Source organism: Cellulophaga sp. F20128 (genome assembly GCF_023015805.1).
Taxonomy (GTDB): domain Bacteria; phylum Bacteroidota; class Bacteroidia; order Flavobacteriales; family Flavobacteriaceae; genus Cellulophaga.
Map to the genome: position 1 here is coordinate 288358 of NZ_JALKBA010000003.1, position 50850 is coordinate 339207.

The 50850-nt window shown below is 33.6% G+C and carries 48 protein-coding genes and 1 tRNA gene (1 of these 49 only partly in view); 22 read left to right on the top strand and 27 right to left on the bottom strand.

Features of this window, described 5'->3' with window-relative positions; genetic code table 11:
- Together MWU65_RS05075 and MWU65_RS05080 are read right to left on the bottom strand one after the other, a co-directional pair.
- Nucleotides 1-758 carry the 5' portion of a universal stress protein gene (locus MWU65_RS05075; protein ID WP_247076095.1) on the bottom strand. The gene continues 106 nt to the left of window position 1, outside the view, so 758 of the gene's 864 nt are visible here — the first part of the coding sequence; it begins with the start codon at nt 756-758; its stop codon lies off the left edge, out of view.
- Between the two features lie 14 nt (nt 759-772).
- Nucleotides 773-1618 carry a universal stress protein gene (locus tag MWU65_RS05080; protein ID WP_247076096.1) on the bottom strand — a complete coding sequence of 282 codons (846 nt, stop codon included), beginning with the start codon at nt 1616-1618 and terminating at the stop codon, nt 773-775.
- 292 nt (nt 1619-1910) lie between these two features.
- Between MWU65_RS05080 and MWU65_RS05085 the strand changes: the two genes are divergently transcribed.
- The 9 genes from MWU65_RS05085 (at nt 1911) to MWU65_RS05125 (ending at nt 10103) form a co-directional block, all read left to right on the top strand.
- On the top strand, nt 1911-2321 hold the full coding sequence (locus MWU65_RS05085) for a hypothetical protein (protein ID WP_247076097.1): 411 nt from the start codon (nt 1911-1913) through the stop codon (nt 2319-2321).
- 65 nt (nt 2322-2386) lie between these two features.
- Nucleotides 2387-3280 (top strand): J domain-containing protein, encoded by an 894-nt coding sequence (locus MWU65_RS05090; RefSeq protein WP_247076098.1) that lies wholly within the window; start codon nt 2387-2389, stop codon nt 3278-3280.
- Between the two features lie 2 nt (nt 3281-3282).
- Nucleotides 3283-3579 carry a chaperone modulator CbpM gene (locus tag MWU65_RS05095; RefSeq protein ID WP_247076099.1) on the top strand — a complete coding sequence of 99 codons (297 nt, stop codon included), beginning with the start codon at nt 3283-3285 and terminating at the stop codon, nt 3577-3579.
- Nucleotides 3580-3589: 10 nt separating this feature from the next.
- Nucleotides 3590-4510: a mechanosensitive ion channel family protein gene (locus tag MWU65_RS05100; protein ID WP_247076100.1), complete on the top strand. Its 921-nt coding sequence runs from the start codon at nt 3590-3592 to the stop codon at nt 4508-4510.
- 163 nt (nt 4511-4673) lie between these two features.
- Nucleotides 4674-6641, top strand: coding sequence for a heavy metal translocating P-type ATPase (locus MWU65_RS05105; protein WP_247076101.1), 1968 nt, complete (start codon nt 4674-4676; stop codon nt 6639-6641).
- 109 nt (nt 6642-6750) lie between these two features.
- Nucleotides 6751-7206, top strand: a complete 456-nt coding sequence (locus MWU65_RS05110) for a pyridoxamine 5'-phosphate oxidase family protein (RefSeq protein WP_247076102.1) — start codon at nt 6751-6753, stop codon at nt 7204-7206.
- 34 nt (nt 7207-7240) lie between these two features.
- Nucleotides 7241-8140, top strand: a complete 900-nt coding sequence (locus tag MWU65_RS05115) for an RsiV family protein (RefSeq protein WP_247076103.1) — start codon at nt 7241-7243, stop codon at nt 8138-8140.
- 232 nt (nt 8141-8372) lie between these two features.
- On the top strand, nt 8373-8558 hold the full coding sequence (locus MWU65_RS05120; RefSeq protein ID WP_247076104.1) for a CsbD family protein: 186 nt from the start codon (nt 8373-8375) through the stop codon (nt 8556-8558).
- A 192-nt stretch (nt 8559-8750) separates the two neighbouring features.
- Entirely contained in the window at nt 8751-10103 is a 1353-nt protein-coding gene (locus tag MWU65_RS05125; protein WP_247076105.1) for an NAD(P)/FAD-dependent oxidoreductase, read from the top strand.
- A gap of 367 nt (nt 10104-10470) precedes the next feature.
- Here the strand turns inward: MWU65_RS05125 and MWU65_RS05130 are convergent, their stop codons facing one another.
- From MWU65_RS05130 to MWU65_RS05165, 8 genes are all read right to left on the bottom strand, one after another.
- Nucleotides 10471-11013 carry a ferritin gene (locus MWU65_RS05130; RefSeq protein WP_247076106.1) on the bottom strand — a complete coding sequence of 181 codons (543 nt, stop codon included), beginning with the start codon at nt 11011-11013 and terminating at the stop codon, nt 10471-10473.
- A gap of 403 nt (nt 11014-11416) precedes the next feature.
- On the bottom strand, nt 11417-11587 hold the full coding sequence (locus tag MWU65_RS05135) for a lmo0937 family membrane protein (RefSeq protein WP_247076107.1): 171 nt from the start codon (nt 11585-11587) through the stop codon (nt 11417-11419).
- Nucleotides 11588-11669: 82 nt separating this feature from the next.
- Nucleotides 11670-12695 carry an AraC family transcriptional regulator gene (locus tag MWU65_RS05140; RefSeq protein WP_247076108.1) on the bottom strand — a complete coding sequence of 342 codons (1026 nt, stop codon included), beginning with the start codon at nt 12693-12695 and terminating at the stop codon, nt 11670-11672.
- A gap of 29 nt (nt 12696-12724) precedes the next feature.
- Entirely contained in the window at nt 12725-12871 is a 147-nt protein-coding gene (locus MWU65_RS05145; RefSeq protein ID WP_247076109.1) for a lmo0937 family membrane protein, read from the bottom strand.
- A gap of 27 nt (nt 12872-12898) precedes the next feature.
- Nucleotides 12899-13045, bottom strand: a complete 147-nt coding sequence (locus MWU65_RS05150; protein WP_247076110.1) for a hypothetical protein — start codon at nt 13043-13045, stop codon at nt 12899-12901.
- Nucleotides 13046-13363: 318 nt separating this feature from the next.
- Nucleotides 13364-15532: an ATP-binding protein gene (locus MWU65_RS05155; RefSeq protein WP_247076111.1), complete on the bottom strand. Its 2169-nt coding sequence runs from the start codon at nt 15530-15532 to the stop codon at nt 13364-13366.
- A 6-nt stretch (nt 15533-15538) separates the two neighbouring features.
- Complete coding sequence (locus MWU65_RS05160) at nt 15539-15982, bottom strand: response regulator (RefSeq protein WP_247076112.1); 444 nt, start codon at nt 15980-15982, stop codon at nt 15539-15541.
- 47 nt (nt 15983-16029) lie between these two features.
- Nucleotides 16030-16581, bottom strand: a complete 552-nt coding sequence (locus MWU65_RS05165; RefSeq protein ID WP_247076113.1) for an AraC family transcriptional regulator — start codon at nt 16579-16581, stop codon at nt 16030-16032.
- A 168-nt stretch (nt 16582-16749) separates the two neighbouring features.
- Here MWU65_RS05165 and MWU65_RS05170 point away from each other — a divergent pair, with 168 nt between their 5' ends.
- Nucleotides 16750-17286 (top strand): hypothetical protein, encoded by a 537-nt coding sequence (locus tag MWU65_RS05170; protein ID WP_247076114.1) that lies wholly within the window; start codon nt 16750-16752, stop codon nt 17284-17286.
- A 132-nt stretch (nt 17287-17418) separates the two neighbouring features.
- On the opposite strand, the gene MWU65_RS05175 is transcribed toward MWU65_RS05170, so the two are convergent.
- A complete protein-coding gene (locus tag MWU65_RS05175; protein ID WP_247076115.1) occupies nt 17419-17868 on the bottom strand; it encodes a PA2169 family four-helix-bundle protein in 450 nt (149 codons plus the stop codon).
- A gap of 163 nt (nt 17869-18031) precedes the next feature.
- Complete coding sequence (locus MWU65_RS05180) at nt 18032-18457, bottom strand: BLUF domain-containing protein (protein ID WP_247076116.1); 426 nt, start codon at nt 18455-18457, stop codon at nt 18032-18034.
- Between the two features lie 264 nt (nt 18458-18721).
- Between MWU65_RS05180 and raiA the strand changes: the two genes are divergently transcribed.
- Together raiA and MWU65_RS05190 are read left to right on the top strand one after the other, a co-directional pair.
- A complete protein-coding gene (gene raiA, locus MWU65_RS05185; protein WP_247076117.1) occupies nt 18722-19024 on the top strand; it encodes a ribosome-associated translation inhibitor RaiA in 303 nt (100 codons plus the stop codon).
- 219 nt (nt 19025-19243) lie between these two features.
- Entirely contained in the window at nt 19244-20524 is a 1281-nt protein-coding gene (locus tag MWU65_RS05190; RefSeq protein WP_247076118.1) for a DUF2254 domain-containing protein, read from the top strand.
- Nucleotides 20525-20692: 168 nt separating this feature from the next.
- Here the strand turns inward: MWU65_RS05190 and MWU65_RS05195 are convergent, their stop codons facing one another.
- The 3 genes from MWU65_RS05195 to MWU65_RS05205 all read right to left on the bottom strand — a co-directional run bounded on the left by MWU65_RS05195 (nt 20693) and on the right by MWU65_RS05205 (nt 22994).
- A complete protein-coding gene (locus tag MWU65_RS05195; RefSeq protein ID WP_247076119.1) occupies nt 20693-21070 on the bottom strand; it encodes a hypothetical protein in 378 nt (125 codons plus the stop codon).
- Between the two features lie 59 nt (nt 21071-21129).
- Nucleotides 21130-22146 (bottom strand): AI-2E family transporter, encoded by a 1017-nt coding sequence (locus MWU65_RS05200; protein ID WP_348646021.1) that lies wholly within the window; start codon nt 22144-22146, stop codon nt 21130-21132.
- Between the two features lie 774 nt (nt 22147-22920).
- A tRNA-Arg gene (locus MWU65_RS05205) sits at nt 22921-22994 on the bottom strand.
- Nucleotides 22995-23072: 78 nt separating this feature from the next.
- Between MWU65_RS05205 and MWU65_RS05210 the strand changes: the two genes are divergently transcribed.
- Entirely contained in the window at nt 23073-23585 is a 513-nt protein-coding gene (locus MWU65_RS05210) for an adenine phosphoribosyltransferase (protein ID WP_247076121.1), read from the top strand.
- Here MWU65_RS05210 and MWU65_RS05215 read toward each other — a convergent pair.
- Nucleotides 23582-23734: an SsrA-binding protein gene (locus MWU65_RS05215; RefSeq protein WP_247076122.1), complete on the bottom strand. Its 153-nt coding sequence runs from the start codon at nt 23732-23734 to the stop codon at nt 23582-23584. The genes MWU65_RS05210 and MWU65_RS05215 overlap by 4 nt on opposite strands.
- A gap of 671 nt (nt 23735-24405) precedes the next feature.
- Here MWU65_RS05215 and MWU65_RS05220 point away from each other — a divergent pair.
- From MWU65_RS05220 to MWU65_RS05230, 3 genes are all read left to right on the top strand, one after another.
- Nucleotides 24406-25341 (top strand): calcium/sodium antiporter, encoded by a 936-nt coding sequence (locus tag MWU65_RS05220; protein WP_247076123.1) that lies wholly within the window; start codon nt 24406-24408, stop codon nt 25339-25341.
- Nucleotides 25342-25422: 81 nt separating this feature from the next.
- Nucleotides 25423-27048: a carboxypeptidase-like regulatory domain-containing protein gene (locus MWU65_RS05225; RefSeq protein WP_247076124.1), complete on the top strand. Its 1626-nt coding sequence runs from the start codon at nt 25423-25425 to the stop codon at nt 27046-27048.
- Nucleotides 27049-27233: 185 nt separating this feature from the next.
- Complete coding sequence (locus MWU65_RS05230; RefSeq protein WP_247076125.1) at nt 27234-28811, top strand: carboxypeptidase-like regulatory domain-containing protein; 1578 nt, start codon at nt 27234-27236, stop codon at nt 28809-28811.
- 56 nt (nt 28812-28867) lie between these two features.
- Here MWU65_RS05230 and MWU65_RS05235 read toward each other — a convergent pair whose 3' ends face one another.
- Complete coding sequence (locus MWU65_RS05235) at nt 28868-29890, bottom strand: glutamine synthetase beta-grasp domain-containing protein (protein ID WP_247076126.1); 1023 nt, start codon at nt 29888-29890, stop codon at nt 28868-28870.
- Between the two features lie 201 nt (nt 29891-30091).
- Between MWU65_RS05235 and MWU65_RS05240 the strand changes: the two genes are divergently transcribed.
- The 4 genes from MWU65_RS05240 (at nt 30092) to MWU65_RS05255 (ending at nt 36387) form a co-directional block, all read left to right on the top strand.
- The gene (locus tag MWU65_RS05240; protein WP_247076127.1) at nt 30092-32275 is read left to right on the top strand and encodes a glutamine synthetase III; all 2184 of its coding nucleotides are present in this window, start codon (nt 30092-30094) and stop codon (nt 32273-32275) included.
- 129 nt (nt 32276-32404) lie between these two features.
- The gene (locus MWU65_RS05245) at nt 32405-33358 is read left to right on the top strand and encodes an acetyl-CoA carboxylase carboxyltransferase subunit alpha (protein ID WP_247076128.1); all 954 of its coding nucleotides are present in this window, start codon (nt 32405-32407) and stop codon (nt 33356-33358) included.
- A 167-nt stretch (nt 33359-33525) separates the two neighbouring features.
- On the top strand, nt 33526-35076 hold the full coding sequence (dnaB, locus tag MWU65_RS05250; RefSeq protein WP_247076129.1) for a replicative DNA helicase: 1551 nt from the start codon (nt 33526-33528) through the stop codon (nt 35074-35076).
- Nucleotides 35077-35121: 45 nt separating this feature from the next.
- A complete protein-coding gene (locus MWU65_RS05255) occupies nt 35122-36387 on the top strand; it encodes an asparagine synthetase B (RefSeq protein ID WP_247076130.1) in 1266 nt (421 codons plus the stop codon).
- Between the two features lie 45 nt (nt 36388-36432).
- Here MWU65_RS05255 and MWU65_RS05260 read toward each other — a convergent pair whose 3' ends face one another.
- The 5 genes from MWU65_RS05260 to MWU65_RS05280 form a co-directional block, all read right to left on the bottom strand.
- Nucleotides 36433-38628, bottom strand: coding sequence for a PepSY domain-containing protein (locus MWU65_RS05260; protein ID WP_247076131.1), 2196 nt, complete (start codon nt 38626-38628; stop codon nt 36433-36435).
- 5 nt (nt 38629-38633) lie between these two features.
- The gene (locus MWU65_RS05265; RefSeq protein ID WP_247076132.1) at nt 38634-39131 is read right to left on the bottom strand and encodes a DUF2271 domain-containing protein; all 498 of its coding nucleotides are present in this window, start codon (nt 39129-39131) and stop codon (nt 38634-38636) included.
- Nucleotides 39132-39137: 6 nt separating this feature from the next.
- Complete coding sequence (locus tag MWU65_RS05270) at nt 39138-40640, bottom strand: ankyrin repeat domain-containing protein (RefSeq protein WP_247076133.1); 1503 nt, start codon at nt 40638-40640, stop codon at nt 39138-39140.
- A gap of 89 nt (nt 40641-40729) precedes the next feature.
- Nucleotides 40730-42097, bottom strand: coding sequence for a pilus assembly protein (locus tag MWU65_RS05275; RefSeq protein ID WP_247076134.1), 1368 nt, complete (start codon nt 42095-42097; stop codon nt 40730-40732).
- Nucleotides 42098-42116: 19 nt separating this feature from the next.
- A complete protein-coding gene (locus MWU65_RS05280; RefSeq protein WP_247076135.1) occupies nt 42117-44546 on the bottom strand; it encodes a TonB-dependent receptor in 2430 nt (809 codons plus the stop codon).
- Nucleotides 44547-44766: 220 nt separating this feature from the next.
- Here MWU65_RS05280 and MWU65_RS05285 point away from each other — a divergent pair, with 220 nt between their 5' ends.
- The gene (locus MWU65_RS05285) at nt 44767-45660 is read left to right on the top strand and encodes an AraC family transcriptional regulator (protein ID WP_247076136.1); all 894 of its coding nucleotides are present in this window, start codon (nt 44767-44769) and stop codon (nt 45658-45660) included.
- A gap of 4 nt (nt 45661-45664) precedes the next feature.
- Here MWU65_RS05285 and MWU65_RS05290 read toward each other — a convergent pair whose 3' ends face one another.
- Entirely contained in the window at nt 45665-46477 is an 813-nt protein-coding gene (locus MWU65_RS05290) for an HAD family hydrolase (RefSeq protein WP_247076137.1), read from the bottom strand.
- A gap of 105 nt (nt 46478-46582) precedes the next feature.
- On the opposite strand from MWU65_RS05290, the gene MWU65_RS05295 reads away from it, so the two are divergent.
- A complete protein-coding gene (locus tag MWU65_RS05295) occupies nt 46583-46852 on the top strand; it encodes an EF-hand domain-containing protein (RefSeq protein WP_247076138.1) in 270 nt (89 codons plus the stop codon).
- A gap of 69 nt (nt 46853-46921) precedes the next feature.
- Here MWU65_RS05295 and rplT read toward each other — a convergent pair whose 3' ends face one another.
- The 4 genes from rplT to thrS all read right to left on the bottom strand — a co-directional run bounded on the left by rplT (nt 46922) and on the right by thrS (nt 50187).
- The gene (rplT, locus tag MWU65_RS05300; RefSeq protein ID WP_247076139.1) at nt 46922-47266 is read right to left on the bottom strand and encodes a 50S ribosomal protein L20; all 345 of its coding nucleotides are present in this window, start codon (nt 47264-47266) and stop codon (nt 46922-46924) included.
- Nucleotides 47267-47356: 90 nt separating this feature from the next.
- Nucleotides 47357-47554: a 50S ribosomal protein L35 gene (gene rpmI / locus MWU65_RS05305; RefSeq protein WP_247076140.1), complete on the bottom strand. Its 198-nt coding sequence runs from the start codon at nt 47552-47554 to the stop codon at nt 47357-47359.
- A gap of 106 nt (nt 47555-47660) precedes the next feature.
- Entirely contained in the window at nt 47661-48209 is a 549-nt protein-coding gene (gene infC, locus MWU65_RS05310) for a translation initiation factor IF-3 (protein ID WP_348646022.1), read from the bottom strand.
- A gap of 37 nt (nt 48210-48246) precedes the next feature.
- The gene (gene thrS / locus MWU65_RS05315; protein WP_247076141.1) at nt 48247-50187 is read right to left on the bottom strand and encodes a threonine--tRNA ligase; all 1941 of its coding nucleotides are present in this window, start codon (nt 50185-50187) and stop codon (nt 48247-48249) included.
- Between the last annotated feature and the right edge of the window lie 663 nt (nt 50188-50850).

Here is a 50850-nt window from a genome sequence, read left to right on the forward strand (position 1 = left end):
AAGGAATGTTTGTTATTAATCATAGCCAACAGGTTAATTTTATATTTGAGCTGAAATTCATTGACAGCATCGGAGATATTCATACTCTTTACGGCATGAAATAAAAATGCCGTTTCCTGGAACAAAATTTCTAATTGGGCTTTGTTGTTTTCTTGTATTTCCGTGAGATCATTACCTGTTGAAACGTGCATAGCATTTACTCTAGCATGCTTAGATACGGCCAAATTTTTGAGGAAACTGAGTTTTGAGTTTTTATAACTTACCTCTAAATCTGTTGGAAAGAGAATTTCTTGTGGAGCCTCATATGTAAACGCTGAAGGAATAGCCAAAATAGGGCATTTTACTTTTTGAAATAGTTGTACGGTATTTGAGCCAAACAACACTTCCTTTGCACCCGTGGCCCCTTTGGTTCCCACAACAATGAGATCAATAGGATACTTTTGTACAAAGGCTTGTATGCCCGATATAAAGGCATCAAATTTGGCATAGGTTTTAAAATTATGCTTTTTATTGTTTTTAAAGGTTGTAGAGATTCTCAACACCAATTGGTTTAGGTTTTCTTCTGCAGTATTTTTTATGGTATCTACAATACCAAATTGCTCTGGATTCACGAGTACATATTCAAGGTGATAAATAATTGGGGTGTAGGCATGGTATAGGTAAAAGGTGCATTCTTCTTCCTTAAATAATTGCATAGCATAAGCAATGCCGTTCCATGAATTTTCCGAAAAATCTGTTGGTAAAAGTATGTGTTTCATAGCTTGGAGAATTATTAACGTGTGATGTTTTGCATCGCCAATAGTGGAATCTGTAAACCAAGACTCACTGCATCAATTGTAGATGGAAATAATAGAGTTTCTAAAAATGAATGTTGGGTATTGACCATAGTTATCACATCAATATTCTTTTCTTTTATATAATTTTTAATTGTTGAAGCTACATTATCGCTGCTTTCATGTAAAAAATTAACCTTATTCTCTTGCAGGGTAAGGGCTAAAAATACTTTGTTGTCCTCTTGCCTAATAGATAATTGCTCGCTGTTAGAAACATATAGTACATCGATACTGCTTCGGTAAGATTTTGCTAAAACCGACAGAAGTTTTAATTCTCGTCGTTTGTAGGGAACTAAATAGTTGGTCGGAAATAAAATATGTTTTGGTTGTGTGTTTGAATACAAGGCAGGAATTGCCAAAACCGGACATTTTACGTATTTTAACACTGCAAGGGTTTGGCTGCCAAATTCAATGTCACGATCATTAGATACGCCCTTTGTACCCATTACTATTAAATCAATGTTTTTAGCAATAGCGGTAAGCTGAGCCTCTTCAACCAAATTGTTATTCGCAGATATGGTATGGTAGGTATACCTCGGGTTATGCGAGATATCTTTTACCTCCTGCAGTAAGTTTTCTAGGTTCGCTTGAGATTCATTTCTAACGGTCATCAAAACATCCCCAAAAACCTCACGAGATTTTAAATCCTTATGATTATAAAACTCATTCTGGTAAGCATGCATAAAATAAAATTCGGTATGTTGATATTTAAAAAACTCCAAAGCATATTTAATAGCATTCATAGCGTTTTCTGAAAAATCAGTTGGAAGTAATATGGATAACATAGCGTGTGTATTTAGATGACTTGGATAAAGTTACCGCCTTCATTACTTCTAAAATATGATATATATCATGTTATTATTGTAAAGTAAAGTGAAAACTTTGTATAGTGTTATTTAGAGTTTAAGTTGTTGTAAATCTGAGGATAAGTTAATGATTTTATGGCAATAAGTTGATTTAATCCAATGAAAGAATAACGTATATTGTTGTTCTAGTTGAAGTTGAATGTAATTGATTTATTGTATACTATACTACATCAAAAATTGCTAATTTTAAATTCAATATAAAATTAAAAGGATGAATTCTAAAAAGAGAATGTCAATGCGGTTTTATCAAAATTTAGGCAAGTTATTTTATGCTATTGCGGCTGCTGATGGTAAAGTAAGAGTAGAAGAGTTTGCACAGTTAAAGAAACTAGTAAGAGACCAATGGTTAGTTGTCGATGCTATTGACGATTCCTTTGATGTTGATGCTACCGATCAAATGGAAGTGGTTTTTGACAATCTAAGAGCAACAGACGAACTTGATGCTACAACCTGCTATGACGAATTTGTGCACTATAAAAACAAGAAACCCCATTTGTTTACCGATGAGGTAAAAAAGTTAATTATAAAAACAGCATCATCCATTGCACATGCATTTGCTGGAATTAATAAAGCAGAATTAATTATGCTAGCAAGACTTGACATCGAATTAAAAAAAGCATAACTTAAGTATAATTATAACGTGGAATCCTTTTTAAATATTCATCTTACCTATTAAATTATTAATAAATGGCATTTATAGATTATTACAGCATATTAGGAGTCACTAAAAAGGCAACTGAAGGCGATATAAAAAAAGCTTATCGGAAACTTGCTCGGAAGTATCACCCAGATCTCAATCCTAACGATAAAGAAGCTGAACAAAAATTCAAAGAAATTAACGAGGCCAATGAAGTCTTGAGTAACCCAGAAAATCGTAAAAAATACGATGACCATGGGGAACATTGGCAACATGCAGAAGCGTACGAAAAAGCAAAGCAACAACAAAAACAAAATGCCCAACAACAAACATATCAAGGTGATTTTGGCGGGTATTCGGAGAGTGATTTTTCAGATTTTTTCAGTGCAACCTTTGGGGGTTCTAAGGCTAAAGGTGGGCGTAGAGAAGCAAAATTTAGAGGACAAGATTTTAACGCAAAATTAGAGCTGAACCTCGAGGATGTTTACCGTTCGCACAAACAAACATTAACAGTCAATGCTAAAAATATACGGATCACCATTCCTGCGGGTGTAGAAAATGGGCAGATCATAAAAATAAAAGGCCACGGAGGAAAAGGGGTTAATGGAGGGCCAAATGGTGATTTGTATATTGAATTTTCAATACGCAATACAACTCAATTTAGAAGAGATGGCTCTAATTTATATGCTTCGGTTGATTTGGATATCTACAAAGCACTTTTAGGCGGGGAGATAACCGTGGATACCATAGACGGAAAAGTAAAACTGACGGTAAAACCTGAGACGCAGAACGGAACAAAAGTAAAACTCACAGGAAAAGGATTTCCAAAATATAAAAAAGAAGGGCAATTTGGCGATTTATATGTAACCTACTCTATAAAAATGCCGGTAAACCTTTCAGCCAAAGAAAAAGAACTCTTTACTGAACTTTCAAAATTGCGATAATTATGAACACAACAAACCTTATTTCAATCCAACATTTTTGTACGCATTACAAGGTTCCTATAACCTTTATTACAGCACTACAGGAATATGAGCTCGTAGAGATTACCGTAACTGATAATGAACACTACCTGCGAACGAATCAAATTTACGACCTTGAAAAAATGATACGCTTGCATTATGAGCTCCATATAAATCTTGAAGGAATTGATGCGATTTACAATTTATTAAAACAAGTAGAAAGTCTTCAATCTCAAGTTAAAACCCTAAAGAATAAGTTAAATTCTTACGAAGATTTATAATCAGCATACTATGGCAGACCTTGAATACTTTAAAGAATGGATGTTGGGTAATGCACAACTTTGGATTGTGATTAAATACGTTATTATACTGGTTTCAGTTTTACTAGCCATTCAATTGTTAAGACGGTATCTGAAAAGGAAAATATCAAATTCAGTCATACGGTATAAAACACAAAAAGGAATTGAGGTCTTGGGTTATCTATTACTAGTGGTTTTAACCATAACCTATTTTTCTGGTGCGATTAAAGATTTTACCATTATTGTAGGCTTATTCACTGCTGGAATAGCCTTTACACTTCAAGAATTAATATTGAGTATTGCAGGTTCTATTTATATTTTCTTGGTGCAAGTATACAAACCCGGAGACCGCATAGAGATTAACGGAATTAAAGGGGATGTAATTGATGTTGATAGCATATACACAACAATGATGGAAATAGGAGAATGGGTGAGTAGTGATAATTATAGTGGACGAATTGTAAAGCTCAGTAATGCATTTGTCTTTAAAGGACCAATTTATAACTATTCGCAAGACTTTCCTTTTATTTGGGATGAATTGAATGTGCCAATTCGTTATGGTTCCGATATGGATTTGGCAAAATCTATTGTAGTTAAAATTGCAACGGAAACACTTTCGGACTATGTTGTGAATTCAAAAACGGAATGGGAATCCGTGGTTAGTAAATATTATATTGAAGATGCACAACTAGACCCTACCTTGGCAATTTCACTAACGGATAATTGGATTCAGTTTAATTTGAGATATATTGTAGACTTTAAGAAACGTCGCATTACAAAGCATTTGCTTTATGATAAAATAAGAACTGCAATTGAAAATTCGGAGGGAAAAATTACCCTAGCGTCTTCAACGCTTGAGATTATTAAAATTCCAAACCTCAAAGTGGATTTAAATGATGACAAAACCCGATAAAAGGTGGTGTCAAGTGTTTGTATTGAAGTAGGGTTGTATTTTAAAGGGATTCCACGGGTTGTTTTTGGGAAAAGTATAATCCTCATTTATTTGAAGGTACCCAAGTATGTATTGTACAACCTTAATATTGCTTATTGTTTGAATTTATAAGACCTAATTTTACATGAATAATAATCACGAAAAAATCCACCAGCACAATCAAATTTTTGGAAAGAAAACAGAACTCTATTTTGCCATTCTAAGTGGCGTCTTTTTGTCTATTGGTTTTTTGGTTGAAAAGGCAACGGAATTCCCCAACTGGATTCCGTCCTTATGTTACCTTTTTGCCTACTTTTTCGGGGGTTATTTTATTAGTATTGAGGCCTTTCAAAAGCTGACTAAAGGAGGTTTTGATATTGACTTTTTAATGATTGCGGCTGCTGTAGGTGCCGCATATATAGGCAGCTGGCCTGAAGGTGCTTTGCTTTTATTTCTATTTAGTTTAGGGCACGCACTGGAAAGCCATGCGATGAATAAAGCGAAAAAATCCATTGAAGCTTTAGGCCATTTGTCACCAAAATCAGCTGTGGTTAAACGCAATGGTAAACTAGAAGAGATTGCTATTGAGGAATTAAAGATCGGTGATGTTATTGTGGTAAAGCCGAATACAAAAATTGCTGCAGATGGCGTTGTAATAAGTGGGAGTAGTAGTGTTAATCAGGCTCCAATAACGGGCGAAAGTATGCCCGTAGATAAAACATTTATGGCCTTTTCAGGAAATTTGCCAAAACTGAATGAGGTGGATAAAAAACATATTGTTTTTACAGGAACTATCAACGGTGATCACATGTTAGAAGTGATAGTTCTTAAACTGAGTATGGACTCTTCGGTTTCAAGGTTAATTAAAATGGTTAGTGAAGTTGAAGCCCAAAAATCGCCAACACAACGACTTACCCTTAAATTTGAAAAATGGTATGTACCTATAGTCATCCTTGTCGTTTTTTTATTGTGTTTTGCTTACCTGATTATAGATGAAAGTTTTGAGGAGAGTTTGTATAGAGCAATTACGGTTTTAGTGGCTGCAAGTCCCTGTGCGCTGGCCATATCAACTCCCAGTGCGGTTTTAAGCGGAATAGCTAGAGCTGCTCAAAAAGGGGTGCTGATAAAAGGAGGGAAAGCCCTAGAAGATTTAGGTTCCATAACGAGCATTGCATTTGATAAAACAGGAACCTTAACAGAAGGTAAACCAAAATTAACGAATGTAATTCCGTTTCTTAACTATGATGAAATCGCTTTTGTAAAACTAGTTTTAGAAGTAGAAAGTTTAAGTAATCATCCATTGGCAAAAGCCATAGCACATGATATAAAAACACAATACCAAATTGTACCTCAAAACAAGGCTTCCGATGTAAAAGCGATGCATGGAATGGGAGTAAAAGCATTTTATAACGCAGATGAAGTATTCATAGGCAATGTGAAACTGATGCATATCTCAAATATAGAGGTGACTGAGCACGTAATCTCTAAAATGGGTAATCTATTAGATAATGGGCATACGGTTATGCTTGTGGCATATCAACATCAAATTATTGGGCTTATAAGTGTTATGGATACTCCTCGAAAAAGTGCGGCAAGTACCCTGAGAAAATTGAAAGAAATAGGTATCAAACATATGATTATGTTAACTGGGGATCATCAAAATGTTGGTGATGCCATTGGCAGGCAAATTGGACTCACCGAAGTCAAAGGTAATTTATTGCCAGAAGATAAAGTTGAAGCGATAAAAACACTCTTGCAAAGAGATAAAAAAATTGCTATGGTAGGAGATGGAGTAAATGATGCACCCGCAATGGCTTTAAGTACAGTTAGCGTTGCTATGGGAGCGGCTGGGAGTGATGTTGCGTTAGAAACAGCTGATGTTGCTTTAATGTCTGACAAAATAGAAAGATTACCATTTGTAATTGGATTGAGTAGGGCATCCAAGCGAATTATTAAACAGAATATATTCATTAGTTTGGGTGTCGTTGTTTTGTTGGTTCCTGTAACTATCCTTGGTTTAACAAACATTGGTTTGGCCGTTATTTTTCATGAAGGCTCAACGCTTGTAGTTGTATTAAATGCATTGCGTTTACTTCGTTATGAAACGAATTAAATAGAATTTAAAAACAATACTTATTAAAAAAGGGGTTAAGAACTGATATTTGTCATATTTTTAGAGTTAACTTCTAAGTAATTTAGCTAAAACACTTAATTTTTAAGCCATGATTAGAACTTTAAATCAGAAAGAAAACACCAAGATTCTAGAATCTAATTATATCGGTAATTTATCCTATATCTATAGAGATAGACCTTATGTAGTGCCAATTACTTATTATTTTGATAAAGAAAATAACGTGATACTTGGGTATTCTGCTGAAGGTCATAAAATAAAAGCCATGCGTAAAAATAACAATGTTTCTCTAGGTGTTTCAGAGGTGGAATCTGTAAATGATTGGGAGTCAGTTTTGGCTCAGGGTAAGTTTGTAGAACTATCGGGAAGTGAAGCAAAAGCGAAACTTCATATTTTTTCCTTGGGTGTCAAAGATTTAATTATCAACAAAGAACAACGAAAATTAGATTATATAAGTGAATTTTCAAGCAAAATATATACGGATGATTTCCCTGTAGTTTTTCAAATTAAAGTGGAAGAACTTACGGGTAGAATGCGACGGAATTAGGGAATTCAAAGCCTAAAAAAACTAAATTAAACGAATGAAATATACCTATCTTATTGTAGTAATGCTACTCTTTTTTAATTGTAAACGTAACAGTCCTGATGAAAAAAATGGGAATGCAAACAAGACAGAAGATGTAAAACAATTAGGTAGTGATACCTTACAAAATGATGCTGTAGTACCTACCTACCAAAATATTGAACTCACCGATGTAGACAAATCAATTACTATAGAATTGAAACAAAAAACACTCATTGAGAAAAAGGACGAAAGAGAGGAGCTTCAAGAATTGATTATTAATAAATCGTACATTAACGCTACTAAGGATTTTACTGTTAATTTCACCTATCCTTTGCTCAATGAATCATACAAAGATTCACACCGCAACTTCAATGAGTTTATAACCGACCATTATGTGAATATTACGGCAACTGAAGCCGATATATTAGAGAGTAAATCACTTTGCGATAGTATTGAAGCTGAAAATTTCAGAGAAGAACGGCTTATCGATTATAAAATTTATAATGTTAATGATCGGCTTGTAAGTGTGCTATTTTATAAAGAGAATTTTTACTCGGGTGCCATGCATCCGAGTTATACCTTTGATTGTTTTAATTTCGATTTAAATGAAGGAGTTTTTATGACCTATGAAGATTTCTTTGTTCAAGGGTCTGAAAATGAAGTATTGGAAATTCTCAATGAGAAGATCACTGCCAAAATACAAAGTGGGGACATGTATTACGATTGTTGGGAAGTATCTAGTGCTGATTTTTTAGTCAGTAAAAACAACTTTGTACTCAATGAAACCAATATCGAATTTTATTTTGATGATTGTGTCATGTGTCCCTCCTATACGGGTTCATATTCTATTGAAATTCCGCTGGTAGATTTTATGTCCGTTTTAAAAAAATACGAATTAAACCCGTTGTTGTTATAGGTGTGATATTCCCTGAATTTTTAAGAGAAAATAGATATATATTCCGTGGGCTCCATAGCAGTCTGAATTAAATAGAATCAAACAAGTTAACCCCTTAAACTCCAAGCAAAGGTTACTTAAAATTTTTATTTTTCCCGTCAATTCTTTGCTTTTTTGGGTTAATTTATAGCCTTTATTATTTCTATTTTTGAGTAATCAATAATTTATTATTAATCTTTAAAAACAGAAAATTATGAACTCTAAAATAATAGAAGGTAAGTGGAATCAAGTAAAAGGTAAATTAAAACAAAAATATGGCGATTTAACCGATAAAGATCTTACTTATGCAGAAGGTAAATTTGATGAAATGCTTGGTAAACTGCAGGAAAAAACAGGAAGAACCAAGGAACAATTACAGGAAGAAATAGGCAAGTATTAAGGCGCCATATAATTTCTAACGACTAATTTAAAAACCTCCAATAATTGATTATTGGAGGTTTTATTGTTTAAAATATCATTTTTAACAATATTGTTTACCTCAAAACAGTGCAAATCTTCTGAGAATAAAAATGAATTTATTCACCCGGGTAAGTACGAGTATATAATTATTACGATAAAAAAATTATAGGATATGAAAGAAGAAAGTTATGATGTTTTTGTTATAGGGAGTGGTACTGCAGGTAAATTGGTTGCCGAAAATTGTGCCCGCGAGGGCTTAAAAGTTGCTATTGCTGAAAATAGGGAATATGGTGGTACTTGCGCTAACCGAGGATGTGACCCTAAGAAGGTACTGTTAGGGCCTACTGAGATTATTCAACGAACTAATGATATGGTAGGTAAGGATATATTTAGACCATTAAAACTGAACTTTAAAAAGCTTCAAAAGTTTAAGAAATCTTTTACCACAGACGTTTCTAAAAATACAAAAGAAGGTTTTGAGAAGTTAGGTATAAAAATGTTTTATCAAACTCCAGAATTTATTGATAAAAAAGTATTGAAAATTGGAGATACTCAAGTTTTAGCTGATAAAATTATAATAGCAACAGGAAATATTCCAAGAGCTTTGGATATTAAAGGGAGTGAATATTTAAAAAATAGTGATGACTTTCTTTTACTGAAGAAAGTGCCGAAAAAAGTTGTATTTATTGGCGCAGGATATATCGGTATGGAATTCGCTCATCTTGCGGCAAGGGCAGGGAGTAAGGTTGTTGTTATTGATGAAGGTCAAGGTTCTTTACAAAAGTTTGACAAAGATTTAGTCTCCTTGTTAGAATCTACTTCTCAAAAGCTAGGAATTCAATTTATTTTTAATGCAGGCGTAAATTCAGTTCAAAAAAACAAAAAGAAACTGGAGATTGAATATACTATTGATAACAAAACAAAATTCAAAAAGGCTGATATTATTTACAATACAACTGGTAGAGTGCCTTCTATTTCTATGCTCAATTTAGAAGTTGGAGGGGTAGATTATAACGCCAAGGGAATAGCAGTTGACAATTATCTAAGAAGTAAATCAAATAAGGATGTGTATGCTTGTGGTGATGTTTCAGATTTTAGTTTATCACTAACACCTTTATCAGGTATTGAGGGAAATATCGTTTCCAAAAATATTATTAATGGAAATAAGCATAAAATTGAAATTCCTTTAGTTCCAACGGTTGTTTTTACAATCCCTAATTTGGCATCAGTTGGATACGCTGAAGAGGAAGCCAAGAAACGGTATAAAAATATTTCAGTTAAGTATGGTGAAATATCGGGTTGGTTTAATAATAAACGTATAAATGGCGATGCCTACGCTTATAAAATTATTATAAATGATAGGACCAATTTAATCGTTGGTGCCCACATATTAAGTCCAGAGGCTGCTGAAATTATTAACCTTTTTACATTGGCGATGAATGCTAATATAAAAATTGACGTTTTGAGAAAAATGATATTTACATATCCTTCTTGGAGTAATGATATTAAAAGTATGCTGTCTTAAGCAGATTTATTTGAAGTGGACAAAAGAGCCATAAACTAAAATTAAGGGTGCTTTTAACCGCCAAACATAGCAAGGTAATTCCTTGTGGCAATTAACACTTAATATTTAATTCCTTTGATTCTATTGGTATGCATCGTGGTAGCTATAATTCATTGGAATATGATTTCTGTTATTATAAAACTCCAGATAAAAGAAGAATTATTTACTTGTTAATAATTCTCTATTTATCTGGAGATCAATAGTCCTCACTATTTTAAACCTTTTTTCTACTATAGGTGAATACATCCTTGGATGCAAATTTCAGGCATTCATTCTATGAATATTAAACTCCAATAGTTCTTTTGAATCTCTGCCAACATATAGCATATTATAATTTCTCTTCTCTAGGAATAGTGGCATGTTGTGAAGCCGATGCTAAATCTTTATCCATTTCGTATAAATTTACATTGTCCGTAACTTCTTTAGAGGCTAGGGTATACTTATCTATAAGCTCGTTTATTAAAGTTTCTTCTTCAATTTGCTCTTTAACAAACCATTGTCCAAAACTAAATGTTGCCCAGTCCTTTTCTTTATGAGCTAGATTAACGATTTTATCAATCTCTTTGGAATTGTCTATTTCATGTTTAAGTATTTTTTCTAAACAATCCCCAATATCTTTTGGGGCTTTAGGAGCCGCTTTAATAGTATCAATACTTATACTGCCACCTCTATCCAAAATGTATTTTACGAATTTAAACATATGCTCGCGTTCCTCTTGCATATGTCTATATAGAAATTCAGAAACGCCCACAAAACTATTTTCTTCTGCCCAGCACCCAAACGAAAGGTAAACTTGAGCCTGATATGCTTCCCGTGTCATTTGTTCGTTCAACATTTTTTCCATTGCTGATGAAATTCTTTTTGTCTTCATTTTATATCCTTTTTGTTAAGTAAACAAAATTAGGAAGCGGACGTATAACGGCTTGTCTTAAATGGAGTAATGTGTAACGCATTTGAAAAAATGTGAATAAAAATAAAGAATACTATAATGCAAAACTGAAGCAATTAAATTTTAGTTGTCATTTGTTTGTTGGAATTTTTTTAAGCCCTTGTAGTATGTTTTTTTAATCTAAAGCGCTTATTGAAAAAGAAATATTGATGCTTCTCCTCATTAAATTATGGTTGTTTTTTTTCTTAATGCCTAATGAGAACTATCTAAAGAATTCCTAAATAATATTGCAAACACTTTGGGAAGATATTTTATAGAATTTGAAATGAAATAGAATAAAAAACACCTGCCTATAAATAAAAGTCAGGTGCTTCTTTTAATGGAGTTAATCAAGAGGTCGTCTTCCTGATATAATGTTGTACAAAATTACAACTACTGCTATAACTAATAGAAAGTGAAGTAAGTTGCTGGTAGCAATACCAGGAATCACATTTAACATACCTAAAAGCCATATGATTATTAAAATAACGGCTGCAAGCCAAAGTAAACTTCTCATAATGAATGGTTTTGATTTATAATTAATTTGTTGTTCTAAAACCAGTCCAACTCGACTGGTTTTATGCTTTCGGGGGTATATTTTAGGCTGTTACAGCTATCGAATTTTGAGTTTCTTTGTAGTATTTAGGGCTACAATCATACTTTTGTCTAAATATTTTTGAAAAATAACTTCTACTGCTAAAACCAATACTATACACAATTTCTGAAATGTTTAGGTTTGTTGTTCTAATTAATTTTTCAGATTTTTTCATACGTTCATTAATGATGAAATCTCTAACCGTTCTGTTGTGTAATAATTTAAAACCCTCTTGCAATTTACTATTGTAAAGTCCCGTCTTTCTGCTCAATGATTTTAGTGTGTAGTCATTTTCTGGATTGTTCTTAATAAATTGGGAAAGCTCTGTAATGATTTCCATTTCTTTCTGAGTTAAACAGCCAGTGGGCTTGTTTGCTTTTTCCAAATTACTGATTCGATGTTCAATTTCCATAGCTAAAATTAAATGCACACTACTTTCTATCATTAAATATTTTACAATCCCTGTTTGTTTTATGGCAGTAATTTCTTTTACTTTTTCACTGATCTTTAAATTGTAGGAGTCAATAAAAACAGAACTTTCTTCTGAATAATTTCCAAAAAAAACATTTCTCAATTGCTGATTTAATGAAATACCATTTGCTACTTCCGAGGTAATTGTGTTTACCACAATCAGGGAAATTTTAGTGGGTTCATCTTTTTGAAATGTCAATACGTTTTCTTCAGCCCTATTACAAGTTACTATCCCAGTCTGAAATTTATTAAGCGTTTTCTTTTTTCCTTTTTGCCCAAAACTATGCGTTAAACTACCTTTGGAACAATGGGCAAAATAAATGGGTAGTTTTTTTGTGGAATAAAGACTTAGTATGAAGTTTTCATTCAATGTTATGTCAAACTCTATATATGAAATACCATTTTTCAATGAAATTCCTTCAATTTGGCCAATTCCAAATGTGCCATTTAACGTTAACTTATACTCATTAGATAACACTTCTAAATTTCCACCAAAATTATTGTTTAATTCTTTGAAAATTTTAACCAATTCTGTTGTTTTTACCTGTGTAGTTTTCATAATCGTTTGTGTACGTTAAAGTTCTTTGTTTATTTTTCTTTGATCATTTTAATAATTAAGCTAATAACTGCAGCTAGTAATACAAAATGTATTAAGAGTCCTAAGCCATAAATAAAAAAACCAATTGCCCAGATTATTAAAAATAGTATTGCTAAGCCGTATAGTATTTTAGACATAATCAATTGTATAACATATTCCAAGATTTACTGTTTTTCAAAAGCCTTAGATTCATTATTAGAAACTAACATAGTGTTGGTGTTAGCTTTAGCTCGTACTGCTTTGGTCTGATCTTTTTGATAAACTCTTCCCACTCTTGAGAATTGCTGCTGATTTGAGTTCCGATTTTCCATAAGGGTTCTATTTTCCGTTGTATAGGCTTATTTGCTTTCCTATACTACAAATGTCAAACTTTACCTCCCTTACTGCCTTACAGAGTTTTATGATTATGTTATATAATTAATGGTTTTTCTTACAAATGAGATGTGCTTTGATGGTGATTTCCTAGATTTAAGATCTTTTTAAGTGTCTTAGATAGGGCTACCTTAACATCTGAATGCTAAGGAATTTTGAATTGATTGTAGAAAGAATTAAGTAAATAGGATTATACCTAGAAGTCACTAAACAGTGGAATTCTTTAGGTAAAATTAAGAGTATACAAGAAAAATTATCTAGACTGGAAGATAAATGTAGAAGGTTGAACCTATGCCAATTTTACTTGTAGCACATATATAACCGTGATGGTTGTCAACTATTTTTTTACAGATAGCAAGACCAATTCCGGTACCTGAATATTCTGTTTTTTGATGTAAACGCTCAAAAATATTAAATATTTTTTCAGCATTTTCTTGCTCAAACCCAATGCCGTTGTCGCTAATTTTTATTTCATAATAGGCATTTTCAGTATTTTTAAAAGGTGTAGGCAATTGGTTAGGCTTCACCTTAGTAGCATCAATTACAATTAGAGCACCTTCGGTTAATTTTTTATACTTGATAGCATTTGAAATTAGATTGGTAAACAATTGCTCTATTTGAAATGGAATTCCATTTATTGTAGGGAGGTTATTTTCTACAATGGTTATATTACTTTCTTTAATACTTTCAGAAAGATTATCCTTTACCTTTTTCATTTTATTATTCAAATCGATGGCTTGTATATCTTCAAGGGTATTGTCTATCCTGGAATAAGTCAATAAATTATTAATCAACAATTGCATCCGACCGGCAGAATTATCGATCTTGTCTAAATAATTCAAACCTTTCTCTGAAAAGTTATTTCGTTCCGTCTCGGATAATAAGGAAATAAACATTTGAATTTTACGCAATGGTTCTTGCAAATCATGACTTGCTACCCGATTGAATGATTCCAGTTCAGCATTAGAAAGCTTTAAGGCTTTATTTTTTTGTTCCAGTTTTTTATCTTTTTTAATACTTTGTGTTATGTTTTGTATAACTCCTACCATTTTTTTTGTGCCATTTTCGACAATCATTAAAGTGGTAGATTTAAAATACCTTCGCTTTCTGTCTTTTGTAATTATTCGATAAGTAACTTCCGTTGTTCCCTTTGATGATAAACCTTTGGCAAAAGATTTTTTAAATTTTTGTACATCCTCTGGATGAACATAGGTCATAAGATTTTCCAAACAGGGTTCAAAATCACCGGGTTTCACACCTAACAGCCTATAGAGGTTATCTGACATATCTGTGACACCCATTTCTGGATAGGATGTAAAGCTGCCAATTTTGGCAACTACTTCTGCATTGTTTAATATTGCATTTTTTAAAAATAAACTTTCATTTAGTTTTTTTAAATTTTCACTGGCATGTTTTTCCTGACTAACATCAATTGTGGTCACATTTACTCCCGTCTCTAATTTTGAAACGATACTTTTTAACCATACCTCCTCTTCCTTAAAAGTATAGGGCCGTGTAAGCTGACTCACTTTGCCAGTGTTTAAGCAGGTAACATACATCTCAAAAAGTCCATTGGTCATCGTAAGGGGGAAACTTTCAGATAACTTGGTTCCGATAATTTGTTGGGCAGGTATGCCTGTTATTTCTTCTATTTTATTGTTAGAGTATTCAAAAATAAAATCAATTACTTTTCCATTGTCATCTGTAACGGGTTTAAAATAATTTACGAGATTGTTACTGTTTGATATAATATTATCTACAAACCCTTGAGCGCTTAGCAATTCTTTCCGAGAATTATTGATTTTTACAAAGGCTAACAAAAAGACGGTTAGTGAAAATAACACCAGTAATAATGATATAAATGGCGTAAAAAAGGTCTCTGTTTTATAAGCATTTATTCGTTCTCTAAACAAGACATCTTTTTTTTGAGACATTCCTAGTTTAAGGCTTGCTAATTTTTGAAAGATGGATGCCATTTTTACCACTTCTGCCATTAATTTATCTTCAACATCTTCTTCTAAGAGTCCCCGATAGTTGTTTATATTGTTTAGACTTATATCTAAACTATCTCTCCAATGATTAATGGTGTCTAAGTATTGACGTTGTTCAGGAATGTCCTGGGTGAGTTTAGCTAACTGTTTAAAAGAGGTTTCTGCCTCATTTTTATATACGCTATAAGTGTCTTTAAATGTGGAGTCATTTACAATTAAAGATTTATAGCCAGAAGCTTCAATTAGGCTGAATTTGGAAAACAAGTTGTTTATTTCCTTATCCACGAGCAGAGAACCAGAAACCAGATCAGCAGAATTTCTCATATTAATGATCTGCCTATATGAAATACTAGAAAGCAATAACAACAAGGCTATGGCAATTACCAGTGCTATTTTATATGATTTAGTAGAAGATATTATTCCATTAAAATCCATAGTGACTTAAATTCTGAATAAAAAATTATCCTTGTTTAAATTTGAGGTATGGTATTGCCAATTCAATTGTAATACTTTATCAATGGCATTTTTTAAATCTGCAAAATTACTGGGTTTGTTAATATAAATATTTGCCCCGTTTACAAATGTATTTTCAATATCCTTTTCCGAAGATGATGTGGAGTAAATGGCAACAGGTATTGCTTTTAAATTACAACTGCTCCGAATTTCTGTTAGACATTCCATTCCGTTTTTTAAAGGCATATTTAAATCCAAAAAAATAAGGTGTGGCGTAGTTTCCGTTCTTATTAAATGCTCCATCAACTCTTTGCCATTTTTAAATAAAGAAAGATTTGTTTTTATTTTTAAATCGCTCAACGCCTTTTGAAACAACCATCTGTCATCTTCATCGTCATCGGCTAGTAAAATATTTAAAATTTTCAGGGACATAAATATAATTGTATTTAGAACACAAGCAAATGGGTTCCTTATTTAAATTAAATATTAAATTCTTTTCGTTTTTTAATAATTTTTTGAAATGTGGAAGGCGTTAAGCCCGTCGTTTTTTTAAATTGACCAGATAAGTGGGCAACACTGCTATAATTAAGTCTATAGGCAATTTCAGTTAAGGTTAAATCAGTATTCGCAATTAATTCTTTAGCTTGATCTACTTTTTTTAGTATCACAAAATTCTCAATAGAGGTATACGTGCTCTCTGAAAAAAGATTGGACAAATAGGCGTAGGAATAATTTAACTTATCCGCCAAGTAGGATGATATTTTGTAAAGGTTTGCTTCCTCATCGGCTAACATTTCATTAATGGTATCTTTAATTCGCTGCACCAATTCTGTTTTTTGGTCATCTATAATAGTAATCCCGTAGGTAGATAGCGATTCAGCCAATACTAATTGCTGTTCAGTTGTCAGTTTATTTTTAAATGAAATTTCTTGGGTATTTTCTATGGTATAATCAAACCCCAACCTATCCAATTGCTCCTTTAAAATAGCATTGCGGGTAATGTTTAGATTAAATGTTACATAAATTTTCATAAAACCACCTTACTTTAGTAAAATACAATAGAATTAGAATAGCTATATAAAAAAAAACAGCGCGTAGCGAAAGTAATCTTTTTAATTTTTAATTTTTAGCAAAAATTATTATTTTTTAACCATTACATTTTTTATTAATTGATGATTAATTCCAAAGCATAAAATACTATGAAGCTAAGCAAACAAAACAAACGGGCAATAATAGGAGGCTTTATTTCTTTAGCAATAATGCTATTAGGGGGCATCCTTATTGGCAGATTAAGTGGGTATGAAGCCAAAGTTCTTATAAAAAATTCCTTGGATGGTATGAACACCTTGTGCAATACCATAGCACTGGCATCTGCAACCATTTTAGCCTTATTACTTACTTTATTGGGCTTAAGTTCTAATTCTAAATCGCGTTTAAAAGCAGATCATTATTATCATGTATTGCAGATTGCGAAATTAGATACGGCTGTTTTTATTGCTGCAGTAATTAGTTTTTTACTGTTTAATTTACCAATTACAGAATCGGAAAATGTACCAAACAATTGGTACAACGCCTTGTATTATATTTCATTGGGAATATCTAGCTTATTAAGCGCAGGCTTAATTGTGGTGGTTTTAATGCTATACAATACAGTAGTTAATATTATAAAAATTGTGGGACTGGGTATGACGGATCATCCGTTAACTATAACTGAAGACGAGGAAGAAGAAGAATAAGTAGTGCAAAGAAAATAGTGTTTATGGACAAAACATAGCATATGATTAAATAAGTACAATAAGAAGCTCAACGTAAAATGCCCAACTAGGACTTTCCAGGTTGGGCATTTTATTACGATGCTTACAAATATACTACGCTAGATCTTCTAATTTTTTGATAGTTGCTAAATCACCTTTAATGTTGTTTACTTGATTCGTAAGTAATGTTAAGGTGCTAGGAGGTAAACTTGTTTCCTTTAAAACATCTTCATAATCATCAATCGCAGCTTTTTCTCCTGTAATAGCGGCCTCTAACATAGATTCATCGGAATCAGCAGAAAAGAACGATTTTACATCCATCCATGCTCGATGAGCCGATCCGGATACGCTTCCTCCTTTTTCAGCTTCCTGTCCAAAGTTTCTGATTTCTGATTCTATAGCATGACCAAATTGGTTACGTTCTTTTGATTTTCTTTCAAAATAGGCTTTAAGTGCAGGGTTATTTGTATGATCTGCCGCTTTGTGATAGCCTTGTTTTGCATCATAACTTTTTTCTAATAAAGTATTTAATTTTTCACTAACTTTTTCTGTGTATGTACTCATAATAGTAATTTTAAGGTTATTGGTTTATTTGAAGATGCTAAACCAATCAACATCATTTCTTCTGTTGTAAAATTAGAAAGTTCATAGGCTTGCTATTAATTCAATTAATTATTTTATTGATTCAAAAGATAAAATCAATACAAACAAATCTTGAATTTAGCTTTTAAAAGGAGAGTGCTTTTTTTATTTGCTTCCAGAAATTCAATTCCGTTTTGGTGACCGAAGTTGTTAATTTAGTCAATAATAGTAGATTGCTTTTAAACTGTTTAAATTCAGATTTATTGCACCTATTTTCGGCAATAGGGTAATAGGCCATTCCCCAATTGGGAAATATTCTATTTTTTGTTAAGCCTTCAGCGATAAGTTCAATCTTAGTATGTCTATGGTCTCGTTTTATCTCATTATACAATGAAATGACATCCTGCTCGTCACCTTCTAAAAGTTGATAAAATTTAGTGTTATAAAACACCAAACAGCCTGTAATATTTAATTTTTTATTTTTTTTGTCGGCTAATGAATGTATGCTTTCTAAATCTGTCGTATTAATGGTATTAATTGAAGTAGATCTATAGGTTAATTGGTATATCATATTAAATACAAATATAATTGTTTTTATTAAGAGTATTTAAGGAGAAATACAGGGCTATTGTACTGAATTGCTAATGCCATAATAAATGGATAATTTATGAATGTTAGCTGTTTAATTCAGATTGACTTTTTCTAAGTATCTGAAATTTATTAAAAATTTGAGAGTGTAGAATGACTCCTGTTTTTATTCAAGTCAATGAGATCTTTATATGAGTTAATATTTGGGATATAATAAGTATAATATTGTATTATAAAACTTAGAACTATGCAAATTATATATGAATATGACAATGTTAACAGTAGCGAAAATTTAGAAAGCTTTGCGGCCGAAAAATTAAATAAATTAGAGGAAAAATTTGATTTTGTACATAGAGCAGATGTCTTCTTTAAAAAAGAAAATACAACAGCTACTGAAACGGGTTCAATATGCAATATTAGATTGAGTATGCCTGGTCCAAGAATCTTTGCCGAAGCATCACATGCTAATTTTCAGCAATCTATTTCAGAGTCTATTAACGATTTGGAAAGACAATTGCGTAAGCATAAAGAAAAAATGAGAAATTATTAATTTTAAAACACCGATAGGTTTTTATATTGAATTTCTTGCCATAAATCAGGAAACCAATTTGTTTAATGAAGTAACTTAGGGTTCCTTTTGTGGGTGGTATACGTCTAAATTAAGATTACAAACGATGATTAAATGTAACTACTGAAATTTATTTTTAATTCATTCCTCATCAAAGTAGGTCTCATTTAATTTGCATCGGCCTTTTTTAAAATTTTTAAAATGTTCAAGACTATTTTAAAATTCATCAAGAAGAAGTATAAAGATGTAATACACAGTATTGCTTTTTATCCTGTCTTAATTAGTTTTTCCTTTTTAATATTGGCTATTGTAGGTTTGCAAGTTGAGCATTTGGGTTGGATTAATGGTTTGAAGAAAGACATTCCATACCTTTTTATAGAAGATTATGAAACGGCACGTTCCATTTTATCAACTATTATTAGTGGTATTTTATCGCTTACTGTATTTAGTTTTACTATGGTAATGGTCGTTTTAAATCAGGCTTCTTCCAATTTCTCGCCAAGGCTATTACCCAATCTTATATCCAATAAAAAACATCAAATTATCTTAGGAATATACATAGGCACCTTACTCTATTGTATTTTTGTTTTGATCTCGTTAGGTGCCTATGGGATCGACTCAAAATCCCTTGGATTGTCTACTATGATTGCTGCGATATCAAGTTTTGTTTGCATTGGTCTGTTTGTGTATTTTATTGATAGTATTTCAAAGGCCATTCAGATACATAATATTATAGATAGAATTTATGAGTCTAGTAGCAATTATCTAAAGAAAAGAAGAGATACTCAAAAAACAAACAAGGCCGCACATACTATAATTAATACGGAAAATTGGAGAGCGCTTACAATAAGTAAAACGGGATATTTTAGAGGTTTTGATGTTTCACTTATAAAGGATTCTTTAATAGAAAAAGACATTCAAATTGAAATAATTCCATATATCAATCAACATATCTGGAACGGAAATCCCATCCTAAAAATTAAAGGAGATCTTACAAATGAAGAAGATGATAATCTAATTTTTTGTTGTAGTATATCTTCCGATAGGCATGAAGGAGATAGAGGTATTACAGGAATGATAAAATTAATGGAAATTGCAGTGAAGGCAATGTCGCCAGGAATTAATGATCCTGGAACGGCTATTGATGCCATTAATAAAATTGGATTATTATTGAGTGAATTTCTACAGTTTCCTAGCATTACTTCCAAAACTGTGGCAAACAAGTCTCTTGTTATTGTAGAAAATTCTATTTCGGCAAAAGAGCTTATGCGAATTTTAATACAACCTATTCGCTTGTACTCAAAACAAGATAATTCCGTACTCTATGTGCTTATTAAGTCCCTGCAGTTTATTGTAAACATTCCTTCTATTTCACCTTTAAATAAGGAAATTGTAAAAATTGAACTGGATGCTCTTGCATTTGATATTGATAAAAATATTGATAACAAATTGGACAAAGAGCATTTAATGAAATTGTTTTGAACCTAAATAAGGTAAGGTTAAAAGAGAACAGAACTCACCCATATAGTATAAAACGAAATTCGAATTAATAGAGGTAGGCAAGATCCAGATCGTATCTCTCCATAGCCCTATTAAAGCTACAATTGCATAAGGTACTTTATCTATAGCCCTATGTTTAAGGAAAATAACTTATTCTAGATACTTTTCAACATCAGATGGTGACTTTATCTGTAAAAATTGGTTCCCATTAATGGCAATAGGATAGTTTACAATTATGGGATTCTTTTCGATCAGTTTTAACCAGTCATGGTCTTCTAAGTGTACTTCTTTATCTCCATATATTTGGACAAAATCAGGGTGTTTTTGATTTACTAGTTGCGAAATATGAAGGTTTAAATTACCTGCGATTTCTACCCATTGAGTGCCAGTGACCTTAGTCTTAGAGATATCAATAGTTGCGATTTCTTTCTCAGAAGCTTCAACGTAAGGCAAGGTTTGTTTGCCTATTGATGTTTCTGAATTATAATACAATTTTAGTTCTCGATCGTTTTTAGCTATCACACCCATTTGTTTTAATTTAAAAATTTACGTTTTAGACCCTAACCATTGTCTATTAAATTTGTTGTTTATACTAGCTCTGTATCACTATACTCTTTCTTATAGATCTTTATCACCACAAGAAAGAGGCTCACCAATAGAGGCCCAAAAATTAACCCGATAAACCCAAATAATGGCACGCCAATAACTACACCAATTACGGTAATTAAGGGGTGTACATTATCTAATTTTTTCAATACAAAAAGTCTAATAATATTATCTGTTGCTCCTACAATGAGTATTCCATACAACAAAATAGCCCATGCTTCAAAAACATCACCATTGGCGTAGGTTAGGATAAAAGCCGGTACAATACCTAACAATCCTCCTACAAAGGGAATCATAGATCCAATGGTGACCATAACGAACCAAAAAACTGGATTCTCAATTCCGAAAATTAAAAACCCAATAAGAGCAACAAGACCTTGTGCAATAGCAACAAGCGGAATACCCAAGGCATTAGAACGGACCATAGTGTTGATGTCTGCACCTATAATTTTTAAATTTTCGTTTTTTAAAGGAATGTATTCATACAAACTTTCTTTTAATTTTCTTCGATTTGTAAGCATGTAATAGAGTAAAAAATACATGATAAAAATTGAAAGAAAAGTCTCGAAAGTGCCTCCAGCAAAACTTTGTAGCTTGGTAGAAACCATAGAAGAAACTTCCGAGCTGTCGATCTGAGAAGTTAAATCGAAGCCCAAATAACGCTCAATATTTTCTAATTGTGTTTTGAACGCATTGGTGACACGTTCAGAATTTTGTACCACATTACTGATTTTTGTACTTAACATCAGTACAATACCGGCTAAAGGCAACAATATACAAATGATCGATAAGATTAAAAGTACAACGGCGGCAAGTTCAGTATTCCATCCTTTTTTAACTAATTTCTTCAGCGGTTTTCGCAGTAGCACATACATTGTTATAGCTCCTAAAACCCCCGATAGATAGGGTGTTATTTCAAAAAATATAAGTCCTGCCATACAGATGACAACGAATAACAAAAAAAGTTGATTGATAATTTTATGGCTGATATGTTTCACGATGGATTACTATTTAAATTATTCATTGCGCCTAAGGTTTTGCTGAATTTTATTTTTTTAATGTAACCCTTAGTTTTTAAATCAAATTTAAATTGATTGGTTGTTCTTTATTAATCGCTTTGACTAACATTTTAACTGTATTGGTAATTGTAGTATTAAAATAATACAACTAAAACTGGAATCAAGAATCATTTTTCGGGCAATTTAAGGTCTACGAAGTAATGCTTTTTGTACATAGTAGCATAAAATAGGATTCATTAGTACCAAGAGCAGTCTTAAATTTTAATTCTATGTTAGGGTTTTAGGCTGAATGATTTAGCTTAAGTTCAAAAAATAAATGTTATTTATAGATAAGTAGGCCGGGTTTTTATAAAAGATAAGCATTAACCTTATAAAAACTTATATGAATTTGTGAATTTAATTGAATTACCTGCAGATTACCATAAAAGCGCTGCTTTAAAATTAGTCTAAACAAAAAAACGATCAAGCAAAATTGGCGTTTTTTCTAATTGTACTATTTTTTCGTGACCTCGACTGGATTGACTTCGTCTTTCCATAAAGCTCCGCTTTGAAAATAATACAAACAAAAAAACGCTCAAGCAAGCTTGGCGTTTTTTCTTATTGTACTATTTTTAGTGACCTCGACTGGATTGACTTCGTCTTTCCATAAAGCTCCGCTTTGAAAGTCCGCAAAAGAAAATTTCGCAATTTAAAAAACAAAAGCAAGCTATGTTTTTTAGCTTGCTTGTTTTCAACTTTTTGTTGACTTTTTCGTGACCTCGACTGGATTCAAACCAGTAACCTCTTGAGCCGTAATCAAGTGCGCTATTCAGTTGCGCCACGAGGCCATTTTATTTAATCTCCCCGAATGGGGCTGCAAATATATTTCTTTTTACATTTACCACAAAATAAGAATAGGAAAATAAATGAATTTTAAAGACTACATAAGGGATATAGATAATTTTCCAAAGCAAGGTGTTGTTTTTAAGGATATTACGCCATTGCTAAATGATGCTGCTATTTTAAAAAAAGCAACCAAAGCCCTACTGAATTTGGTAAATGAACATAAAATAGACAAAGTTATCGGTATGGAAAGCCGCGGTTTCTTCTTTGCAACACTATTAGCGACCGAGTTAAATGCAGGTTTTGTACCTGTTCGTAAAAAAGGAAAGTTGCCCTTTACGGTCTTATCTAAACCGTATTCTTTAGAATATGGCGATGATGCTTTGGAGATTCATGCCGATGCCATTCAGAAAAATGACCGTGTTCTAATTCATGATGATGTACTTGCAACTGGTGGAACAGCGAAAGCCGTGTGTGAACTCGTAGAAGAATTAGGAGGAGAAATTATACAGTGTAACTTCTTAATTGAATTAGATTTTCTTCAAGGAAGAGAACAACTAGAAGCGTATAAAGTAGCCTCATTAATACATTACTAAGCAATAGCATTTGTAGTTACGTAATAGCGCCAACCAATAATGGCGAGTTCAAATTTTGTAGCCTTGCTTAAGTCCAATTGTTTTTTGCTATAAGAAGGTAGTACCGCTTTGTTGACCTTGGCTAAAAATTGAAATACACTTTTTTTCATACGATTTTTTTAGCTTGTTGAAATTTTATTGTACAAAGATAATCATAAAAAAGGTTGCTGTATTGCAACCTTAGGTAGGATAGAGCCCTACGTATTTATTATTAGAATACCAGAATTAAAAAGGTAACTAGGTACGTGATTAAAATTTCAGTTAGAATAATCATAAGATGTTGTTTTAAAGGTTAATAAATGAATGTTACTAATCGATTGTGAGAGTAATATATAGGAAACAAATGCTGCATTCCAAATAAAACCACATCTATTATTGAAATTAAATGCTATTTTGTAATTAAAATAATGGATTTAATTATAATATTTCTATATCATTCTTGTATTTTGTTATAATATGTAATTGTTTTATGGGATTATTTAGTTAAAGTGAAAGTTTTGTAGCGCTGTTTTCTCTTCAATTTGTAAAACCTAGGGACAATTCATTCATAAAAAGCCCATAAATGGCCATTTCATTTAAATGCAACGTTAATAGAAACTTAGTACGGTAGGTATTTAGGTGGCCTAGTATTGCCCCCTTTTATTTTTTATAGTGCCTTGAAAAGAGAAGGTGAATAGGTAGTTTAACTACGGTTAGGGGTTCTCTAGCTTTACATCATTTAAAGAAGGTTTAAAAAATAAATTTCAATTTCTTATCCTATATTTGCGCAAAATTGAATGCAATGCAAAACGTTTTATTAATAATTTCTGGCTTAGTACTATTAATTATGGGTGGCAATTGGTTGTTAAAATCAGCTGTAGCCCTATCCCTACGATTAAATATCCCGAAAATTGTAATAGGGATGACTGTAGTGTCTTTCGCAACTTCTGCCCCAGAACTTATTGTAAGTATTAAAGCTGCTTTAGATGGTTCCCCAGATTTAGCTTTGGGTAATGTTGTGGGTTCCAACATTGCAAACTTAGGTTTGGTATTAGGAGTAACAGTGATTCTTGGAAGTATTGATGTTCGTAAAAGTTTTTATACTACAGACTGGCCTATTTTAATGGTAGCTTCATTAATCTTTTTTGGCTTTATCTATTTTGATGGAATAATTGAGTTCTATGAAGGTTTTATCATGGTAATTTTACTAATTGCCTACATTCTTTTTCTATTAAAGTTTCAAAAGACAGCAGTTATAGATGAAGCTCCTGAGGATGACGAAGCAATGCCCAAATTAAAATTACTATTGTTTTTAATATTGGGAGGTGTTGGTTTGTGGGGCGGTTCAGAGTTGTTGATACAAGGAGCAACAGGACTGGCAAGATTATATGAGGTATCTGAAAGAGTTATAGGAGTAACCGTAGTTTCAATAGGAACAAGTATTCCAGAATTAGCGGCCTCAATCATTGCTGTTCTTAAAAAAGAGAAGGCTATATCCTTAGGAAACCTAATAGGATCCAATGTATTTAACATTTTTGCAGTCTTGGGAATAACAGCCATGATCACTCCTTTGCAAGTAGTAGATGATACCTTGTTAAGCAATGACCTTCTTTGGATGTTAGGTTTTGCATTTCTTATTTTACCATTGGTATTTATACCAAGAGGACTTCGTTTGGGATGGAGAGATGGAATAGTGCTGCTGGGTGCATATCTAGCTTTTGTGTATTTCACTATTTAAACATTACTATAATTTGGGGGCTTCTATTGAAGTGCTGGAATGATTTTTGATGCAAATTTGTTTCTTGTTTAGTATAATCGCATGAAAAACATTAAACTGAATTTAAAAAGAAATGCTTTAGTAATTCTAGGATTATTTATAGTAACTACGGCTTTTACTCAAGATAGGTATTTTGTGTATGGTAAGCTTTTTGATAAAATTACGAGTGAACCTGTTGTGTTTGCCTCCATTGTTATAAAAAACAAGGCTATTGGGGTTATTTCTAATGAGGATGGCGTGTTTAGAATACCCTTAAAATTTCAAGAAATTGGAGATACTCTAGTTATATCCTCAATGGGGTATGGTTCAAAAGAAATTGTATTATCCAATCTTGTAGTTGAGACGATTAATAGGATAGCGCTCACTCCAATGCTAATGGAATTACAGGAGGTAACTGTAATGGCTGATAACAGTCGTGGAAAAAGAAAAAAGAAACTTTCCCCAAAAGAAATCATTCAAAAGGCAATTGTTAATATCCCTGAAAATTATCCTACTGCAGCTAATTCTTATGTTGGTTATTATAGGGATTATCAACTAAAAGAAGGTTCATATTATAATTTAAATGAAGCAATAGTTGAAGTTTTTGATAAAGGATTTGGCTATAATGATTTTGAAACAACAAATGTTGGGATATTTAACTACAAACAAAACTTAGATTTCCCAAGGGATACGTTGGCGAATAAACAATACAACTACAAAAATAAGAGCAAAGTAATTCCAAATTCGTATGTAAGAAGTTATGGTGGCAATGAATTTGTTATTATGCGTATTATGGATGCGATTAGAAATTACAATACCACTTCATATTCCTATGTAGATAAGCTTGATGAAGATTTTATAAAGAACCATGTGCTACGGTTAGAAGATGATGTTTTTATAGATGGGAAAAAAATATTTTCGATTGCTATAACAAGGAATGACGGAGCTACTTTGGCTAATGGTACTATTTATATTGCTAAGGATAACTTTGCTATTCATAAACTAAATTATGCGGTTTACGACCTGCCTGAAAAAAGTAGTATTAGAAATAGACTGGATTATAAGGGGAATAAGGAAGATTTGCTTTATCAGGTTAGGGTAGAATACAAAGAAAATAATAATCTGATGTATCCAAACTACGTCTCATTTAACAATAGTTTCAAAATAAAGGAACCCCCAGCCTTTAAAGTGGATATGGTCAAAATTAAATTTGAAGAAAAACACATTGAAGTTTACTTTAATAAAGAGCCCAAAAAATTTCCTTCAGTTAACAATAATGTATACAATCCTAGTAATACTGATAATTATTGGTTGTCCTATAAAGGAGAAAAAATTAAATTACTTAATGTTACCTTAATGAAAGAAAATAAGGCAATTCTATATCCTGGCAAGAAGGGCAGGTCATCAGATTTGTTTACGGATGGAATAGCCTTGTTTAATAAAGATGAATTGAGATTGCATATAAAAAATGTTAAGGATATTGATAACAACGAGATAAACGAATCTAAAGTTTATAAAAGCAATCAGTTTAGAGAGTTCTTTTTACAGAAGATAAATTCCAAAGTGACTTTTCCGGCAGATAGTTTATACATGATCAAGAATAGGCCAATATTTGAAAATCAACCCCTTGCAGCGCCGCAAGGTTTTGAAGATTATTGGATGAATACCCCCCTTCAAAATATCAAATAAAAAACAACGGGAATTACAGTTCTCATTTCACCAATAATAGGCATCACAAGTAGACTTCGGTTGGGGGCGAAAGATGGAACATTACTGCTTTAGGCTTTATCGTTTTTTTGTAGTTTATGATCTTAAAAGTTGATTTGTTTTAGAGGTGAATTAGTAGTAGTTTCCATGTAAGACTTTAGAAGTATATGCGATATTATAAATTACTTATTTTCTTGTTGGTATTAAGTGCTCCAGTTGTGATGCATGGTCAAGATAAGGGCTATCTCTATGGTGAACTTTATGATAGCGCTACCAAAGAGCCCGTAATTTTTGCTACAATTATTGTTAAAAATAAAGGAGTTGGTATTATTTCTAATGATGATGGTAGTTTTAGAATTCCAATGGCAATGCGTATGTTAGGAGATACACTTCTTGTATCTTCTATTGGGTATAATTCTAAAGAATTGGTTGTTCATAATTTAGTAATTAATACTGTAAATAGGATTGCCTTAGCGCCTAGTCTTACAGAATTAAAAGAAGTAGTACTGGTGTCTACTAAATACAAAGGCACAAGAAAGGTGTTGTCTGCAAAAGAAATAATTCAGACTGCGATGGATAGAATACTGCAAAATTACCCTACTACGCCATATTCTTATGTTGGTTATTATAGGGACTATCAAGTAAAAGAGGATCAATATTATAATTTAAATGAAGCGATTTTAGAAGTTTTTGATCAAGGATTCACTTCCAATGATTTTGAGACTACCGAAGCCAGAATCTATGAATACAAACAGAACAATGATTTTCCAAAAGATACTATAAGCCAAAAACCTTACAATTATAAGGATAAAAGTAAAGTCATTCCTCAGGCTCAAATGAATTCCTATGGAGGAAATGAGTTTGTTATTATGCGAATTATGGATGCTATTCGGAATTACAACACCATTTCATACTCTTATATTAATACGTTCAATACGGATGTGTTATTAAATCACACCATTACCTTAGAAGAAGATGTATTTATGGACGGAGAAAGGATATATAATATTGCAATGTCTAAAAATGTGGGCCATATCGTTGCTAAGGGAAACATTTTTATATCGAGCAAAGATTATGCAATTCACAAATTAAACTATACTGTGGTTGATGGCGGTATATTTAGTGATGCTATCGGAAAAAGAGAGCAGAAAGTAGATGGCAATAATTTATTGTACAGGATAAGGGTGGCTTATAAAAAAGAGGGCAATCATATGTTTCCCAATTATATCTCTTTTAACAATAGTTTTACGGTGAGACAACCGCCAGAATTTGTAGTAGATTCAGCAATGGTTGATTTTGAAAAATCGTTCTTTGAGATTAAATTTACGAGGGAACCAGAAAAGCGTGATCTGTACAAAACTAAAAATTATGAAATTTTTTACAACGGAAAGAGAATTAAAATAGATCGTATTGAATCAAAAAATGCAAGATCAATTATTTTATATCCAGCTAAGAAATCGGAGCATATTTTTGAACTTTTTCCAGTGGAATTTAATTTTGCAAAATTTAGTTTAGATGTAAATAATTTAACAGATGTATCGGGGAACAAAATCAATGAGGTAAAAATAGGGCACTACAACCAATATAGAGAGTTTTTTACGCAGCAAATACATTCAGAAAATAAGAGTGTGGATAGGTCTTTATTTATGCAAAGGAATAAGCCTATTTTTAAAGATCAGCAGCAAAAGAAGCCTGATAATTATGAGGATTTTTGGATGAATACACCGCTACAACATATAAAATAAAAAAAACGCCTAAGAATTTTCTTAGGCGTTTTAGAATATAAGTGAGTGTAATTGAATTATATTTTTGCAGACTTAACAGTTTTAATAATTCTTCCTGCAATTTTGTATGGGTCACCGTTAGAAGCAGGTCTTCTGTCTTCTAGCCAGCCTTTCCAACCTTTTTCCACAACTATAATTGGAATGCGAATAGAAGCGCCTCTATCAGAAACTCCCCAAGAGAAATCTGTAATAGCAGCAGTTTCATGTAAACCTGTTAAACGTTGGTCATTAAATTCACCATATACGGCAATATGTTCTTTTACTACTGGGCGGAAAGATTCACAAATTTTAGCATAAACTTCTTTATCACCACAAGTTCTTAAAACCTCATTAGAAAAGTTAGCGTGCATACCAGATCCATTCCAATCCATATCTTTTCCTAATGGTTTTGGGTGGTAATCAATATAGTAACCGTATTTTTCAGTTAAACGGTCTAATAAATAACGAGCAATCCATATTTCATCTCCAGCTTTTTTAGCGCCCTTAGCAAACAATTGGAATTCCCATTGACCAGATGCAACTTCTTGGTTGATCCCTTCAAAATTTAATCCAGCATCAATACACAAATCGGCATGCTTTTCAACCAAAGCTCTACCATGTGTGTTTTTACCACCAACTGAACAGTAATACATACCTTGAGGAGCAGGATAACCACCAACAGGGAATCCTAGAGGTAATTGTGTTTTATTGTCCATGATGAAGTACTCTTGCTCAAAACCAAACCAGAAATCATTATCTTCATCTTCAATAGTAGCTCTACCATTAGATACGTGTGGAGTTCCATCAGCATTCATAACTTCTGTCATTACCAAGTAACCGTTAATACGATCTGGATCTGGATAAATTGCAACAGGAATTAATAAACAATCAGATGATCCACCTTCAGCTTGCCTAGTAGAAGATCCGTCAAAAGACCAATTTCCAATTTCTTCAAGTGTTCCTTGGAAATCTTCATGCTCTTCAACTTTTGTTTTGCTTCGCATGTTTTGTGTTGGAAAATAACCATCCAACCAAATGTATTCTAATTTAATTTTGGCCATAATAATATTGTTGATTTTCATTAAAGATGTACAAAAATAATTTTTTTAGTCATATATCCATAATTTTTAGAGGGGTAATTATATAAAACCATAGAATAATTCACAATACCTCTATTTATTTAGGGGTAAATTCAAATATTTATATTTATTTTCTATATAATTACTGAATTAGTAATTATTTTTGTCCTAAAATTGATCACTATGTCTGTATTGAGGTTTAATGCCATAAAAGAGAGTTTGTCAAGGCCAACATTTACCGTAGAAGAAACGGGGAACCGATCTAAGAATTTTGGGAGCCATGTTTTTAATAAGGAAAGGATGTTGCAATATCTAACAAAGGAAGCCTTGGCAAGTGTAGAAGCTGCTATTTTTTCAGGAGCTAAAATTGATAGAAAAATAGCAGATCAAGTTGCTGAAGGTATAAAAGCTTGGGCAATGTCTATGGGCGCCACTCATTATACGCATTGGTTTCAACCTTTAACAGGGGCAACCGCTGAAAAACACGATGCGTTTTTTGATATTTTACCCGATGGGAGAGCCTTGGAAAAATTTGGAGGAGGACAGTTGGTACAGCAAGAACCAGATGCCTCTAGTTTTCCTAGCGGTGGAATACGAAATACTTTTGAGGCAAGAGGATATACGGCATGGGATCCAACCTCTTCTGCTTTTATCTATGATAAGACACTATGCATTCCAACAGTTTTTGTGGCTTATACTGGGGAGGCTTTAGATAATAAGGCCCCTTTGTTGAGAGCATTATCCGCCATTGATGAAGCGGCTACAGCTGTTGCCAAATATTTTGATAAAAACGTAACAAAGGTGAATGCTACATTGGGTTGGGAGCAAGAATATTTCTTAATAGATAAAGCGCTGGCATTTGCCAGACCAGATATAATTTTAACAGGTAGAACCTTGGTGGGTCACCTTGCTGCAAAAGGACAGCAGTTAGATGACCATTATTTTGGAGTTATCCCGAGTAGGGTTTTAAATTTCATGAAAGAATTAGAGGTTGAATGTACCAAATTGGGGATTCCTGTAAAAACAAGACACAATGAGGTTGCTCCAAATCAGTTTGAATTGGCCCCTGTATTTGAAGAAGCCAATTTGGCGGTAGACCATAACCTCTTATTAATGGATGTTATGGATAAGATTGCAGACAAACATCATTTTAAAGTGCTTTTTCATGAAAAACCCTTTGCTTATGTGAATGGTTCCGGGAAGCATAACAATTGGTCTCTGGCAACAGATACAGGTGCAAACCTTTTAAGTCCGGGAACCACCCCTATGAAAAACCTTCAATTTCTTACCTTTTTTATTAATACGATAAAGGCGGTTGATACCTATGAAGAGTTGTTGCGTTCCTCTATATCCACTGCAAGTAATGACCATAGGTTGGGAGCTAATGAAGCTCCAACTGCTATAATTTCAATTTTTATAGGCAAACAGCTAAGTCGTGTTTTAGACGAGTTGGAGGGGGTGTCTAAGGGCAAATTGTCTCCGGAAGAAAAAACAGAGCTAAAGCTGAATGTTGTGGGTAAAATACCAGAGATTCTACTGGATAATACTGATAAGAATAGAACTTCTCCATTTGCCTTTACGGGAAATAAGTTTGAAATGCGTGGTGTAGGTTCTAAAGCAAATTGCGCAAAACCTATGACGGTTCTAAATACCATTGTTGCAAAACAATTATTAGAATTTAAAAAGGAAGTGGATGAACTTATAAATAAGAAAAATCTTAAAAAAGACGAAGCAGTGTTTAATGTGTTAAGGGAATATATTAAGACATCGAAAAGAATACGATTCGATGGTGATGGATATAGCCCAGCATGGGAAAAAGAAGCAAAAAAACGAAAGTTGAGTCACAACAAAACCACGCCAGAAGCGTTAGAGGTGCTGACTTCAAAAGAAAGCTTAGCCCTCTTTGATACGATGAAAGTTATGAGTGATGTAGAGGTTAGGGCACGACAAGAAGTGGAGTTAGAGGCCTATATATCGCATATACAAATAGAGGGTAGGGTATTGCATGAAATGGTCTACGGACATATCATCCCTGCAGCCTTAACCTATCAAAATAAATTGATAACCGTGGTATCTGGTTTAAAGGATATTTATGGAGCATCCTACAAAACAATAGCGCAAGGCCAACTAGTAATAATTGAAAAATTAGCCCAGCATATAAATTCAATTAAGGCCAATGCAGACGCCATGACTGAGGCTCGGAAAGCGGCTAATGATTTGGAATTAAAGAAAAAGGCATTTGCTTATTGCGATAAGGTAAAACCTTATTTTGGGGAAATTAGGTATGATAGTGATAAATTGGAACAGTTTATAGAAGATGAAATATGGCCTTTGCCAAAGTATAGGGAGCTGTTATATATTAGGTAGTATCCAGTAATTTTAAAGAATAAAAAATTCATTTTTCTCTAAATTGAGGATTTTTACAGGAACGTAATAGGTGAATTACTTTAATATTATATCTTTGTTTATCGATAAAAATCAAACCTATTTGAATATATGGAATACTTAGACTTTGAACTTCCTATCAAGGAGCTAGAAGATCAGTTAGATAAATGTCTAATTATTGGCAAGGAGAGTGATGTAGATGTAACTGAAACTTGTAAACAGATAGACAAAAAACTGGCAGAAACTAGAAAAGAGATATATAAAAATCTTACGCCTTGGCAAAGAGTACAATTATCTAGACACCCCAACAGACCTTATACTTTAGACTATATTAATGCTATATGTGGTGATACTTTTTTAGAATTACACGGGGATAGGACGGTTAAGGATGATAAAGCTATGATTGGCGGCCTAGGTAAGATAGGTGATCAGAGTTTTATGTTTATTGGTCAGCAAAAGGGATACAATACCAAAACAAGACAATACAGAAATTTTGGTATGGCCAACCCGGAAGGGTACCGTAAGGCATTGCGATTAATGAAATCTGCTGAAAAATTTAATATACCTGTGGTTTGTTTTATAGATACTCCAGGTGCCTACCCAGGAATAGAAGCAGAAGAACGTGGACAAGGAGAAGCAATTGCGCGGAATATTATTGAAATGACACGCCTAAAAGTGCCAATTATTGTTGTAATTATTGGAGAAGGTGCATCTGGTGGTGCATTGGGAATAGGTGTAGGTGATAAGGTGTTAATGTTAGAAAATACATGGTATTCTGTAATATCACCAGAATCTTGTTCTTCCATTTTATGGAGAAGTTGGGAGTATAAAGAACGAGCAGCCGAAGCTTTAAAATTAACTGCTACGGATATGAAAAAGTTAAAGTTAATTGATGAAATTGTACGTGAGCCAGCTGGAGGTGCACATGCAAATAGAGAAAAGAATTTTACAATTGTAAAAAACAAAATAATTTCTCATTTTGAAGAATTAAAAAAGTTATCACCAAAAGAATTGGTAGATAGTAGAATGGATAAATATGCCAATATGGGTGTTTTTAACGGCTAAGCGGTTTTTTTTCTAAAAATTCACAAATCCAAAGTACTATTCTTTGGATTTTTTTTGGTTATGAACACAAATTTGTAACTTATCAACACATGAAATGTTAATCAATGGTGAATATCAGCACCTTAATTTTAAAGTTAACTCAAGCTTAATTGTATACTTTTACACCTATGGATAAACCGAGTCCCCAAATAGCCCGTAAAATAGATAAATCGACCATCATTAGTTTGGAGAGGGGTAAAATACCGCCTCAAGCTACTGATTTAGAGGAGGTTGTGCTTGGAGCTATGATGATCGATAAAAAGGGAGTTGATGAGGTTATTGATATTTTGCATCCAGATGTTTTCTATAAAGAAGCGCACAAGCATGTTTATGAGGCTATATTTAAGTTATTTGAAACTTCTGAACCAATAGATTTATTAACCGTTTCTTCACAATTGAAGAAAGACGGGAAGTTAGAGGTTGTTGGAGGAGATTTTTATTTAATTAAACTTACTCAAAAAGTAACTTCTTCGGCCCATATTGAATTTCATGCTAGAATTATTCTTCAAAAATACATCCAAAGAAGTCTAATAAAAATTTCAAATGAAATTATTCATGATGCCTATGAGGATGGTACCGATGTTTTTGATTTACTAGATACAGCAGAATCTAAATTGTACGATGTTACACAGGGGAATTTAAAACGTTCTGCAGAGACCGCACAAAATTTAGTAATTCAGGCTAAAAAAAGGATTGAAGAAATTGCAGGAAAAGAAGGCTTAAGTGGTGTTCCTTCCGGTTTTGATAAGGTAGATAAACTTACCTCAGGTTGGCAACCGAGTGATTTAATAATCATTGCGGCAAGACCAGGTATGGGTAAAACGGCACTAACGTTGTCAATGGCACGTAATATGGCTGTTAAATATAATATTCCTGTAGCTTTCTTCTCTTTAGAGATGTCTTCTGTTCAATTAATTACAAGGTTAATTTCATCAGAAACCGGACTTTCATCAGAAAAATTGCGTACTGGTAAATTAGAAAAGCACGAGTGGGAACAACTTAATGTTAAGGTAAAATCATTGGAATCTGCGCCTTTATTTATAGATGATACCCCATCACTCTCTATCTTTGACCTTAGAGCAAAGGCTAGGAGATTGGCATCACAACATGGTATAAAAATGATTATGATTGATTACTTGCAGTTAATGACTGCCGGTGGATCTCAAAAAGGAGGCAACAGGGAACAAGAAATATCAACCATTTCTAGAAACTTAAAAGCATTAGCAAAAGAACTTAATGTACCTGTAATTGCCCTGTCACAGCTGTCAAGGGCAGTAGAAACACGTGGCGGCAGTAAACGACCAATACTATCCGATTTACGTGAATCTGGAGCAATTGAGCAAGATGCGGATATTGTTTCATTTATATATAGACCAGAGTATTATAAAATTGATGAATGGGATGATGATGAGCATTCACCAACCCAAGGACAAGGGGAGTTTATTGTGGCAAAACACAGAAACGGTGGTTTAGAGAATATTCGACTTAAGTTTATTGGTAATCAAGGTAAATTTGATAATTTGGATGATTTTGATTCCCCTTTTGAGTACCAATCAAAGATGAATGAAAATGAAGAGAATCCATTTGTAACTAAAAACCTCCCAAATGCAAATGAAGCTTTTGGTAGTTCTATGAATGATGGCTTGGCGCCTGAAGAAGATAACGATGTTCCTTTTTAATAGTTAAAGTTTGTAATTGGGGATATATTTAGGTTATTTTTGAATATGGCTCGATTGAAATTTATACTATTCCTTTTTGTTTTTCATATAGTTTTTTTTGCTTGCGCATCCAATATTCTAATTCCGATGGATGCGGAGGGGCAAAAAAATCATTTAAAAGCCTATGGCATTACCTATTGGGTATTGTCTAAACAGCAAAAGGTACAATGGTTGCTCAATTATAGAGGAGGAGCATTTTTACTACCGGATGGAGAAGCAATCCGGAAAGAATGTCAAATTAGAGGGGTTTCCTTTGAAATTATTTCAAATGCAGAAACAGAAAGTATATTGCTAGATATCAGTAGCCCTTCTAAAAACCAAGATGCCGTGATCTTGGAAAAAGCACCAAAAATTGCCGTTTATTCACCAAAAGGAAATCAGCCTTGGGATGATGCTGTAACTATGGTTTTAACCTACGCCGAAATTCCCTATGTCACTATTTACGATGAGGAGGTTTTAGATGATAAACTGGCATTGTATGATTGGCTCCATTTACATCATGAAGATTTTACAGGCCAATATGGAAAATTTTATGGTTCGTATAGAACAGCTCCATGGTATATAGAAAGCAAGCAGGCCGCCGAAGAATTGGCTGGTAAATTGGGCTATGCCAAGGTGTCTGAAGAAAAGAGAGATGTTGCACTTAAAATACGGAATTATGTTATAGGGGGTGGGTTTATGTTTGCCATGTGCTCCGCTACCGATAGTTTTGATATTGCCCTAGCGGCAGAAGCGGTAGACATCTGTGAACCTATGTTTGATGGTGATGCCTCTACAGCTAATTACCAAGCTAAACTAGATTACAGTAAAACTTTTGCATTTACCAACTTTACCCTGGAGCGCAACCCTTCCGTATATGAGTTTTCTTCTATAGATATGACGAGGAAAAGGCAAATGCAAAAAGAAACAGATTATTTTTCACTGATGGATTTTTCTGCCAAATGGGATCCAGTACCCACCATGTTATGTCAAAATCACACGGCTTTAGTGAAAGGTTTTATGGGTCAAACAACAGCCTTTACAAGGTCAGAATTAAAACCGACGGTACTGGTTTTGGGGGAAAATAAAATTAATAATGAAGCCAGATATATTCACGGAATAAAAGGGAAGGGTTTTTTCACTTTTTATGGCGGTCATGACCCTGAAGATTATCAGCATAGAGTAGGGGATCCAAAAACGGAGCTAGAACTGCACCCAACTTCTCCAGGTTACAGACTTATCCTAAACAATGTGCTTTTCCCTGCTGCTCAAAAAAAGAAACAAAAAACATAGGTCTAAATTAGGTGCTATGTTTGCTGATTTCGGAATTGTATAAATTCAATAGCAATCCATTTTTATTTGCTTTCTATTTTGGTAATGGCTAAGGTCTTTGTTAAGATATTGGTTGCAAAGTTGCTGTAGTTCTTGTAAAACTTCTTTTTGCATCGCTAATGATCCACAGATCATAATACAACCTTTCTTTTTTAAAACTTCTAAAAACAACTCTTTATCTCGCTGGATCAGGTGTTGTACATAAATTTTTTCAGCTTGGTTTCGGGAGTATGCAGTTTTAAAATGGGTTAGTTTACCTTTTTCAATTGCCTTTTCAATATAGTCTTTGTAAAGTGCGAATGAATCGTTAGTTCTCGCTCCCCAATACAAATGAATTTCTTTTCTTTTAATATTCTCCTGAATCATTCCAAGAAAAGGCCCAATCCCTGTTCCAGTTGCAATGAATATCGTTTTTGTCGCATTTTTTGGAAAATGAAAATTTCTATTGTTTACTAGCCTGGCGGTGAGTTTTTCTCCTTGCTCAAGTTGATGTAGGTAATTAGAACATAACCCTTGTTCATGTTTTCTGATGCTGATTAGAAGCGTATCGGTGTTCATTTTTCCAATGGAATACAATCGCTCACGTGCACCTTGGGCTGGTGTTACCGACAATAAATCACCTGATATAGGTTTTTCGCCATTCAGGTTTTTAAGGCTCAAAAGAAAAGTATCCTCTTTTGGAAGTTCAGTTTTATGAACAACCTTAAAAGTTGAAGGTGAATTTGATTTTGAAATCAGTTTCGGCTTTTCGAGCTGCACCGATAGTCCCAGTTTTTTTGACCACAGCATACACCAATTATTGAACGATTCAAAAGATTGATCGTTTACTGTAAAGACTTCGTGCAAAGCAGTGCTATTTTTAGAAGCTTTTAAGGCCTCATAAGATCCGTAAGCAAATTGACAGAAATTTGGGTAAGCAGTAGCGCCAAAACCTACCACACTAAAGTCAAATATTTGTTTTTGGTTGTTTTTTTCAATGAGTTGTATGAATTTGTCACCTGTTGTGGGGGCTTCCCCTTGTCCATAGGTAGCAGTAATCACGATTAATTGTTTCATTTTTTTGAAATGGGTATAATGGTTCATTAAGCCTAAGTAACTTTTCTTTCCATTTGCAATTAATTGTTTGTGTAATTCTTGCGCAAATTGAAGGGTTGTGCCCCCTTCTGTACCAACCAAAATGATATATTCACTTTCATTTTTTGAATACTCATTCCTAATCTTAGTTTTGGGTCTTTTAAAGTAAACAACAAACCCCGTCACAGTTAAAAAGGGAATAGCCAAACTCCCTAGACCTAATACTATAGACCATAGGATACTTCCTTCACCCGTATGAAGAACCGTTGCCCAAGCCGATATAACTTGAATCGTTGGATTTTTTTCTTCTGCAAGAACCTCTCCAGTAAATTGATTCAGGTATAGTTCCCTATCGGTAAGACGAATGATATAGTAATCCTCTACAAATTCAGAAAAAGGAAATTCTAATTCCCGGAGTTCGGATAGCGGTGTGTTTTGAAATATATAAAAGTCGGTGAAGTCCTGTACAGGTTCTTCTTTAATAGTATCAAAATTAACCTGTAACGAAACCGGGGAATCAGGTATAATGTTAAAACGAAGTAAGGAGAGGTATACTCCTGTTAAGGCTAAAATTAAAAGCGGAATTAAGGAAAGCCTAGCGTAAACTACGTGGTTGTATTGAGAAAAATTTTCTCGGACAATTGGCGCAAAGAATTGCTTGTACCCCCCTTGTCGTTTCGCAATTAGTACAATACCCGAAATGCTAATGAGAAATAGAAAAAAGGAGGCAATGCCAATTAGAATACGTCCTGTAGATTTAAGAAAGAGAGAACGATGGAGGTTGGTGGTAAATTGAAAAAAAGGCTTCTTTTGAATTAGGCTTCCTAATTTTTTACCAGTAAATGGATCAATATAAAATTCATCATTTTTTCCGTCCACAATTGCTGTTACACTCACAAAACCATTCCGATCTCGAACTATTTTCAATACCTCTTCATATTCCGCATTGATATGCTCCAAGGTTTCCCCTAAAGAAAGTTCATCGGCCCCAGAAACACTATAGGGTTCAATTTTATTCAAAATTGGTTCTACAGCGAGAACAACACCGGTGACCGATGCAATTAAAAGAAAAACAGAAGCTAAAGTGGCAAATAGCAAATGGCTATACCTCCATACCGATACAATCATAAAAACTATTTATTTGGTACCATTCTTATATAACGAATGTATCCTTTACCTTCTACCTTTTCCTTTAGGGTAGCTGAATTAAGTTCAATTTCCGCATCAACTGCATAGTATTCTTGATTTTCTACAGCCGACTCAAAACGAACTTTGTAACCTGCATCAATTTGGGCCGTGTTGAAACCTAAAGAAATTATATTTCGTTCGCCGTTACCAATAGTAGCTCCTGAAATAGCATCTACATTTTCCTTTGAGCTGTCGCTGAATTTCCACCAATTTTTTAAATCAGGGAACCATTCTTTATCGTCTCCTTGTACGTAAAGTGTCTTTTCATATTTTCCTTCAGGATTGATTAATGAAACAACTACATAAGCTTTTTCGCCAGTGTAGTTCGTCATTTGAATCATGCATTTATAACTCACTTCCGGTTCTTTTAGAAAAGAAGATAATAGGAAGATTACAGCAGTTAGACCTAGGAATCCTACGGTCTTAATTAGTGTTTTTTTCATAGGGTACTAGTTTAAAAATTGAAGGTTCACTTTGTTTTTAGCTAAGAGCTCATTTTCGGTTGCCAAATCATAAGCGGTTTCCCCAAATTCTGTCGTTAATTTTGTATCAGCTCCATTTGCTATTAAATACTTTAAAATTTCGGTATTATCAGATTTCATCGCTGCATAATGTAAGGGCGTGTTTCCATCTTTATCCTTACCATTAATGTTTGCGCCAAAAGTACTCACACTTTTAAGTAGACCAAGGTTGTTTTTGGAAACTGCTAAATGCCAAACAGAACTATGATCCCCTTGGAGTTGTTTAAAATCAAAACCTTTGTTTTTGAGTGCGGTAACCTTGGCATCAAAATCACGTGTTTCACCTCGGCTACCGAAGAGATAATAAGCCAAGTTATTTCCTTTCTCATCTAGAATGGAAGTATTGGCACCCTTGGAAATTAGATAATCTACAACTTGTATACTGTTGTGCTGAACAGCAAGAGCTAGTGCTGAATGTCCTACTTTGTTGGTGTGATTAATATTTTCTGTTTTTTCAGATAAGTATTTAACTACTTCTAGTTTATTATTTGCTGCGGCATTCAAAAGTGCGATATTACCGTCGTTGTCAATTGTATTTGGATTAACACCTTTGTGTATAAAATACTCATAGATAGTAAGGTCTTCTGAGGATTGAGATAGATTGTGCAAAGGTGTAATCCCATTGTTGGAGGTGATATTGGCATGGAGTCCAAGTCCTGCTAAATATTCAAAAACTTCCAAGCCATTGCTTCTTCCTCTTCCACCTCGACTCGCAAAAAGGATGGCATTTTCTCCTGTAATTGTGTTTTTAGAAGTGTTGACTCCTCGTTTTTTTAACTCCTTTAAAAGAGCAATATTTCCACCCTGGGCGGCATAATGAAAAATTCCGTTACCGTCGTTATTGGTTGTATTTATATCCAAACCTTTTGCAACCAAATAATCTATAAACTTTAAATCTTTAGCACGCGAAATGGCTACAAGAAGAATATTGGCTCCATGATGGTCTTTTTCATTTTTTAAATCGGCTCCGTTGGCAATAAAAAAATCAAACATAGCCGGATCTTGTTGACCACCTGCTGCTGCAAAAGAGCTTACGGAATAGCCATGGGAATCTTTAAGGTTCATTTTAGCTCCTTTCTGAATGAAGTATTCCATAGCTTCTAAATTTCCTCTTGAAGCTGCCCAGAAAATATAGGTGCGCGAGTCATGCGTTCTTTTGTTGACATCGTTTCCTTTTTCTACGAGATATTTAATTGTGGATAAAGGATTTTCAGCAAATAGGGCATACGTGGTAGCATCAAATCCTCCGCCATTAGCTTCAAAAATTGAATGTCCTTTGCTAATGTTAGCCTCAATATTAGCAATACTGGGTTTGGCTGCCCAGTAATCTTGATCTAGAAAAATATTTTCTAATTTTTGTGCTGACCCTAAAAGGATAAAGCCTAGTATTAAAATAATAGTAAACACAAAAGATTTATTATTTGTTTTCATAAGTAAAGGTATAAGTTGAGAGCTTTAAATTTTTGAAGCTCCCAACTGTTAATTTTTATATTTATAGTCTCGTGACAATTAATAAGGATTTAAAATGTTCCTATAAAATGACTTCCTTCGGCATTTTTTAACTGAGCACCTTTAGTTACAGCACCAGTTTCGGTATCTACAACATAAATATTTCCATCTTGACCAATTGGAGCTACTGTTAAATACACTTCGTTTTCATACACAGCAAAACCTTGGTATTGGAATAAATATAAATCTTCGGTAGATGGAATTTCATCAAGTTTTGTTGCTGTTTTAGCGTTTAAATCAACCATAGCAAAAAATCCTTGTGTTTTACCTGCTGGTCCAGTAGCAGATGCAGCATGTTCGTAAGCTACAACAGCCTTACCATTTGATGCTGGTCTCCAAGCAACAATGTAAGCATCGTTTACACCTAAGGCATTGTCTAAGCTAAATACATAAGAATTATCATATTCATTATTAGTATCAATTTTTAAGATATGAGAACCTTCAGGATCACTTTGGTTAGCTTGATAAACGCTACCGTTGTATTCAAAAGAATTAATACTTCGGTATCCGTTCGTGTTACCATGCCCCACTGTAGAAGTTATTACTGTTGGGTTTAATAAGGAAGGGTAATCTAAAACAATGGTTTTTGAGCCCAAAATTTCATACCCACTTTCACTTTCTACGGTAGTTGGGTCAACCTTACTTAAACGCCCACCAATATATAATTTATCACCTGCAGCATTTAATGTTGGCATATCAATTCTAGAAAAATAATACCCTTCTGCTTCTTCTTCTGCACTTAAAGGAACACTGTGCTCTTGGAAATTTTTAATGGAAGAATTAACTAAATCTAAAGTAACAATACCTATTGTGGCTTCAGTACGGAGGTAAGTATCGTCTGATACATCATCTGGCGTGCCATTGTTGTCTATCTCATGTTCTGTTGATACGTAAACAGCAGCCCCTGTTTGGTCTCCATCAAATAATTTTATCCACCTTGGTGCTGTTCCAACATAAGGTGCAATACTTACTTCAGAACCTGTTGGTGTGTAGTTTTGTCCTCCTTCTACAGTATATTTAGTATAATTACCACCAGTATCTCCTGCATAGCTAATATTAAACATAGTGTTTCCATCTTCTGAAGACTGCAACCTAGCTGTTCTGTTCGAAGGTGCTACAAAACCATTGTTAAAAACATCTACTACGGTTTCTTGGTTTTTAGCATCTTCATTACTGATAGCATATAGTAATGTACCACCATTCCCGTCTCCCGGATTTGTTCCCATTCTAGCTCCTGTAACCGTTATCCATCTAGAATTTTCTATAGGTCCCGGTTCTGGCTCCCCTCCATCAGTATCATCATTTGTACAGGATGTTATTAGGCCGACGAATAATGTGAAGGTGGCCAATGTTTTGAAGTTTATGAATTTACGTTTCATTTTTAATTATTTTTAAAGATTAAAATTTATTGATTGTGTAATTTATTTTTAAGTAAAAAGCTCTCCCCGGTTTTTGTACAGATCGGTTGTCATATGCAGCTTTATTAAATATGTTTTTAGCATCAAAACTCAGTACAAAGTTTTCTTTGGGAAATGCATAACTAAGTCCAAAATCTTGTATAAACTGCACAGGAACCTTAAAGTGTTCTAGCCCAGTGTTATTAGTTCCTTGACTCATTAAATAAGAAAATTCATCGGTGTAATAGGTGCTGTAAAATAAGTTGAGTGCTGATTTTTTTTGAAGGAAATTTTTGATGGAATAACGCAGTCCAGAATTCATAGTAAATAGAGGTGTGTTAGGAATATTTACTAGCATACCAGCTCTGTTTCTGGATTTTAGACTTAACCGTGAAAAATTAAAATTAAATCCCAAGTTATTTTGGTAACTGTAGTTGATTTGCGCTTCTATTCCTTTAGATGTAGTTCCTTCATCAAAATTTGAATAAAACACTAATTCATCACTGCTTTCTGAAATTCGATCAGCATTGGAATCAAAACCAATTAAGTCTTGAATATTGCGTGAAAAAAGATTGGTAGAAACTGTGAACCCATGGTTTTTTGTGTGAAACGTTCCAAATCGAAAACCTAGGTTATAGTTGTTGCTAATTTCTGGCTTAACAGCTAGGTTGCTTTTAATATTCCCTGCAACATCACCAAAAACCTCCGTTTCACTTGGTAGGCGTATTGCTTTTTCTGCAGAAGTTAGGAATGTAATATCTGGGTGAATTGCATAGGAAACAGCAAAACCATAACCATTATAGACTTTATTACTACTGTATATTTCATCTACAACAATTCGTGTTCCATCAGTATTTTCTTGAAATACAGGTTTTGTATTTAATACCTTTTGGCGATAGTGTTTTCCAAATAGATTAACTTTTAATTTATCCTTAATAGCATTTAATTCGTAACTCAAGGAATAAATATTTTTATACAAATCACTCGTTTGTTTAAAAGTATTTTCTAACAGTGATTTCAATTCATCCCTATCCTCTCGATCAAGTCCACTATACAGATGATTTACTAAAATGCTGTGATGTTTATTAATAGCGTAAGACAACCCCGTTCTTACGGAGGCTACATTTCTGTTGGTAGTAGTTAATGACGGCCCGCCTTCTTGCTGGGAGCCCCAAGTATAGTCAAGATATTCACCGTTAAATCCTATTAATCTTTTGCCAGCCCATGTATAAGCTTGGGCAACGGTATCATTAACCATAGTATTTCTTTTACCGTACAAACCCGTTAGGTTTATATCTAAGCCCTTAATTAAAAGATTCTTTTTTTGATAGGTGAGGTTAGCTAGTTTTGCATCTGTTTCACTGTACCTTCCTTTGTATGGATGTAGGGTCATGAATGCACCATGTTGAATTTCTTTAAAGTCCTCAGAAGCTGTAAAACCTATTAAAAATTGATCCGCCCATTTTACATCAGTAAAACCGATTTGCGCCATTCCACCTGTAGATCTATAAGCATCATAAAATCTTTTAGCAACAATTGGAGTTTGACTTCCGTCTTGCGCAATATCTTTTACCTGTCCACCCCAAATTTTATAATCATTATCAGAATAATTAACAAATGCAGATGCTTTTACTGTAAATCCAGATTTTTCAAAACGATACAAGCCATTAAAGTTTGATTGTGCTGTGTTAAAAGAACCATAGGAAGCCGAAGCATTAAAATGTGTTTTAGCTCCTTTATGCAATACTATGTTTATAGCACCGCCCAGGGCATCATCTGCCAAATGTCCAGGAATAACTCCTTTGTAAACTTCAATGTTTTTAATCATTGAAGGTGGGATACTATTTAAACTAAAAGAAGAACCATACATTGAAATAGGGATGCCATCAATAAAAATACGAACAGAGTTTCCAGATAACCCATTTAGTGAGTACTGTACGTGTGATCCTAGGCCTCCGTTTTGTCTAATTTTTACACCAACAGTATTGTTTAACAATTCGTTGGTTTGTATGTTCCTAAGACTAGCTTCTTTGGTTTCTATAATATTTACAGCAAAACCTTCGGTTTCAAGTTTGGTCTTCTTGGTTTTGCCGTTTACGGTTACTTCATGGAGCGATTCGGTTGCTTCTAGTAACGTAAAATTAATGGTAACTATGGATTCATTTTCTTGGGTTTCCAAAGTTTTTGATTGGGTGCGGTAACCAATAAATGAAACTTTGATCGTGTGCTTTCCCGCTGTGATCTTATGAATAGTGTATTCTCCATTAAAATCTGTTAGCACTCCAATTTTTAAGTCTTCTATTAAAACGCTAGCGTAGGGTAGTGGTTGGCCTGAACCATCGATTACCACGCCCGAGATAGTATGTGCTATTTTTTGGCTGGTAGCAGAAAAGAAAGTTAGAAGTAATAAAACGATTAAAGAGTTCTTCATGTGAAATATAAAATAATTTAACTATTCTTATTAAGATTTAGTCTAAATAAATATATTTGCAAATCTAATCTAGGATTTCGGATAGCAATAACGCAAAAGGAAGTATTAGTTACGAAATAAGAATTAATAAGAAAACGACTTTTTTTGGCAATTAAAAAAGGGCGGTTGTATAATTTAAAATTATGAATTTGTTTATGAAAATACAGGTAAAACTAAGGTGTTGCAATTAGAAAAAGGAGGCAAAGGAAGTCAGCAAAAACATGATTTAGATGGGGTCACTGTAGTGATGAAGCAATTGTGTTTTGATGTTCCTTCTACCACCACTTGTTTACATACTCATTATGGTTTTGGTCTCCATTTTGTGTTAAAAGGGGATTATGAGTTTAACAGTGTCAACAGTAAAACTACAATTGGTATTAAGGAGGGGTCTTACAATCTAATACACTGGCCAAAGGTTTCAGGGAGCCAAAAACTAAGTGGGCTTGAGCATATTGCTGTGGACGTTTTTTTTACAAAAGAATTTCTGGAAAATTTATTGGGGCAAGAAAACTGTGTGGTTTTTGTAAACTTCTTGGCTGCTATGGGAAAGTATCCCAAGTGCCTTTGGGGGGGAGATGGTCAGTCAATTTCTAACAAACTAAGGATGCAACTTCTTGAAATTTTGCAGTGTCCGTATACCGGAAATACAAGAAGTAATTATTTAGGATCTCAGATGCGTTGCTTAATTATAGATACCTTATTGCGTCATGAGAATTGTATAGGAGCTGTTGGAGACTTGCCCTTGTCTGTATCAGATTACGAGGCGATTGAAAAAGTGATTTCCTATATAAATCAAAACCTTAAGCAGAAATTAACCATCAAGGAATTGTCAGAAATAGCCGGGTTTAATACCACAAAGTTAAAAAGTTGTTTTAAAAAGATACATCACACTACAACGTTTAAATATATTACTCAATTGCGAATGGAGAAAGCGAAAGGATTAGTACTCGTAGACAATTTGTCCATTGCACAAGCATCCTATGAAGTAGGCTATTCTAATCCACAGCATTTTACAGTAGCCTTTAAAAAAACAATGGGGTATTTACCAAGTAAATTATTAGATTCACCAACGTGATCCCTTATTTTTTGTCTTGTTTTGCAGCCAACATCAATTCCAAAATAGTCTCAACCCCGTATTCATCATTGCTGCTAGTCAAATATTTTGCGGCCCGCTTTACATTTGGGTGGGCATTGGCCATAGCATAACTATAGTCGGCTTGTGCCAACATCTCTAAATCATTGTTGTAATCGCCAAATACCATAGTTTCTGCAGGAGATATTTGATATAAATCTTGTAGTTTATTTAAAGCATAGCCTTTGTGTGCATTTTGATGTGAAATATCGAGCCAATTTTCTCCAGAGACTTTTACCTTTAAAGCATCTTCCAAATGCTTTACCTTTGGGTAAATAAACCGTTCAGAACTTTCAAAATGGTAAATGGCTATTTTAAGAATTTCGTCATCATAGTCTTCTAAATTATCTAATAATTCATACGAAGAGTAATACTCTTTGAATTTATCGGCAAAATCTCCAGAATTGGATTGTATATAGGCTTTATTTTTGCCACATAAAACAGGATACACATTGTCTATAGTAGCCACAATATGTAATAGTTTTGTAATGGTGTCTTTGTCTAGGCCTGTATTAAGGAGTTCTTTTTCTTTATTTTTGGCTATGGCCCCATTTTCAGCGATAACTAAAATATCGTTTTTAATGACGTATAATTTATCAATAATACTGTGGTATTGTCTTCCACTTGCGGCAACAAACAGGATATTGTTTTCTTTTAGCTTTTCAAATACCTGAAAAAATCTGGTACTAACCTCATGTTTAGAGTTTAATAAGGTGCCGTCCATATCGGTAACAACCATTTTTACTGATGATAAATCCATAGGGTCAAAAAATTAAGGTGCAAAGGTATTTCTAACCATTCAATTTAGTAGTATTATTTCATAATCATTTTGTAAATTGTAGTGATAATCTGTAATTGGGATGTTATGACTAGTAAAGAATCAATTTTAAATAAAATTCAAATACTCATTACAAATAAATTTACTTCCCCAGAGGCGGCGTTTAATTTTTTTGATGAAGATGGTGATGGGAAACTAAAGAGAAGTGAAATTGTTAAGTTGTTAAAAGACGCTGAGATAAGTGGATTTATACGGGGAATTGTCGCTTCAAAATTAATAGAAGGGTATGATAATTCTGGAGATGAATCTGTAGATTGGCAAGAGTTTAAAAAAGCCATTGATAAGATAAAAGAGTAATGGAATTTAGGCATAAAAAAACCTGCTCCTAAGAGCAGGTTTCTTATCATCTAAGCGAGATGAATATTCTTATTTTACCTTGTTTACAATAGCTTTAAAAGCTTCGGGATGGTTCATCGCTAAATCGGCCAAAACCTTACGGTTAAGTTCAATGTTGTTAGCTTTTACTTTTCCCATAAATTGAGAGTAAGACAATCCGTGTAATCTAGCACCCGCATTTATACGAGTAATCCATAATGCACGAAAATTTCTTTTCTTAACTCTACGGTCTCTATAAGCATATGTCATTGCTTTTTCAACCGCATTTTTGGCTACTGTCCAAACGTTTTTACGTCTTCCAAAGTAACCTTTGGCTTGCTTCATCACTTTTTTTCTTCTAGCTCTTGAAGCAACTGAATTTACTGATCTTGGCATAATTTAATTTTTTTTGTAGTAGGCGGTCTTAAATAGACACTTTGTTTTTAAGCCTAACTCCATGGTTAATACTAATTACCGTAAAGAATATTACTTTAAACGTAACTGTTCCTTAATACTATTTACATCAGACGCATGTACCAAAGTACTATGTGTTAATGCAAGCTTACGCTTCTTAGATTTCTTCGTAAGAATGTGACTTTTAAAAGCGTGCTTTCTTTTAATTTTACCAGAGCCTGTAAGCTTAAAACGCTTTTTAGCACTGGATTTAGTTTTCATTTTAGGCATTTGTTCCTATTTAATAAATTAAATACCGAAAAATAATTCCGGTATCTCTCGCTTAGTTGCTGAACCTAGATTCAGTTTATCTTGATACTACTCAATAAGAGTAGTATTATTTTTTTGTTTTTGGAGCTAAGAACATTGTCATTCTCTTGCCTTCTAACTTAGGCATTTGTTCTACTTTTCCTAAATCTTCCAATTCAGAAGCTAGTCTAAGTAAAAGTATTTCTCCTTGATCTTTATAAACTATAGAGCGTCCTTTGAAAAATACGTATGCTTTTAATTTAGCACCATCCTTTAAAAATTTTTCCGCATGTTTCTTTTTAAACTCGTAATCATGATCATCTGTTTGAGGACCAAAACGAATTTCTTTTACCACAACTTTAGACGCTTTGGCTTTCATCACCTTTTCGCGCTTCTTTTGCTCGTAAAGAAACTTTTTGTAATCTATAATTTTGCACACAGGAGGGTCTGCTTTTGGTGAGATCTCGACCAAATCTAATTCTAACTCCTCTGCTTTTACTAAGGCCTCCTTAGTAGTGTAAACTCCAACTTCAATATTATCCCCAACCAAACGCACATTAAGTGCCTTTATGTCGCTGTTGATATTGTGTGGGTTTTTGTTTTCCCTTCTAGGTTGTGGCCTAAATCTCTTTCTAATTGCTATAACTGATAATTTTTAGTTAAACTTCTATTTTTTAAAACGACTTTAAGTTACTATTTATTTCACTAGTTACCAAGTCTGAAAACTCTTTTATGGCGATTGACCCTAAATCCTCCCCTCCATGCTTGCGCACAGATATGGTGTTAGTAGCTTCTTCATTCTCACCAATGATAATCATAAAAGGGATTTTATTCATTTCTGCCTCCCTAATTTTCTTACCAACTGTTTCGTTTCTGTTGTCTAGCAGCGCGCGAATTTCGTTAATTTCTAATGAATTTAAAACTTTTTTCGCATATTTCTCATATTTCTCGCTAACAGGTAATATAATTACCTGATCTGGAGTTAGCCATAATGGGAAATTCCCTCCAGTATGCTCTAGTAATAAAGCAATAAAACGCTCCATACTGCCAAAGGGTGCACGATGTATCATTACAGGTCTATGAGATTCGTTATCACTACCTTTATAGGTAAGGTCAAAACGTTCTGGTAAATTATAATCCACCTGAATAGTTCCCAATTGCCAGTTTCTACCCAAAGCATCTTTCACCATGAAATCTAATTTTGGACCATAAAATGCTGCTTCTCCACTTTCAATTACGAAATCCAATCCTTTTTCCTTGGCTGCATTTATAATAGCATTTTCTGCTTTTTCCCAGTTTTCAACGCTACCTATATATTTGTCGGGATTGTTTAAGTCTCTTACAGATACTTGGGCTTTAAAATTATCAAAACCTAGAGAGTTTAATACATATAAGGATAAATCGATAACATTTTTAAATTCCTGATCCAATTGATCGGGCGTACAGAAAATATGTGCGTCATCTTGCGTAAACCCACGTACTCTAGTTAATCCGTGTAGTTCGCCACTTTGTTCATATCTGTATACCGTTCCAAATTCTGCAAAGCGCTTGGGTAAGTCCTTATAAGAATGCGGTTTAAAATTAAAAATTTCACAATGATGCGGACAGTTCATAGGTTTTAATAAGAACTCCTCGTCCATCTTTGGCGTTTTTATGGGTTGAAAACTGTCTTCCCCGTATTTGGCATAATGGCCCGAAGTAACGTATAGTTCCTTTTGTCCAATATGGGGTGTGATAACCATTTCATATCCCGCTTTTTTCTGTGCCTTTTTTAAGAAATTTTCCAATCGCTCCCGTAGCGCTGCTCCTTTGGGAAGCCATAATGGAAGACCTTGTCCTACTTTCGCTGAAAAAGTAAAGAGCTCTAATTCTTTGCCTAGTTTTCGGTGATCTCTTTGTTTTGCTTGCTCAAGTAATTCTAGGTATTCGGTGAGCTCTTTTTGTTTGGGAAAAGAAATACCGTATACACGCGTAAGTTGTTTATTGTTTTCGTTACCTCTCCAATAGGCACCGGCAACACTTAATATTTTTATAGCCTTTACAATTCCAGTATTGGGTATGTGGCCACCTCTACATAAATCGGTAAACGTATCATGGTCGCAAAATGTAATAGTGCCATCTTCTAAGTTTTCAATTAATTCCGTTTTGTATTCATTGTCTTGTTCCTTATATAGTGCTAAAGCTTCGGCTTTGGTTACAGCACGCATTTTAAAAGGGTGTTTGCCTCTTGCTATTTCAAGTGCTTTTTTTTCAATGGCAGGAAAATCTTTATCTGAAATAGAATTTTCACCTAAATCAACATCATAGTAAAACCCATTTTCAATAGAAGGTCCTATGGTTAATTTAATACCAGGATATAATTCTTCTAGTGCTTGTGCTACTATATGCGAAGAGGAATGCCAAAAAGTTTGTTTTCCTTCAACATCGTTCCAAGTGAATAATATGAGAGATCCGTCTTCATATAAAGGAGTAACAGTTTCTACTTTGGTATCATTAAATGCAGCAGAAATAACATTTCTAGCAAATCCTTCGCTAATGCTCTTAGCAACATCCATGGGAGTGCTCCCTTTAGAGAATTCTTTTAAAGTACCGTCTGGTAAAGTAATTTTAATCATACCTATTATAATATATAAGGAGGCAAAGATAATACCTTGTCTTCACCTTGCCAATAATAAAGTATATATTTTATGTAGGTGTAGGGTAGTGTGGAGTAGTGTTTCTGTTGATGGAGGTTATTTCTTTGAAGAATGTGTGTTTTGATTGCTTATTAAGGGTAGTGGTGATGCATTGAAAAATGTTAATTTAATGTAAAATCCCCAGCATCAAGGTTTTGTGTTTTAGCGTAGAATTTATGGAGAAATTGGAGTTTAAGAAACTGACACTTTAAGTAGTTGATAAATAGGGTTGTAAAACTGCGATTAAAAATAAACCAAAAAAAGTTTTAAAAAAGAGTTGTTGTGTTAAATAAGCGCTGTATATTTGCACCCGCTAACAGCAAAGCCTAGTGTTTTAAAAGTAGCGACGTTCATTTAAAAAGTTGAGGAAAACGTTTGATTGAGATTGGGGATTGGGTTTTAAAAAGCTTGGTTTTAAAATTTCAGGAAAATGGTTTCGGATCTATTTGGTTTGAGATTTTTTTTAAAATAAATTAAAAAAACATTTTGCAGATATAAAAATAGGTTATACATTTGCAGCCGCTTACAGCGGGGGTAATGAAACAGAAATTTCGGAATAATTTTTGGATAAAAAATTAACTAGTTCGATTCTAGTATTTCTAC

Bases quoted from the DNA above. Each gene is read 5' to 3' on its own strand.
- MWU65_RS05080 (WP_247076096.1), bottom strand. From the start codon at position 1,618: ATGTTATCCATATTACTTCCAACTGATTTTTCAGAAAACGCTATGAAT.
- MWU65_RS05085 (WP_247076097.1), top strand. From the start codon at position 1,911: ATGAATTCTAAAAAGAGAATGTCAATGCGGTTTTATCAAAATTTAGGC.
- MWU65_RS05090 (WP_247076098.1), top strand. From the start codon at position 2,387: ATGGCATTTATAGATTATTACAGCATATTAGGAGTCACTAAAAAGGCA.
- MWU65_RS05095 (WP_247076099.1), top strand. From the start codon at position 3,283: ATGAACACAACAAACCTTATTTCAATCCAACATTTTTGTACGCATTAC.
- MWU65_RS05100 (WP_247076100.1), top strand. From the start codon at position 3,590: ATGGCAGACCTTGAATACTTTAAAGAATGGATGTTGGGTAATGCACAA.
- MWU65_RS05105 (WP_247076101.1), top strand. From the start codon at position 4,674: ATGAATAATAATCACGAAAAAATCCACCAGCACAATCAAATTTTTGGA.
- MWU65_RS05110 (WP_247076102.1), top strand. From the start codon at position 6,751: ATGATTAGAACTTTAAATCAGAAAGAAAACACCAAGATTCTAGAATCT.
- MWU65_RS05115 (WP_247076103.1), top strand. From the start codon at position 7,241: ATGAAATATACCTATCTTATTGTAGTAATGCTACTCTTTTTTAATTGT.
- MWU65_RS05120 (WP_247076104.1), top strand. From the start codon at position 8,373: ATGAACTCTAAAATAATAGAAGGTAAGTGGAATCAAGTAAAAGGTAAA.
- MWU65_RS05125 (WP_247076105.1), top strand. From the start codon at position 8,751: ATGAAAGAAGAAAGTTATGATGTTTTTGTTATAGGGAGTGGTACTGCA.
- MWU65_RS05130 (WP_247076106.1), bottom strand. From the start codon at position 11,013: ATGAAGACAAAAAGAATTTCATCAGCAATGGAAAAAATGTTGAACGAA.
- MWU65_RS05135 (WP_247076107.1), bottom strand. From the start codon at position 11,587: ATGAGAAGTTTACTTTGGCTTGCAGCCGTTATTTTAATAATCATATGG.
- MWU65_RS05140 (WP_247076108.1), bottom strand. From the start codon at position 12,695: ATGAAAACTACACAGGTAAAAACAACAGAATTGGTTAAAATTTTCAAA.
- MWU65_RS05145 (WP_247076109.1), bottom strand. From the start codon at position 12,871: ATGTCTAAAATACTATACGGCTTAGCAATACTATTTTTAATAATCTGG.
- MWU65_RS05150 (WP_247076110.1), bottom strand. From the start codon at position 13,045: ATGGAAAATCGGAACTCAAATCAGCAGCAATTCTCAAGAGTGGGAAGA.
- MWU65_RS05155 (WP_247076111.1), bottom strand. From the start codon at position 15,532: ATGGATTTTAATGGAATAATATCTTCTACTAAATCATATAAAATAGCA.
- MWU65_RS05160 (WP_247076112.1), bottom strand. From the start codon at position 15,982: ATGTCCCTGAAAATTTTAAATATTTTACTAGCCGATGACGATGAAGAT.
- MWU65_RS05165 (WP_247076113.1), bottom strand. From the start codon at position 16,581: ATGAAAATTTATGTAACATTTAATCTAAACATTACCCGCAATGCTATT.
- MWU65_RS05170 (WP_247076114.1), top strand. From the start codon at position 16,750: ATGAAGCTAAGCAAACAAAACAAACGGGCAATAATAGGAGGCTTTATT.
- MWU65_RS05175 (WP_247076115.1), bottom strand. From the start codon at position 17,868: ATGAGTACATACACAGAAAAAGTTAGTGAAAAATTAAATACTTTATTA.
- MWU65_RS05180 (WP_247076116.1), bottom strand. From the start codon at position 18,457: ATGATATACCAATTAACCTATAGATCTACTTCAATTAATACCATTAAT.
- raiA (WP_247076117.1), top strand. From the start codon at position 18,722: ATGCAAATTATATATGAATATGACAATGTTAACAGTAGCGAAAATTTA.
- MWU65_RS05190 (WP_247076118.1), top strand. From the start codon at position 19,244: ATGTTCAAGACTATTTTAAAATTCATCAAGAAGAAGTATAAAGATGTA.
- MWU65_RS05195 (WP_247076119.1), bottom strand. From the start codon at position 21,070: ATGGGTGTGATAGCTAAAAACGATCGAGAACTAAAATTGTATTATAAT.
- MWU65_RS05210 (WP_247076121.1), top strand. From the start codon at position 23,073: ATGAATTTTAAAGACTACATAAGGGATATAGATAATTTTCCAAAGCAA.
- MWU65_RS05215 (WP_247076122.1), bottom strand. From the start codon at position 23,734: ATGAAAAAAAGTGTATTTCAATTTTTAGCCAAGGTCAACAAAGCGGTA.
- MWU65_RS05220 (WP_247076123.1), top strand. From the start codon at position 24,406: ATGCAAAACGTTTTATTAATAATTTCTGGCTTAGTACTATTAATTATG.
- MWU65_RS05225 (WP_247076124.1), top strand. From the start codon at position 25,423: ATGAAAAACATTAAACTGAATTTAAAAAGAAATGCTTTAGTAATTCTA.
- MWU65_RS05230 (WP_247076125.1), top strand. From the start codon at position 27,234: ATGCGATATTATAAATTACTTATTTTCTTGTTGGTATTAAGTGCTCCA.
- MWU65_RS05235 (WP_247076126.1), bottom strand. From the start codon at position 29,890: ATGGCCAAAATTAAATTAGAATACATTTGGTTGGATGGTTATTTTCCA.
- MWU65_RS05240 (WP_247076127.1), top strand. From the start codon at position 30,092: ATGTCTGTATTGAGGTTTAATGCCATAAAAGAGAGTTTGTCAAGGCCA.
- MWU65_RS05245 (WP_247076128.1), top strand. From the start codon at position 32,405: ATGGAATACTTAGACTTTGAACTTCCTATCAAGGAGCTAGAAGATCAG.
- dnaB (WP_247076129.1), top strand. From the start codon at position 33,526: ATGGATAAACCGAGTCCCCAAATAGCCCGTAAAATAGATAAATCGACC.
- MWU65_RS05255 (WP_247076130.1), top strand. From the start codon at position 35,122: ATGGCTCGATTGAAATTTATACTATTCCTTTTTGTTTTTCATATAGTT.
- MWU65_RS05260 (WP_247076131.1), bottom strand. From the start codon at position 38,628: ATGATTGTATCGGTATGGAGGTATAGCCATTTGCTATTTGCCACTTTA.
- MWU65_RS05265 (WP_247076132.1), bottom strand. From the start codon at position 39,131: ATGAAAAAAACACTAATTAAGACCGTAGGATTCCTAGGTCTAACTGCT.
- MWU65_RS05270 (WP_247076133.1), bottom strand. From the start codon at position 40,640: ATGAAAACAAATAATAAATCTTTTGTGTTTACTATTATTTTAATACTA.
- MWU65_RS05275 (WP_247076134.1), bottom strand. From the start codon at position 42,097: ATGAAACGTAAATTCATAAACTTCAAAACATTGGCCACCTTCACATTA.
- MWU65_RS05280 (WP_247076135.1), bottom strand. From the start codon at position 44,546: ATGAAGAACTCTTTAATCGTTTTATTACTTCTAACTTTCTTTTCTGCT.
- MWU65_RS05290 (WP_247076137.1), bottom strand. From the start codon at position 46,477: ATGGATTTATCATCAGTAAAAATGGTTGTTACCGATATGGACGGCACC.
- MWU65_RS05295 (WP_247076138.1), top strand. From the start codon at position 46,583: ATGACTAGTAAAGAATCAATTTTAAATAAAATTCAAATACTCATTACA.
- rplT (WP_247076139.1), bottom strand. From the start codon at position 47,266: ATGCCAAGATCAGTAAATTCAGTTGCTTCAAGAGCTAGAAGAAAAAAA.
- rpmI (WP_247076140.1), bottom strand. From the start codon at position 47,554: ATGCCTAAAATGAAAACTAAATCCAGTGCTAAAAAGCGTTTTAAGCTT.
- thrS (WP_247076141.1), bottom strand. From the start codon at position 50,187: ATGATTAAAATTACTTTACCAGACGGTACTTTAAAAGAATTCTCTAAA.